The organism is Streptomyces sp. Ru71, assembly GCF_002920535.1.
Classification (GTDB): domain Bacteria; phylum Actinomycetota; class Actinomycetes; order Streptomycetales; family Streptomycetaceae; genus Streptomyces.
On sequence record NZ_PQSS01000049.1, the window covers coordinates 1 to 56,991 of the forward strand.

The window sequence follows — 56,991 nt, forward strand, 5'->3', positions numbered from 1 at the left end:
AGCACGCCGCCGCCCACCGCGAGCGTCATCGACACCGCCGTGTCGAACGGCGTCTCGCTGTTGAGGTGGGACGGAACCCGGCGCCACGCCTGCAGGGTGATGCCGCCGACCTCCACCACGCAGTCCGCGGCGAACACGGTGAGCAGCGCGGCACGCAGCCGGGCTCCGACACGCAGGTACGACGTGACCCAGGCGACCGCGAGCAGGGTCACGCCGAAGGACAGCCCGAACGTCACCGGCTTGCGCCAGGAGACGGGCCCGTACCAGGGGCCACCGTCGACGGCGAAGACCAGCAGATGCCCGAGCCCGGACAGGATCAGAACGGCCCCGACGATCAGGCAGAGCCGGTCCACGGGGCGGGGAGTGCCGCTGCGGATGTCCCGCGCGGTCACGTCTGCGGTGCCTGCCGTGCCTGCCATGTCTGCCGTGTCGGTCGACTCGTCCATGCGGTCGAGCCTCGCGGCTGCGGGGCGAGCCGTCGTCGTACCGCCGGAGGCACCTCGCGTACGCCACGGGAAGCAGGGGTGCGGAGCGGGATCAGGGCGGCGCCGGAGCGCGGGCGTACGCTCGGAGGTGCCGCGTGGCGCGCTTGACACAAAAATCGAACATCCATTCATATGGAGGCTCCGGCGAGGCTCAACAGAAGGGATTTCGCCCCATTTCATATGGGTGTGTCCCAGAGTTATCCACAGGCCGGACCGGCGTCGGGGCGCGTTGTCAGTGGCAGGCGTTAGCGTCTTTGACGTGAAGCGATCGACTCAAGCAAACCGGGTGGAACCCATGGCAGGAACCGACCGCGAGAAGGCCCTGGATGCCGCGCTCGCACAGATTGAACGGCAATTCGGCAAGGGCGCGGTCATGCGCATGGGCGAGAGGTCGAAGGAGCCCATCGAGGTCATCCCGACCGGTTCGACCGCGCTCGACGTGGCCCTCGGTGTCGGCGGCCTGCCGCGCGGCCGTGTCGTGGAGATCTACGGACCGGAGTCCTCCGGTAAGACCACGCTGACCCTGCACGCCGTGGCCAACGCACAGAAGGCGGGCGGCCAGGTCGCCTTCGTGGACGCGGAGCACGCCCTCGACCCCGAGTACGCGCGCAAGCTCGGCGTCGACATCGACAACCTGATCCTCTCCCAGCCGGACAACGGCGAGCAGGCGCTGGAGATCGTGGACATGCTGGTCCGCTCCGGTGCGCTCGACCTCATCGTCATCGACTCCGTCGCCGCGCTCGTCCCGCGCGCGGAGATCGAGGGCGAGATGGGCGACAGCCACGTCGGTCTGCAGGCCCGTCTGATGAGCCAGGCGCTGCGGAAGATCACCAGCGCCCTCAACCAGTCCAAGACCACGGCGATCTTCATCAACCAGCTCCGCGAGAAGATCGGCGTGATGTTCGGCTCCCCGGAGACCACGACCGGTGGCCGGGCGCTGAAGTTCTACGCCTCGGTGCGTATCGACATCCGCCGCATCGAGACCCTGAAGGACGGCACGGAGGCGGTCGGCAACCGCACCCGCTGCAAGGTCGTCAAGAACAAGGTGGCCCCGCCCTTCAAGCAGGCCGAGTTCGACATCCTCTACGGCCAGGGCATCAGCCGCGAGGGCGGCCTGATCGACATGGGCGTGGAGCACGGCTTCGTGCGCAAGGCCGGCGCCTGGTACACGTACGAGGGCGACCAGCTCGGCCAGGGCAAGGAGAACGCGCGCAACTTCCTCAAGGACAACCCCGACCTGGCCAACGAGATCGAGAAGAAGATCAAGGAGAAGCTGGGCGTCGGCGTGCGTGCCGAGGAGCCGGCGGCCGAGCCGGGCCCGGACGCGGCTGCCTCCACCGCCGACGACGCGGCGAAGACGGTGCCCGCCCCGGCAGCCGCCAAGGCCACCAAGCCCAAGGCCGCCGCAGCCAAGAGCTGACCCGTGACGCGACGAACCGACTGGGCCGAGTACGCCCACCTCGACGCCCTCGCGGAGCGGGCCGGGGGGCAGGACGTGGGCCCGGCCCGGACCGCGGACGACACCGGGTACGAGGGCGGAGAGCCGCGTCGCGGGGGCGGCGCACGGGACGGCGCGCGTACCGGGGGGACGCGCGGCGGCCGTGGGCGCCGGCGGCGCGGCTTCGGAGAACCGCCCGGGGAGCCGTCCGCCGAGGACGGGGGTGCCTCTTCCTCGTCGAGGGCCGAGCAGGGGGAGCCTCCAGGGGACCCGGTGGAGCGGGCACGGGCGATCTGCCTGCGCCTGCTCACCGGGACCCCGCGCACCCGCAAGCAGCTCGCGGATGCCCTGCGCAAGCGGGAGATCCCGGATGACGCCGCCGAGGAGGTGCTGTCGCGGTTCGAGGAGGTCGGACTGATCAACGACAGTGCCTTCGCGGACGCCTGGGTGGAGTCCCGGCACCACGGGCGGGGCCTGGCCCGGCGGGCCCTCGCCCAGGAACTGCGCACCAAGGGCGTCGACTCCGCGCTGATCGAGGAGGCGGTGGCGCAGCTCGACAGCGACCAGGAGGAAGCGACCGCGCGCGAACTCGTCGCCCGCAAGCTGCGGACCACGCGCGGCCTCGACCGCGACAAGCGCCTGCGGCGTCTCGCCGGCATGCTCGCCCGCAAGGGCTACCCGGAGGGCATGGCCCTGCGCGTGGTCCGGCAGGCGCTTGAGGAGGAGGGCGAGGAGACGGACTTCCTGGACGAGGGCGGGATCTGATCCGGTCCGCGGCGACGGGCCCGTGCGGGCGCACCGGCCCAGCCGCCGCCAGGACGTCACTCGCCTCGCCGCCGCTACGACGTCACTCGCCCCGCCGCCGCTACGGCGTCACCGGCAGTCCCGCCGCCCGCCAGGCCTGGAAGCCGCCGACCAGATCGGTCGCCCGGTGCAGGCCCAGCTGGTGCAGGGAGGCCGCCGCAAGGCTGGAGGCGTAGCCCTCGTTGCAGATCACCACCACCCGCAGATCGTGACTCGTGGCCTCGGGCAGGCGATGGCTGCCCTGCGGGTCGAGCCGCCACTCCAGCTCGTTGCGCTCCACGACCACCGCACCCGGGATCAAGCCGTCCCGCTCGCGCAGGGCCGCGTACCGGATGTCGACCAGCAGTGCCTCTCCGGTGCCGGCGGCGTCGTACGCGTCCCGCGGCTCCACGCGCGCGTACCCCGAACGCACCCGCTCCAGGAGTTCGTCGATCCCGACGGGGCGCTCGCCGCTCGCTGCCAGTCCTCGTGCGCCGCTCACTGCCAGTCCTCCGGACGCTCCACCTGCTCCAGACGCAGTACCGGACCGGTGCGGCTGTAGCGGCGGATGCGCGGCAGCGGCGGGTAGTAGGCGTGCACGGAGACGGCGTGCTCGGCCGGAGACTCGTTGAGCACCTCATGGACGTGGTGGCGGCCGAAGGAGCGGCCGCGGCCGGCCGGCAGCAGCCGCGTCCGGTCCACTCCGTCGGTCAGTTCCAGCGTCTTCCAGCCGTCGGTGGGCAGCCGCGCGGTGAGCGCGTTCTCCCGCAGCTCACCCCGGGCGGTGAGGAAGGCGCCTACGGACTCGGCGTGGTCGTGCCAGCCGGTCCCGGTCCCGGGCGGCCAGCCGATCAGCCAGGCCTCGCTGCCGCCCGGTCCTTCCAGGCGGACCCAGGTGCGGCCCTCCGGGTCGAGCGGGAGGGAGTCGATCAGCTCGGTGTCGGCGGCCGTCCGCCGGACGAAATCGAGAAGATCCGCCTGCGTGGGCACGGAAGCGGCGGCTCGGTCGTTGTTCAGGGCAGAGGGGAGCGAAGGGGAGAGGGACACGGGCACCGTCCTGTTGAGCGTTCGCGTCGGCGGCGCGCGACGGCACGACGGGCACGGCGCGCGCGGAGAAAGGGGGGATGCGAATTCAGCAGGACGGACGACACACACAGCCCGCGTAACGGAGCAGATCCATATGGACCCTCCGCCACAGGCGCACATCGGTGTCGGTCACGCTCCGGAGTACACCACGACGGTCCCAGGCGGTCAACTCACCGTCACTATGCGGACGCACAGTGACGGCGGCCAGGGGGCAGGCCAGAAACGAGCCCCCGCGCACGGCGGCCCACCGTGCCCGCCCGGAAGCGAGACGGTGTCACTTCGCGGCGGAGCCGGCCGTCGCCTCGGTCCGCGTCGGCCCGCCCACGGTCGCCTCGGCCGCGGCGTACAGATCGGCCGGGCGTACTCCGCCGAGCGCGGTCACCAGGTGGCCGTCGGGGCGCACCAGCAGCACCGTGTGGGCGGCGGCACCCGGGTACTCCTCGGCGACGAGCAGTTCCGCCGGATGCGGCAGCGCGGTCACCGCGGCGGCCAGCCGCGGCATGATCCCGGCCGTCACCCAGTGCTTGCGTTCCCACACGCCGGTACCGGGCGCGACCAGGACGACGAGCAGCGCGCCGCGGCCCAGCCGGTCGCGCAGCTGGACGAAGGAACCGTCCTCCGCCGTGACGCGGACATCGGCGACCGGTGCGCCGGGCGGGGTGTCCACGGGCACCTCGGCCTCCAGGTGCCGGGGTGCGAGCGGGGAGTCGGCGTGCGTTCCCGTCTCGCCGAGCGGACCGCGTCCCAGGTGGCCGTCGGTGAGCAGGGCGTCGTGACCGCGGGCCGCGCCGGGGACGTAGGACCGCAGTCCGCCGCCGCCCCGCAGCAGCGGCAGGACCTGGTCGGCGGCGCGCAGCCGGGCGGCGACGACGGCCCGCCGCTCGGCCTGGTAGCTGTCGAGCAGCGCCTCGCGCGGACCGTGGTGCCAGGCCAGCGCGAGCTTCCAGGCGAGGTTGTCGGCGTCGCGCAGCCCCTCGTCGAGGCCCTGCGTGCCGAGGGTGCCCATGAGGTGGGCGGCGTCCCCGGCGAGGAACACCCGGCCGGCTCGCCAGCGGCGGGCCAGTCGGTGGTGGACGGTGTGCACACCGGTGTCCAGCAGGTCGTACGGCGGGACCGTGCCGTCGTGCCAGCCGGCCAGGGTCTCGCGGATGCGGGCGAGGAGCATCTCCGGTGTGACCAGGTCCTTGCCGGGCGGCAGCAGCCAGTCCAGCCGCCACACGCCGTCCGGCAGCGGCCGGGCGATGACCTCGCCGGCGGTCGGGCCGGAGGTGCGCCACGGCGGCAGACGGTGCAGCACGGCCGCGCCGTCCCACGGGAGTTCGGTGCGCAGCGCGGCGACGGCGTACCGTTCCACCGCCGTACGCCCCGGGAAGCGGATGTCGGCGAGCTTGCGCACGGTGGAGCGGGGGCCGTCGCAGCCGACGAGGTAACTGCCGCGCCACCAGGTGCCGTTCGCCCCCCGGGTGTGTGCGGTGACGCCGGACGGCTCCTGCTCGACGCTGTCCAGGCGGCTGTCCACGACCATCTCGACGAGGCGTTCCCCGGCGAGCGCGTCGCGCAGGGCGCCGGTCAGGACGTGCTGGGCGATGTGCACGGGAGCGGGCTCGGCGTCGTCGAAAGTGATCTCGCGCATCACCTGCTTGCGCCGCATCGACCGCCATCCGGCCCAACGCAGCCCGGCCTCGTCGAGGTACAGCCCGGTGAGCCGCTCCAGCAGGGCGGCGGTTTCCTCACGCAGGACGACTGTGCGGGCGAGCCGGGGTTCGTCCTTGCCGGGCCCCTCGTCCAGCACGACCGACGGCACCTCCTGACGCGCCAGCGCCAGGGCGAGCGTGAGCCCCACGGGCCCCGCTCCGACGATGATCACCGGGTCCACGGCGCGGCGCCCCCTGCTCGCAGCGGTGTCCTCGGGGACGTATGTGAACAACAGGTTGGAGCAGGGTGCACGATCACAGAACGTATGCAACCCATTGCCGCTGCTTGCGTCAAGTGACGGAGGCAGCGGCGATCATGCCACTGCCTCCGTCTGGGTCAAGCGATGTGATGGGGCGTCACCGCTTGCTGGTGTGGGTGAAGCCGGTGGGGCCACCGCCCTCACCACCGGTGCCGAAGGTGCCGCCCACCGCCGCCGGGTTCAGCTCCTCCATGTCCTCCGCGCCGAGGACCGCGCCCGTGCTGCGCTTGCTGCGCCGCAGGTAGCCCTCCAGCCAGCTCGCGAAGGACGTCAGGATGAAGTTCAGCACGATGTAGATGGCCGCCACGACGATGAAGCTGGGAATGACGTTGGCGTAGTTGGCCGCGAGGGTGCTGCGCGCGTTCAGCAGCTCGTTGAAGCCGATCATCACACCGCCCAGCGCGGTGTCCTTCACGATGACCACCAGCTGGCTGACGATCGCCGGCAGCATGGCCGTGACCGCCTGCGGCAGCAGGATGCTGGTCATGGTCTGGGTCTTGCGCAGGCCGATGGCGTAGGCGGCCTCGGTCTGGCCCTTGGGCAGGGCCAGGATGCCCGCCCGGACCACCTCGGCGAGCACGGAGGCGTTGTAGAGCACCAGACCGGTGACGACCGCGTAGAGGGGCCGGTCCTCGCTGGTGACGTTGGTGTAGCGGGAGTAGAGCTCGTTCGCGAACAGCATCAGCAGCAGCACCGGGATGGCCCGGAAGAACTCCACGACCACGGCGGACGGCACCCGGATCCAACGGTGGTCGGACATGCGTGCGATGCCGAAGAACGCGCCCAGCGGCAGGGCGATGACCATGGCGAGCGCGGCCGCCTTGAGCGTGTTCCCCAGGCCCGGGATCAGGTACGTCGTCCAGGCGTCGGCCTCGACGAAGGGCTTCCACAGGGCGCTCGTGAGCTGGTTGTGGTCGTCCAGGGTCTGCCAGATCCACCACACCAGCAGGGCGAGGAGGACGAAGAAGACGACCGAGAGCAGGACGTTGCGCCGCTTGGCCCGGGGCCCGGGTGTGTCGTAGAGGACGGAACTCATCGCTTCACCGCCAGTCGCTTGCCGAGCCAGCCGAGGATGAGGCCCGTGGGCAGGGTCAGGACCACGAAACCGAAGGCGAAGACGGCGCCGATGGCGAGGGTCTGGGCCTCGTTCTCGATCATCGACTTCATCAGGGAGGCCGCTTCGGCCACACCGATGGCCGCGGCCACCGTGGTGTTCTTGGTCAGGGCGATCAGCACGTTGGCCAGCGGGCCGATGACCGCCCGGAAGGCCTGCGGCAGCACGATGAGCCGCAGGGTCTGGCTGAAGTTCAGGCCGATCGCGCGGGCCGCCTCGGCCTGGCCGAGGGGCACCGTGTTGATGCCGGAGCGGATCGCCTCGCACACGAAGGCCGCCGTGTAGGCCACCAGACCGAGGATCGCGAGCCGGAAGCCCTGGAGCTTGAAGTCGTCGGAGGCGCCCAGGGTGACTCCGAAGATGTCGGCGAGGCCGAGCGAGGAGAACACGATGATCACCGTCAGCGGGATGTTCCGGACGATGTTCACGTAGGCGGTGCCGAAGCCGCGCATCAGCGGGACCGGGCTGACCCGCATCGCGGCCAGCAGGGTGCCCCAGATCATGGAGCCCACGGCGGAGAAGACGGTGAGTTTCACCGTCATCCAGAACGCCCCTAGGACGTCGTAGCCTTCAAGAAAGTCGAACACGATCTCCCGCGCTTCCGGGTGGATGACGTACGTGGAGGGCGGGGCGTGCCGCCGCCGGCGGGGCGGCCGGCGGCGGCACGCACCAGGGGGACCCCGAGCTGACTGCGGTGGGTCGCCTTACTGGACGGTCGCCTTACTGGACGATCTGGCCGATCTTCGGGGCCGGCTCGTTCTGGTAGTTGGCCGGGCCGAAGTTCTTCTTCACGGCGGCCTCCCAGGCGCCGCTGCTCTCCATCTGCTCGATCGCCTTGTTGATCTTGTTGACCAGCTCGGTGTCGCCCTTCTTCACGCCGACGCCGTAGTTCTCGTTGCTCAGCTTCAGACCGGCGAGCTTGAACTGGCCCTTGTACTTGTCCTGCGCGGCGAAGCCCGCGAGGATCGAGTCGTCGGTGGTCACCGCGTCCACGGCGCCGCTCTGCAGGCCGGCGATGCACTCGGAGTAGCCGCTGTACTCCTTCAGCTGGGCCTTCGGCGCGATCTTCTGCTGGACGTTCTGCGCCGAGGTGGAGCCGGTCACGGAGCACAGCTTCTTGCCGTTGAGGTCCGTGCCCTTGGTGATGTCCGAGTCCTTCTTGATCAGCAGGTCCTGGTGGGCCAGCAGATACGGACCGGCGAAGTCGACCTTCTCCTTCCGCTTCGGCGTGATGGAGTAGGTGGCCACGATGAACTTCACGTCACCGCGCGAGAGCGCGTTCTCGCGGTCGGCGCTCTTGGTCTCCACGAACTGGATCTGGTCCGGCTTGTAGCCGAGCTGGCCCGCGATGTACGTGGCCACGTCCACGTCGAAGCCGGAGAAGTCGCCGTTCGGCTCCTTCAGGCCGAGACCCGGCTGGTCGTACTTGATACCGATCTTGATCTTGCCGCCACCGCCGGAGGAGGACGACGAGGAGTTGTCCTTGTTGCCGCCCCCACACGCCGTGGCGGACAGGGCGATGCTGAGGACGACGGCCGAGGCGGCGGTGACCTTGCGGAGCTTCATGGTGGACTTCCTTTGCGTGAGGAAAGATGCGGGGCGCCGGCCGGCGCGACGGGAGCGCGGCGGATCAGTGGTGCAGGATCTTCGACAGGAAGTCCTTGGCCCGGTCGCTGCGCGGATTGCTGAAGAACTGGTCGGGCGCAGCCTGTTCGACGATCCGGCCGTCCGCCATGAACACCACGCGGTTTGCAGCCGAACGTGCGAACCCCATCTCGTGGGTGACGACGACCATCGTCATGCCCTCACGGGCGAGCTGCTGCATGACCTCCAGCACCTCGTTGATCATCTCCGGGTCGAGGGCCGAGGTCGGCTCGTCGAAGAGCATCACCTTCGGGTCCATGGCCAGCGCCCGCGCGATCGCGACGCGCTGCTGCTGACCACCGGAGAGCTGCGCGGGGTACTTGTCGGCCTGGGTGCCCACGCCGACCCGGTCCAGCAGGGCGCGCGCCTTCTCCTCGGCCTGCTTCTTGTCGACCTTGCGGACCTTGATCTGGCCCAGCATCACGTTTTCGAGCACGGTCTTGTGCGCGAAGAGGTTGAAGGACTGGAAGACCATGCCGACGTCGGACCGCAGCCGGGCCAGGGCCTTGCCCTCGGCGGGCAGCGGCTTGCCGTCGATGGTGATCGAGCCGGAGTCGATGGTCTCCAGCCGGTTGATGGTGCGGCACAGGGTGGACTTACCGGACCCGGAGGGTCCGATGACCACGACGACCTCGCCGCGCGCGATCGTCAGATCGATGTCCTGGAGCACGTGCAACGCGCCGAAGTGCTTGTTGACGCTCTTCAGGACGACGAGTTCGCCGGTGGGGACCACGTCTTGCTTGGCCACCGATACTTCGGTCATCGCTCTCAGGCTCCGTCCTCCTCGGTTTCGGAGGAATGTAGTAACCAGCCTCGACCAGCGTCATTACATCTGAGGGGAATCTGAGCATCACGATCCGATAGCAATCGGACACATGTCGTAGCACTTGTGACCTGCGGGCGACCTGGGCACGTATCGGCCGGATAACTAAAGTCCCGGGCAACCGGAACGCTCTTGACGCCGTCCTTGTCCATCGGCGTCACTGCCATGGTGCACGCGTGCGTGCACACGTTGTTACTCAGGTAAACCGTACGCCCGATGAATCGGAGGAGGCCGGAATGAGACTGCTGCTCGTCGAGGACGACAACCACGTCGCCGCCGCGCTGTCCGCGGTCCTGGCCCGGCACGGTTTCCATGTCACGCACGCGCGCAACGGCGAGGAGGCGCTCCAGGCGCTCGTCCCGGAGGGCCCCGGCTTCGGGGTCGTCCTGCTCGACCTGGGGCTGCCCGACCAGGACGGCTACGAGGTCTGCAGCAAGATCCGCAAGCGCACCGCCACCCCGGTGATCATGGTCACCGCCCGCTCCGACGTGCGCTCCCGCATCCACGGCCTCAACCTCGGCGCCGACGACTACGTGGTCAAGCCGTACGACACCGGGGAACTCCTCGCCCGCATCCACGCCGTCAGCCGGCGCCGCGCAGCCCCCGAGGAGAACACCGGCAGCACCGAGACCTCCGTCCGCCTCGGCACGGTCCGCATCGAGCTGCCCACCCGGCAGGTCACCGTCGACGGCAGCGTCGTCCAGCTGACCCGCAAGGAGTTCGACCTGCTCGCGCTGCTCGCCCAGCGGCCCGGCGTGGTCTTCCGCCGCGAGCAGATCATCAGCGAGGTGTGGCGCACCAGCTGGGAGGGAACCGGGCGCACCCTGGAGGTGCACGTCGCCTCCCTGCGCGCCAAGCTGCGCATGCCGGCCCTCATCGAGACCGTGCGCGGCGTCGGCTACCGGCTCGTCGCCCCGGCCGCCTAGCGGGGGCCGGGTGCGCACACGCCTGCTGCCGCTGCTGATCGTCCTGATGGCGGCCGTGCTGCTCGCCCTCGGCATCCCCCTGGCCGTCAGCCTGGCGGCCGCCCAGCAGCAGAACGTGGTCGTCGACCGGATCGACGACACCGCGCGCTTCGCCGCCCTCGCGCAGTACGTCGACACCGCCGCCACCGTGGACCGCAACCCCGGGGACGAGCGGCTGGAGATCCTCAGCCACGAACTCGCCAGCTACTACGAGGTCTACGGCATCCGCGCGGGCGTCTTCTACCGCACCGACACGCCCATGGCGCACGCCCCCGCCGACTTCTTCCTCCCCAACACGGGCGAGGTGCGGGCCGCCTTCGAGGAGGCGCTGCTCAGCCGGCGCAGCCACGACCCGCGCCAGGTGTGGCCCTGGCAGCGCGGGCGCCTGGTCGTCGCCTCGCCGGTGATCCGCGACGGTGACGTCGTCGCGGTCGTGGTCACCGACTCGCCCACCGGGGAGATGCGCTCACGGACCCTGCGCGGCTGGCTCGTCATCGGCGCCGGCCTGGTCGCCGCGATGCTGCTCTCGGTGGGCGCGGCCCTGCGGCTGACCGGCTGGGTGCTCAGACCCGTACGCGTGCTGGACGCCACGACGCACGACATCGCCACCGGGCGGCTGAAGTCACGGGTCGCGGCGGCCGGCGGGCCGCCGGAACTCAGGCGGCTGGCCAAGTCGTTCAACGAGATGGCGGACCACGTCGAGGACGTGCTGGAGCAGCAGCGCGCCTTCGTCGCGGACGCCTCGCACCAGCTGCGCAACCCCCTCTCGGCGCTGCTGCTGCGCATCGAACTGCTGGCACTGGAACTACCGGAGGACAATGAGGAGATCGCCTCGGTGCGGGCCGAGGGCAAGCGGCTGGCGCAGGTCCTGGACGACCTGCTCGACCTGGCGCTCGCCGAGCACGCCGAGGCCGACCTGACGACCACCGACATCGGCGCGCTGACCGCCGAGCGCGTCGCGGCCTGGGCGCCCGCCGCCGGGGCCAAGGGTGTGCGGCTGGTCGGCGACTGCCCGCCCACGACCGGCTGGGCCGACCCGGTGACCCTGTCGTCCGCGCTGGACGCGGTGATCGACAACGCGGTCAAGTTCACGCCGGACGGGGAGCGCGTCGAGGTGGCGGTCGCGGCGGCCGGCGACAGCGTGACCGTCGTCGTCACCGACAACGGCCCCGGCCTCACCGACGAGGAGCTGAGCCGCATCGGCGACCGCTTCTGGCGCAGCGGCCGGCACCAGAACGTCAAGGGGTCCGGGCTCGGCCTGTCCATCACCCGCGCCTTGCTCGCCGCGGGCGGCGCCTCGATCTCGTTCGGCCGACACGAGCCGCACGGCCTGGTGGTGACGGTGACGGTGCCCCGGTACGCACCCCAGCCGGAGTCCGGGACCGGGCACGACCTGCCGGGCCGGCCCTACGGCTTGACCGAGCGGTAGTAGCGCCGGGCGCCCTGGTGGAGCTGCAGCGGGTCGGTGTAGATCGCCGTGCGCAGGTCCACCAGCTGCGCGGAGTGCACGTGCGCGCCGATGCCGTCGCGGCTCTTGATGACCGTGCGGGTCAGCCACTCGGTCAGCCGCGGGTCGATGTCCGTGCGGGTGATCAGCAGGTTGGACACCGCCATCGTCGGGACGGCGGCGCCGTTCTGCACGGTGGGATAGGCCGACTCCGGCATGTTCGTCGCGCGGTAGTAGCGCGTGGCGCCGCCCTCCTGGTGCAGCCGGGCGACGATGTCCGGCCCGATCGGCACGAACCGGATGGGGAAGATGCCGGCGAGCTGCCGCACGCCGTCCGTGGGCAGGCCGCCCGACCAGAAGAACGCGTCGAGCGCACCCTCCCGCAGCCGCTTCGGCGCGCTGCCGATGCCGTCCGCCTCCGGCGTGATGTCCTTCTCCGCGTCGATGCCCGCCACCCGCAGCACCCGGTCGGCGATCAGCCGCACCCCCGACTCCGGCGGCCCTATGGCCACCCGCTTGCCGCGCAGGTCCGCGACCGAGTGGATGCCCGAGTCGCGGGCGACGACGAGCTGGACGTAGTCGTCGTACAGGCGGGCGACACCGCGCAGCCGGCCGGCGCCCTCGCCGCGATTCAGCGTGTACGTCTCCACCGCGTCGGCCGCGGCGATGGTGAAGTCGGCCTGGCCGCGCGCCACGCGCGTGACGTTCTCCTGCGAACCGTCGCTGGTCAGCAGGCGGACCTTCAGCTGCGGCATGTCCTTGGCCAGCGCGGTGCGCAGCCGCTTGCCGTAGTCCTGGTAGACCCCGCTCGGGGTGCCCGTGCTGAAGGTGATCGTGCCGCTCGGCGGCTCCTCGCCCAGCGGCAGCAGCCACCACAGCAGCAGGCCGAGCGCCGCGACAGCGGCGGCGACGCCCGTCAGGACGCGGCGCCTGCCGAGAGAGGGGAGGGGCTTGGACATGGGCGCGATCCTGCCAGGCACCCCGCCGTGCTGACCAGGGGCGAGGCCGGGTCACCGCCGGCCTCGGGCAGACGGCGCTGTCAGTGGCGGCCACTACAGTCGTGCGCATGAGTTCCTCCCCCGCCGACCTGGTCCGCGAGTTCCACCTCGCCTTCGGTCTCGACGCCCGCAGCACGCCCACCGAGGTGCCGCCCGGCCTCGCCGCGCACCGCGGTGAGCTGCTCGCCGAGGAGGCGGCGGAGGTGGCCGAGGTCTCGGTCACCGGACCGCTCGACAAGCTCGCCCACGAACTGGCCGACGTCGTCTACGTCGCGTACGGCACCGCGCTGGTGCACGGCATCGACCTCGACCAGGTGATCGCCGAGATCCACCGCTCCAACATGACCAAGCTCGGCCCCGACGGCACGGTCGCCCGCCGCGCCGACGGCAAGGTGCTCAAAGGGGAGCACTACGAGGCGCCGGACGTGGCGGGCGTACTGCGCCGCCAGGGCTGGCGGCCGGAGGGTGAGAGCGCGGCCTGAGCGGACGGGACGTCGTGGCGGTCTCAGTCCCGTGGGACCGCCGTCCGCGCCCGCGGTGCGGCCTGCGCACTCGCCGGTCCGGCGTCCCCGGCCGCCGGTACGCCTTCGGTCGCGGGGGAGCCGGCTCGGCGGCGGGACCAGCGGGTCGCCAGCGGCTCCGTCCAGCGCGCGGTCAGCGGGCCGAGGACGACCAGGATGAGGACGTACGCCGTGGCCAGCGGCCCCAGCGACGGTTCGATGCCCGCCGTGACCGCGAGCCCGGCGATGACGATCGAGAACTCGCCGCGCGCCACCAGCGCACCACCCGCACGCCAGCGCCCCCTGGCCGAGATCCCGGCCCGCCGGGCCGCCCAGTACCCCGTGGCGATCTTCGTGACGGCGGTGACGGCCGCCAGGGCGAGCGCGGGCAGCAGTACCGGCGGGATGCTCGCCGGGTCGGTGTGCAGCCCGAAGAAGACGAAGAACACCGCGGCGAACAGATCCCGCAGCGGGCTCAGCAGCGCGTGCGCCCCCTCGGCCACCTCCCCGGACAGCGCGATGCCGACCAGGAACGCGCCCACCGCGGCCGACACCTGCAACTGCTGCGCCACGCCGGCGACCAGGATCGTCAGACCCAGCACCACCAGCAGCAACTTCTCCGGATCGTCGCTGGAGACGAACCGCGAGATGAGCCGGCCGTAGCGGACCGCGACGAACAGCACCACACCGGCCACGCCCAGCGCGATGGCCAGGGTCACGCTGCCCGCCGCGAAACCGGCGCCCGCCACCAGCGCCGTGACGATGGGCAGGTAGACCGCCATGGCCAGGTCCTCCAGGACCAGCACGCTGAGGATCACCGGTGTCTCCCTGTTGCCGACCCGGCCCAGGTCGCCGAGCACCTTGGCGATGACCCCGGAGGAGGAGATCCAGGTGACCCCGGCGAGCACCACGGCCGCCACCGGCCCCCAGCCCAGCAGCAGCGCGGCCGCCGCGCCCGGCAGGGCGTTGAGCGCGCCGTCGACCAGGCCCGCCGGATAGTGCGTACGGAGGTTGGAGACCAGATCGCTCGCCGTGTACTCCAGGCCCAGCATGAGCAGCAGCAGGATGACGCCGATCTCGGCGCCGGTGGCGACGAACTCCTCGCTCGCCCCCAGCGGCAGCAGCCCGCCCTCGCCGAACGCGAGACCGGCCAGCAGATACAGGGGGATGGGCGAGAAGCTGAACCGGGCCGCCATCCGGCCGAGCAGGCCGAGGCAGAGGATGATCGAACCGAACTCGATCAGCAGGACCGCGGAGGAGTGCACCGGCGGCTCACTCCCGCCCGAGTATCGCGGCGGCCGCGTCCACACCCTCGCGGGTGCCGATCACGATCAGCGTGTCACCGCCCGCGAGCCGGAAGTCCGGCGTGGGGGAGGGCACGGCGTCGGCGCGGCGCAGCACCGCCACGATCGAGGCGCCCGTCTCGGTCCGCATCCGCGTCTCGCCGAGCAGCCGGCCGTTCCAGTGCGAGGTCGCGGCGATCTCGATCCGCTCGGCCACCAGGCCCAGGTCCGTGGTGTGCAGCAGGTTCGCGCTGTGGTGGGCGGGCATCAGCGCGTCGACGAGCGAGTCCGCCTCCGAGCCGGTCAGCCGCAGCGAGTGCGCGCAGGAGTCGGGGTCGTCGGACCGGTACACGCTCAGGGTGCGGGTGCCGTCCCGGTGCGCCACCACGGACAGATGGCGCTGCTCGCGGGTCACCAGGTCGTACTGGACCCCGATACCCGGCAGCGGTGTCGCCCTCAGACGTGGCGCAGACACGTTTCTTCCCCTTCATTCGCGGGTCGTACGGGTACCGCCGGTGATCGTTTCCGGGCGGTACCGAGCGGTCATGCTGCCACCCTTCCGTACGGTGGCGACATGGGTGTCAGCACGGATGGACGCGGTGCGCGCGCGAGAGAGAGCCTGGTCACGGCAGGGCCGTGGGCGGACGGCGGACAAGGAGGTGCCCGGCGCGTGTCGCTGTTCTGGCGGATCTTCTCCCTCAACGCCATCGGCCTGGTCGTCGCCGCCGCGCTGCTGCTCGGCCCGGTCACCGTCTCGACCCCCGTGCTGCCGGGCGAGGCGCTGGTCGTGGTCGGCGGCCTGGCCGTGCTGCTGGTGGTCAACGCCGTCGTCCTGCGGGTCGGGCTCGCCCCGCTCACCAGGCTGGCCGGGGCCATGGCCACCGCCGACCTGCTGCGCCCCGAGGCGCGGCCCCACGTCTCCGGTCCGGCGGAGACGGCAGGGCTGATCACGACGTACCACACGATGCTCGACCGGCTCGCGGCCGAGCGGGCCGCCGGCGCCGCCCGCGCGCTGTCCGCGCAGGAACGCGAGCGCCACCGCGTCGCCCGCGAACTGCACGACGAGGTCGGCCAGACCCTGACCGCCGTCCTGCTCCAGCTGCGGCGCGTCGCCGACCGGGTGCCGGCGGAGCTGCGCGAGGACGTGGGCCAGGCCCAGGAGGCGACCCGCGCCGGACTCGACGAGATCCGCCGCATCGCCCGCCGCCTGCGCTCCGCAGTGCTGGAGGAGCTGGGCCTGCTCAGCGCGCTGCGCTCGCTCGCCGCCGAGTTCACCGGGCACGGCCTGACCGTCCGCCACGACCTCGCCGCCGACCTCGCACCGCTGCCCGCGGACACCGAACTCGTGCTCTACCGGGTCGCGCAGGAGGCCCTCACCAACACCGCCCGCCACTCCGGTGCCGACCGCGCCGAGCTGCGGCTGCGCGCCGACGCGTCGGGCGTCGAGCTGCTCGTGCGGGACAACGGCACGGGGCTGCGCGGGGCCGACGAGGGCGCCGGCATCAGCGGCATGCGCGAGCGGGCCCTGCTGGTCGGCGCCACCCTCGGCGTCGGGCCCGCGCCGGGCGGCGGCACGGACGTACGGCTGCGGATACCGGGTGGTGGCACGGACGTACGGCTGCGCATGCCGGGTGGCGGCACGGACGTACGGCTGTGTGAACCGGACGGAGGTGCGCGGTGAGCGGCCGTCCCGTCCGCGTCCTGCTCGCCGACGACCACACCCTCGTACGGCGCGGCGTGCGGCTGATCCTGGAGTCGGAGCCCGACCTCACCGTCGTCGCCGAGGCGGGGGACGGGGCGGAGGCGGTCGAGCTGGCACGCGCGCGTGAGGTGGACCTGGCCGTCCTGGACATCGCCATGCCCCGCACGACCGGACTGCAGGCGGCCCGCGAGCTGTCCCGGCGGCTGCCCGGCCTGCGCCTGCTGATCCTCACCATGTACGACAACGAGCAGTACTTCTTCGAGGCCCTCAAGGCGGGCGCCTGCGGCTATGTCCTGAAGTCCGTCGCCGACCGCGACCTCGTCGAGGCGTGCCGGGCGGCCGTGCGGGACGAGCCGTTCATCTACCCGGGAGCCGAGCGGGCCCTGGTCCGCTCCTACCTGGACCGCCTCCACCGGGGCGACGGCCTGCCCGAGCGCGCCGTGACGGAGCGCGAGGAGGAGATCCTCAAGCTGGTCGCGGAGGGGCACTCCTCCAAGGAGATCGGCGAGCTGCTGTTCATCAGCGTCAAGACGGTCGAACGGCACCGGGCGAACATCCTGCACAAGCTCGGCCTGCGCGACCGTCTGGAACTGACCCGGTACGCGATCCGCGCGGGGCTCGTGGATCCGTGAGGCCGCCTGTCCACCCGCGCCGGAGCCGGTTGTCCACAGGGGGCGGCGAGCGTTGTCCACAGCCCGGGCCGGGGTGGTCCGGGAACCGCCTACCCTGTATGGCATGAGCAGCAGCGACCGGAGCCCCGCAGTGGACGTCAAGACCTACGAAGTACGCACCTACGGGTGCCAGATGAACGTCCACGATTCCGAGCGGCTCGCCGGCCTGCTCGAAGACGCCGGGTACGTGCGCGCGCCCGAGGGCTCCGACGGCGACGCCGACGTCGTGGTGTTCAACACGTGCGCCGTCCGGGAGAACGCCGACAACCGGCTCTACGGCAACCTCGGCCGGCTCGCGCCGAAGAAGGCCCAGCGGCCGGGCATGCAGATCGCGGTCGGCGGCTGCCTCGCCCAGAAGGACCGCGACACCATCGTCAAGAAGGCGCCCTGGGTCGACGTCGTCTTCGGCACCCACAACATCGGCAAGCTGCCCGTCCTGCTGGAGCGCGCCCGCGTGCAGGAGGAGGCGCAGGTCGAGATCGCCGAGTCGCTGGAGGCGTTCCCCTCCACGCTGCCCACCCGCCGGGAGAGCGCCTACGCGGCCTGGGTCTCCATCTCCGTCGGCTGCAACAACACCTGCACCTTCTGCATCGTGCCCGCGCTGCGCGGCAAGGAGAAGGACCGCCGTCCCGGCGACATCCTCGCCGAGGTCGAGGCCCTGGTCGCCGAGGGCGTCTCCGAGATCACCCTGCTCGGGCAGAACGTCAACGCCTACGGCTCCGACATCGGCGACCGCGAGGCCTTCAGCAAGCTGCTGCGCGCCTGCGGGAAGATCGAGGGCCTGGAGCGGGTGCGCTTCACCTCCCCGCACCCGCGTGACTTCACCGACGACGTCATCGCCGCCATGGCCGAGACGCCGAACGTGATGCCGCAGCTGCACATGCCGCTGCAGTCCGGCTCGGACACCGTGCTGAAGGCGATGCGCCGCTCCTACCGCCAGGAGCGCTACCTCGGCATCATCGAGAAGGTCCGCGCCGCCATCCCGCACGCGGCGATCACCACCGACATCATCGTGGGCTTCCCCGGCGAGACCGAGGAGGACTTCGAGCAGACCCTGCACGTCGTCCGCGAGGCCCGGTTCGCCCAGGCCTTCACCTTCCAGTACTCCAAGCGGCCCGGCACCCCGGCCGCGACCATGGAGAACCAGATCCCCAAGGAGGTCGTCCAGGCGCGCTACGAGCGGCTGGTCGCCCTTCAGGAGGAGATCTCCTGGGAGGAGAACAAGAAGCAGGTCGGCCGCACCCTGGAGCTCATGGTCGCCGAGGGCGAGGGCCGCAAGGACGGTGCCACCCACCGCCTCTCCGGCCGCGCCCCTGACAACCGCCTCGTCCACTTCACCAAGCCGGAGCAGGAGGTGCGCCCCGGCGACGTCGTCACCGTCGAGGTGACCTACGCCGCGCCGCACCACCTCCTCGCCGAGGGCCCGGTGCTCGACGTGCGCCGCACGCGGGCGGGCGACGCCTGGCAGAAGCGCCAGGAGGCGGAGCAGGCCAAGCCGGCCGGCGTGATGCTGGGCCTGCCGAAGATCGGCGCACCCGCGCCCCTGCCGGTCGCCACGGGGAGCGGCTGCGGCTGCGACTGACCCTGCGCGCGGCTGCGGCCGGCTTCGCCGGGGAGCGGGGCGGGGGCCGTGCCGGCCATCGGGTGGTCCCGGCGCCGGGCGGTGCTGGCCATCGGGTGGTCCCGGCGCCGGGCGGTGCCGGGGCGGCGTCGGCTCCCGGGCGGGGTTACGCTGCCGATCATGCTTGTCGCCGCTGCCGTCTGCCCCTGCCCGCCGCTCCTCGTGCCCGAGGTCGCCGCGGGTGCCGCCCCCGAACTGGACGCCGCCCGCGCCGCGTGCACCGACGCGCTGGGCGTGCTCGCCGCCGCCCGCCCCGACCGGCTCGTCGTCGTCGGCGCCGCGGAGGAGCCGGGGACGTATCCCCAGGGAGCGCGCGGCACGTTCCGCGGCTTCGGCGTGGAGTTGGATGTGACGCTGGGCCAGGGGCAGGACACGGCCGCCGAGCCCGTGCTGCCGCCGTCGCTGGCCGTGGCCGGCTGGCTGCTGGGGCGGACGGGATGGTCCGACGCGCCCATCGAGGGACTGGCCGTGGCGCAGACGCTCGCGCCGGAGCGGTGCGCCGAGACGGGCGCGGAACTCGCCGCGCGCGCCGAGCGGGTCGCGCTGCTGGTGATGGGCGACGCCAGCGCCTGCCGCACCGTGAAGGCGCCGGGCTACCTCGACGAACGCGCGGCACCCTTCGACGCCGAGGTGGCGCGTGCGCTGGGCGCTGTGGACGTCGCGGCACTCCAGGCGCTGGACGCCGGGCTCGCCGACGAGCTGAAGGTCTCCGGCCGGGCCCCGTGGCAGGTGCTGGCGGGCGCGGCCGCGGAGGTGGACCTGTCCGGTGCGCTGCTGTACGAGGACGCGCCGTACGGCGTGGGGTACCTGGTCGCCACCTGGTCGTAGCGCGGCACCGGGCCGGTGGGTGCCGGGCCCTGTGCGCGGACGGACGGCACACACGCCGGACGGCCGCACGCCGTGAGGCTGTGCGGCCGTCCGGGGTTGCCGTACTGCAGCCGGGCCGATGGGCCTGGGCCGTGGCGGACCGGGGTCAGGAGGCCGGGGGCGGGCCCTGCGGCGGGGCGGTCTTGCCCCCGCCGGTCATGCCGCCGTCCGTCGTGCCGCCGGCCGCGCCACTGCCGGTCGCGCCACCGCCGGTCGCGCCGCCGTCGGCCGCGGCGCCGCCCTTGTGCGCGAGCCGGTCCATGGCGCCCTTGGCCTTGCCGGTACCCGTCTGGATCCTGTCGCTGTACTTGCCCTTGGTCTTCTCGTCGACGACCTTCGCGGCCCGGTCGATGCCGTGCTGGATCTTGCCCCCGTGCTGCTGCGCGAGGTCCGACACCTTGTCCTTGGCCGGGCCGAGCTTCGCTTTCAGATTGTCCATCAGACCCATGGTCCACCTTCCCTGGCGGGACAGTTACGTGTGGGCGCCCTCGCCGGTCTCGCTGTCGGCGGCCTCCTCGGCGGACTGCTGCTGGGGGATGCCGGCGGCCTCCGCGCTCCCCTCACCGTTCTCGCTCGTCCCGGCTTCCGCTGTCGCCGCCTCGGCGGCCGAGGGCTCCTCCGTGACCTGCTCGGCCTCCGTCGTCGTCTCCGACCTCCGAAAAAGCTTCGCAAAAACGCCCATATCAACTCCATACGGTACTCGTCCGGGCGAAATCCCGCGTATGCCGGTGGGTCCGTTTGCGCCGCCGGGGACACCGGCTCTCACAAGCCGGTGACGGGATCTCGCAAGGGGGGCAACGACCCCGGCCGCACGGCGTCACGTAACTCGTTCGAGGGCATGGTCCGGTGTTTGGGAGACTGGTGCGGTGAGCAGCGCACCTCCCGCCCCCCGCGTCATCGCCGTAGTCGGCCCCACCGCCGCCGGCAAGTCCGACCTCGGCGTCTTCCTCGCCCAGCAGCTCGGCGGCGAGGTCGTCAACGCCGACTCCATGCAGCTCTACCGAGGGATGGACATCGGCACCGCCAAGCTGACGCGGGAGGAGCGCGGCGGGGTGCCGCACCACCTCCTCGACATCTGGGACGTGACCGTCACCGCCTCCGTCGCCGAGTACCAGCGGCTCGCCCGCCGGCGGATCGACGAACTCCTCGCCGCCGGCCGCTGGCCGATCCTGGTCGGCGGCTCCGGCCTGTACATCCGCGGAGCCGTCGACAACCTGGAGTTCCCCGGCACCGACCCCGAGGTCAGGGCCCGGCTGGAGGAGGAGCTCGCGCTGCGCGGTTCCGGCGCGCTGCACGCCCGCCTGGCCGCCGCCGACCCCGAGGCCGCGCGGGCGATCCTGCCCAGCAACGGGCGCCGGATCGTGCGCGCCCTCGAAGTGATCGAGATCACCGGCAAACCGTTCACCGCGAACCTCCCCGGCCACGACTCCGTCTACGACACGGTGCAGATCGGCGTCGACGTGGCCCGCCCCGAGCTCGACGAGCGCATCGCGCGCCGGGTCGACCGGATGTGGGACGCCGGGCTCGTGGACGAGGTGCGCGCGCTGGAGGCGCAGGGGCTGCGCGAGGGGCGTACGGCGTCGCGCGCGCTCGGCTACCAGCAGGTGCTCGCGGCGCTCGCCGGTGAGTGCACGCTGGAGGAGGCGCGCGCCGAGACCGTCCGTGCGACCAAGCGCTTCGCGCGCCGCCAGGATTCGTGGTTCAGGCGCGATCCGCGGGTGCACTGGCTCAGTGGGGCCGCGACGGACCTCGGGGAACTTCCGCGGCTGGCCCTGACGTTGATCGAACGACCGGTTACAGCCTGATCACGTCATGGCATCGGGACGCCCAGGCCGTCAGTGGGCCCTCCGGCGCCGTGCCATCATCGAGCTTCGATCGACCAAGTGGAGTCCGAGTTGGGAGGGCGCGTGGCGATGGAGGCCGGCCCTCGCGACACCGCACAAGACACCGAGCCCGTCACCACCGACAGGGGTGAACCGGAGCGGGGCGGGGAGTACCTGCGCCCTGACCCGGACCGCTCGGCCGGCTCCTCATCGGACGAACCGGACCGCCTCGGTCCCGACCTCGGTCCCGACGGCGAGAGCCTGAGCCCCGACGGCCCCGACGACACCCAGGGCGGTGTGACCGCCGACGGCCCTGAGCCTGAGGAGATGTTCGCGAGCGGCCCGGAGGTCGAGGTCGAGCTGCGCCCGCAGCGCCGGCTGCGGCTGTGGCAGCTCGCTCCGATCGTCGCCCTGGCCGCCAGCGGCTCCCTGATGTTCGCCTTCCCGCTCGCCTTCGACTTCGGCGACAGCGGCGCGGTCATCGCCATGCTCGGCCTGCTGATCTGCTCCTGCGCGGCCGGCTGGGGCATGATGGCCGCCCGGCGCGTGGGCTACACCTGGCCCGGCCTGCCGCCCCGGGGCTCCGGCCGCAGACCCGACTGGCGGGTCGTGCTCGGATACGTCCTCGTGGTCGCCGTGGTGATCGTGCTCGCCGTGTGGCGGGTGGCCCGGCTGCGGTGACGGTCGCGCGTGCGGGGCGTTCGGCCCTCGGACGCGAGCGAGGCCTGTCCGTGCCACCCCGTACGATCGAGGCATGAGCACGCGGATCGCCTTCCTCAAGGGTCACGGCACCGAGAACGACTTCGTGATCGTCCCGGACCCGGAGAACGCCATCGACCTGCCCCCGGCCGCCGTCGCCGCCCTGTGCGACCGCCGCGCGGGCATCGGCGCCGACGGAGTGCTGCACGTCGTGCGGTCCGCCGCGCACCCCGACGCCAAGGCGATGGCCGCCGAGGCCGAGTGGTTCATGGACTACCGCAACCGCGACGGCTCGGTCGCCGAGATGTGCGGCAACGGCGTGCGCGTGTTCGCCCGCTACCTCCAGCGCGCCGGTCACGTGGACGAGGGCGACCTGGCCGTCGCGACGCGCGGGGGCGTGAAGTCGGTGCACATCGCCAAGAACGGCGACATCACCGTCGGCATGGGCCGGGCGGTCTTCCCGGAGGGCGACGTCACGGTGAGCGTGGGCGAGCGAAGCTGGCCCGCCCGCAACGTCAACATGGGCAACCCGCACGCCGTCGCGTTCGTCGACGACCTCGCGCACGCGGGCGACCTGTACTCCCCGCCGCCGTTCAGCCCGGCCTCCGCCTACCCGGACGGCGTCAACGTCGAGTTCGTGGTGGACCGTGGCCCGGGCCATGTCGCCATGCGGGTGCACGAGCGCGGCTCCGGTGAGACCCGCTCCTGCGGCACGGGCGCGTGCGCCGTCGCCGTCGCCGCCGCCCGCCGCGACGGCGCCGACCCGGCCGCCAGCGGCACCCCGGCGACGTACACCGTGGACGTCCCCGGCGGACGCCTCGTGATCACCGAGCGCCCCGACGGCGAGATCGAGATGACGGGCCCCGCGGTGATCGTCGCCGAGGGCGAGATCGACGCGGAGTGGCTGCGCGGAGCGGTCGGCTGACGCCGGCTGACGCGCCGTACCCCGGTACCGCTCGGACGGCGGTTGACGCCACGCCGCAAACCCGTTGACCGTCGCTCGAATGGGTGATCCGTTTTCACGCTCGCCGAGAGGCGGTCAAACGCGCGTGATGGGCTCGGTAGCATCAAGCACCGGCTCGGACGGGGGAGTCGCCGTCCCCTGAGCCGTGTCCGCCCTGGGGCACCTCGTCCGCCGGTCCACGCAGCCGGAGGTGCCCATGAGTGCGGAGGCCACGAACCCTGCGACCCCAGGCCCGGTAACAGGCCAGGTCGCTCCCGCTTCCACCGCGGCGCTCGAACAGGGTGCGCTGCCCCCTTCCCCGCGCCGCAAGTCCCGCCCCCGGATCGACCTGCGCCGGCTGGGCCGGGCCGCGCTGCTCGGCCCCGCCGCCCGCGGCCGGCTGCCCGACGCCATCAGCCACGTCGTCGACGCGCACCGCGCACACCACCCCGATGCCGACCTCGAACCCCTGCGCCGCGCCTACCTGCTGGCCGAGTCCTCGCACCGCGGCCAGATGCGCAAGAGCGGCGAGCCGTACATCACCCACCCCCTCGCGGTCACCCTGATCCTCGCCGAACTCGGTGCCGAGACGACCACGTTGACCGCCTCCCTGCTCCACGACACCGTCGAGGACACCGAGGTGACCCTGGATCAGGTCGGCGAGCAGTTCGGCGAGGAGGTGCGCTATCTCGTCGACGGCGTCACGAAGTTGGAGAAGGTGGACTACGGCGCCGCCGCCGAGCCGGAGACCTTCCGCAAGATGCTCGTCGCCACCGGCAACGACGTCCGTGTGATGTCGATCAAACTCGCCGACCGGCTGCACAACATGCGCACCCTCGGTGTGATGCGCCCCGAGAAGCAGGCCCGCATCGCGCGCGTGACCCGCGACGTCCTCATCCCGCTCGCCGAACGCCTCGGCGTCCAGGCCCTCAAGACGGAACTGGAGGACCTGGTCTTCGCGATCCTGCACCCCGAGGAGTACGAGCACACGCGCGAGTTGATCGTCGAGAACGCCGGGCGCACCGACGACCCGCTCGCCGAGATCGCCGACGAGGCGCGCAGGGTGCTGCGTGAGGCCGACATCCAGGCCGAAGTCCTCATCCGGCCGCGCCACTTCGTCTCCGTGCACCGCATGGCGCGCAAGCGGGGCCGGTTGCGCGGCGCCGACTTCGGCCGGCTGCTCGTCCTGGTGAACGAGGACGCCGACTGCTACGCCGTCCTCGGTGAACTGCACACCTGTATGACGCCGGTCGTCTCGGAGTTCAAGGACTTCATCGCCGTACCCAAGTTCAACCTGTACCAGTCGCTGCACACGGCGGTCGCCCGGGAGGACGGTCAGGTCGCCGAGGTCCTCATCCGCACCCACCAGATGCACAAGGTCGCCGAGGCCGGCGTCGTCGCCCTCGGCAATCCGTACGCGCCGCCGTCGGACGAGCAGTCCGCCGCCGACGGCGAGCGCGCCGACCCCACCCGGCCCGGCTGGCTCTCCCGGCTGCTGGACTGGCAGCGGGCCGCGCCCGACCCGGACACCTTCTGGACGACCCTGCGCGAGGACCTCGCCCAGGACCGGGAGATCACCGTCTTCCGGCCCGACGGCGGCCCCCTCGGGCTGCCCGAGGGCGCTACCTGCGTGGACGCCGCGTACGCGCAGTACGGCGAGGACGCCCACGCCTGTATCGGCGCCCGGGTCAACGGCCTTCTGGCGCCGCTGAGCACGGTTCTGCGCGACGGCGACACCGTGGAGCCGCTCATGGGGCAGGACCCGGCCTCCGAGCCCTCCCGGGAGTGGCTGGAGCACGCGCACACGCCTGCGGCACGGATCGCCATCCAGCGATGGCTGGCGGCGCATCCGGCCGAGGGGGACGAGTGCGCCGGTGCGCCGGGCGTGCATCCGGCGCAAGGGGGTGCGCCGGGCGCAGAGGGGCGCGTGGAGGGCGTAGGGGGCGTGGAGGGCGCACATGACGCCGAGGGGCCCGATGCCTCCGCCGGCTCCGGACGTGGTGGCCCCGCGAGCCTCACAAGCCCCGGCGTCTCCATGGAGTCGGCCGAGCCCGAGCGCGCGGGGACGCGGAATCCCGCCGCAAAGCAGGCGGGTCCAGCCGACCACGCCCCAGAGGCCCCTCAAGCCCCGGAAGCCTCCGGCGGCCCCACCCCGCGCCGCGGCACCGCCGACGTCGTCGTTCTCGGGCGTGACCGCGCCACCGCCCGTCTCGCCCGTTGCTGCACCCCCGTCCCGGCCGACGAGATCACCGGTTTCGCCGTGCGCGGCGGGGTCGTCACCGTGCACCGCGTGCAGTGCGCGGCGGTGGCGCGGATGCGCGCTGGGGGGCGTGCGGAGGTCGGGGTGCGCTGGGGGGAGTCCACGGCGTGCCGGGTGACCCTGGTCGCCGAATCGTTCGGCCGACCCCATCTGCTCGCCGACCTCACCGAGGCCATCGCCCTCGAAGGCGCCGAGATCGTCTCCGCGACCGTCGAGCCCCCGACCCAGCAGCGCGTCCGCCACACGTACACGCTCCAGCTCCCGGACGCCGCCCGGTTGCCCGCCCTGATGCGGGCGATGCGGAACGTCCCCGGCGTGTACGACGTGGACCGCGCCCAGCACCACGCCCCACAGGCGCCCTGACCGGCTCCCGGGGAGCGCACACCTCCCGGGGAGCGCCCTCGACGTCCCGCCGGCCCCCGCCGGGCCCCTCTTTCGGGTGGGCCGGGCGCGCGGCGCCGCCGTCATGCGGGCGTGCGCTGGTAGCGGTGGTCCATGCTGCTCACCCTCCGCGCGAAGACCCCCCCGGCGCCTGAAGGCGGCACTGCTCGCCTCCGCCGTATCCGTCTGCCTCGTCGCCGCGAGCGCACCGGCCGCCCCGCTCGGCGTCGGCGACCGCCTCTTCCCGTACCTCGGCAATCCCGGATACGACGTCGCCTCGTACGACCTGGCCCTGACCTATCCCGGCAGCAACGACAAGCCCCTCACGGCGGTCACCACCATCGACGCGTGGACCACCGCCGCCCTTGACCAGCTCAACCTGGACTTCGCGCACGGCACGGTGTCCTCCGTCGAGGTCGACGGCCGTCCCGCCTCCTTCGCCAAGGCCGGTGACGACCTGGTCGTCACCCCGGACCGGCCGCTCGCGGCGGGCAGCTGGACCCGGATCACCGTCCGGCACACCAGTGATCCGCGGGCGGTCCAGGGCCGCGACGGCGGCTGGGTGCGCACCGCGGACGGGTTGGCCATGGCCAACCAGGCCGACGCCGCCCACCTGGTGTTCCCGTGCAACGACCACCCCTCGGACAAGGCGATGTTCACCTTCCGGGTGACCGCGCCGAACGGCTACACGGCCGTCGCCAACGGGCTGCCGACCGAGGTCGACCGGGCGGGCGGGGCCACCACATGGACGTACCGGACGCAGCACCCCATGGCCACCGAGCTGGCGCAGGTGTCCATCGGCCGCTCCAGCGTCCTGCACCGCGACGGTCCGCACGGTCTGCCCGTGCGGGACGTCGTCCCCAGCAAGGACCGCGCGGCGCTGGAGCCGTGGCTGAAGAAGACGCCGGACCAGATCGCCTGGATGGAGAGCAAGGTCGGACGCTACCCGTTCGAGACGTACGGGCTGCTGATGGCCCAGGCCACCACCGGGTTCGAACTGGAGACGCAGACGCTCTCGCTCTTCGAGAAGGACCTGTTCACCGAGCCCGCCTACCCGGCCTGGTACGTCGAGTCGATCATGGTGCACGAGCTGTCCCACCAGTGGTTCGGCGACAGCGTCAGCCCGCGCACCTGGTCCGACGTGTGGCTCAACGAGGGACACGCCACCTGGTACGAGGCCCTGTACGCGGAGGAGAAGGCGCACAAGCCGATGGAGGCGCGCATGAAGGCCGCCTACGCCGCCTCCGACCGCTGGCGCGCGGCCGGCGGACCGCCCGCCGCCCCCAAGCCCCCGGTGGCGGGCCAGAAGATCGGCATCTTCCGGGCGAACATCTACGACGGAGCCGCGCTCGTGCTGTACGCCCTGCGCCAGGAGATCGGCCGGCCGGCCTTCGAGCGCCTGGAACGGGTGTGGGTGCAGAACCACCGCGACCGCACGGCGACCACGGCCGACTTCATCGACCTGGCCTCCGCCATCGCGGGCCGTGACCTGCGCGGATTCTTCGACGGCTGGCTGTACGGCATGAAGACCCCGCCGATGCCGGGGCACCCCGACTGGAAGCAGGCGGCGCCGGGCAAGGCCGCGGCTTCACCGAACGGGAAGGCAGCGGGAGGGAAGACCGGGAAGACGGGGGACAGGAAGACAGGGGGCGAATAAGCCGGTGACGAGACGGGCCGTTCCGTGCGACCATCTTCGGGTCGCCGCGGCGCGGGATCCGGGAATCTCCCGGGGTACTCGCGCGTTGTGACCAGTGACGGAATCCCCATCGACGTAAGGACCCAATGACCTCCTCTTCTTCCTCTTCCCAGGCCACAAGGCGCCTCGCGCACACCTACCCCGAAGGACTTCGGGCCGATGCCCTGATGGAAGAGGACGTCGCCTGGAGCCACGAGATCGACGGAGAGCGGGACGGCGACCAGTTCGACCGCTCCGAGCGCGCGGCTCTGCGCCGCGTGGCGGGCCTCTCCACCGAGCTTGAGGACGTCACCGAGGTCGAGTACCGCCAGCTCCGCCTGGAGCGGGTCGTGCTCGTCGGTGTCTGGACCTCGGGGACCGTCGAGGACGCGGAGAACTCGCTGGCCGAGCTCGCCGCCCTCGCGGAGACCGCGGGCGCGCTCGTGCTCGACGGCGTCATCCAGCGCCGCGACAAGCCCGACGCGGCCACCTACATCGGTTCCGGCAAGGCCGACGAGCTGCGCGACATCGTCCTGGAGACGGGCGCGGACACCGTCATCTGCGACGGTGAGCTCAGCCCCGGTCAGCTGATCCACCTTGAGGACGTCGTCAAGGTCAAGGTCATCGACCGTACGGCCCTGATCCTCGACATCTTCGCCCAGCACGCCAAGTCCCGCGAGGGCAAGGCGCAGGTCGCGCTCGCGCAGATGCAGTACATGCTGCCGCGGCTGCGCGGCTGGGGTCAGTCGCTGTCCCGGCAGATGGGCGGCGGCAAGGGCGGCGGCCTCGCCACCCGTGGTCCCGGTGAGACCAAGATCGAGACTGACCGGCGCCGGATCCGCGAGAAGATGGCGAAGATGCGCCGGGAGATCGCGGAGATGAAGACCGGCCGCGAGATCAAGCGCCAGGAGCGCAAGCGCCACAAGGTGCCGTCCGTGGCTATCGCGGGCTACACCAACGCGGGCAAGTCCTCGCTGCTCAACCGCCTCACCGGCGCCGGCGTCCTGGTCGAGAACGCGCTGTTCGCGACCCTGGACCCGACCGTGCGCCGGGCGCAGACCCCGAGCGGACGGCTCTACACGCTGGCCGACACCGTGGGCTTCGTGCGCCACCTGCCCCACCACCTGGTCGAGGCGTTCCGCTCCACCATGGAGGAGGTCGGCGAGTCCGACCTGATCCTGCACGTGGTGGACGGCTCGCACCCGAACCCGGAGGAGCAGCTGGCCGCGGTGCGCGAGGTGATCCGGGACGTCGGTGCCACCGAGGTGCCCGAGATCGTCGTGGTCAACAAGGCGGACGCCGCGGACCCGCTGGTGCTGCAGCGCCTGATGCGGGTGGAGAAGCACTCCATCGCCGTCTCGGCCCGCACCGGTCAGAACATCGCCCAGCTGCTCGCCATGATCGACGCGGAACTGCCCCGGCCGTCCGTCGAGATCGAGGCGCTCGTGCCGTACACCCACGGCAAGCTCGTCGCCCGCGCCCACGACGAGGGCGAGGTGATCTCCGAGGAGCACACCCCGGAGGGCACCTTGCTCAAGGTGCGTGTGCACGAGGAGCTGGCGGCCGACCTCGCGCCGTACGTCCCGGCGCCGGCGGCCTGAGCACGCCCCGCCCGATCCGACAAAGGCCCGCCCCCCTGCGAGGGGAGCGGGCCTTCGTCATGACGTCATCCGCGGATCACTGCCCGCCGTAGGTCTTGCTCATGTTCTGGTACAGCGCCTCGGCCTGCGGGCCCAGCTGCGGGCCGGCCAGCCAGGTGTTGTCCGTCGGGCCGATGGAGGTGTTCGACACCAGCTTGGTCTGGCCGTCGACCACGCGGAACCAGCCGCCGCCGGAGCTGCCGCCGGTCATGGTGCAGCCGATGCGGTACATGTTCGGCAGCGACGGCGACAGCGACAGACGGCCGGGCCGGTCGAGGCACTTGAACATCTTCAGCCCGTTGTACGGCGGCGCCGCCGGGTAACCCCAGGCGCCCATCGTGCCCGCCTGCTGCGCGGACGGCGCGGAGAAGTCGATGTCCAGCGCGGCGCCGACCGTCTCCTCCAGGGACTTCGCGCCCTGCTCCGGCTTCACGTGCAGCACCGCGTAGTCGTACGCGGCACCCGCGCCGCCCGTCTCCGAGCCGCCCTGGATCCACTGGTTGGAGGTGGAGGCCCAGTCCGCCCACCAGGCACCGTACGGCGCGATCTCCTGGGCGGGGGCGTTCGCCAGCTGCGCCTCGGACTTGCCGAGGTCGTTGTACGCCGGCACGAACGCGATGTTGCGGTACCAGCCGCCGTTGCCGCCGGCGTGCACACAGTGCCCGGCGGTCCACACCAGGTTGGACTTGCCCGGGTGGTTCACGTCCTTGACGACGGTGCCGGAGCAGACCATCGAGCCCTCGGGCGAGTCGAAGAAGACCTTGCCGACCGGCGCCGCGTTCTCGTGGTACGGCGTCTTCTCCGCCCGGGCCTGGACCGGCGTGGGCTCCGGGTCGCTGACGCCCTGGTCGGCCGCCGCGTCCTTCGCCGTGACCGTCTTGTCGGCCTCCTTCGCGGACTTCATCCGCTCCGGCTTCCACAGGCCTTCGATCACCGGGTTGACGAAGTCCTTGGCCTCACTGAGCCACTTGTCCTTGTCCCAGTTCTTCCAGCCGCCGTTCTTCCACTGGTCGACGTCTATGCCGTGCTTCTTGAGCTTGTCGGCGAGGTCGGCCGGGATCTTCACCTTGCCCGGGTCGGCGGCCTGGGATGCGTCGGCGCCGGGGTTGCCGCTCGCCTTGTCGTCGTCGGAGCCGTTGCAGGCGGTCGCGGTGAGCGCCAGGGCCGCGACGACGCCGGCGGCGGCGAGTGCCGTACGGCGACGCCGGCCGCCTGGTGTCGCGGTGCGCGTGGACGTGGAACGCATGGTGCGTGTACCCCCGTTGATGTGCTGTCGTTGAGCTGATGTGAGTGGAGCGCTGTCATCATGCACGGGCGGATGAGGGCGAACGGCGGCGAGATCGTGAAGGTTCCCGTGGAACCCGCCGCCGCTCACACCCGCGGAGTGGCTACTGACCGGCGAACTTCTTGCTCACCGAGTCGTAGACGCCCTCGGCCACCTTGCCCAGGCGCGGGCCGGCCAGCCATCCCGACGTCACCGGGCCGATCGAGGTGTTGGACACCAGCGCCGGCTTGCCGTCCGAGCCCTTCGCGACCCAGCCGCCGCCCGAGGAACCGCCGGTCATCGTGCAGCCGATGCGGTACATCGTCGGGTCGGTGGTGTTCAGGGACAGCCGGCCGGGCTTGTCCTGGCACTGGTACAGCTTCTGACCGTCGTACGGCTTGGCCGCCGGGTAGCCGGTCGCCGTCAGGCTCGCGACCTTCGGCACGGCCGGGGCGTCGAAGTCGACCGGCAGCGCCGAACCGACCGTCTCCTCCAGCGACTTGCCGCCGTTGCCCTCCTCCGGCGTCACATGGATCACCGCGAAGTCGTACGACGCGCCGTCACCGCCGGTCTCGCCGCCCTGCTCGATCCACTGGTCGGAGGTCTGTGCCCAGTCGCCCCACCACACGCCGTACGGGGCGACCTGCTCCCGGGTGGCGTTCTGCAGCTCGGCGACGGACTTGCCCGAGTCGTTGTACGACGGCACGAACGCGATGTTGCGGTACCAGCCGCCCTTCTTGCCCGCGTGGACGCAGTGGCCGGCCGTCCACACCAGGTTGGACTTGCCCGGGTGGGCCGGGTCCTTCACCACCGTCGCCGAGCAGACCATCGTGCCCTCGGGCGAGTCGAAGAACACCTTGCCCGCCTCGGGCACGCTGGCGTGGTACTTCGGCGCGACGGCCTTCGCCTGCACCGGCGCCGGGGTCGGGTCGGTGACGCCCTGGTCACCGGAGAGGTCGTTGTCGTCGACACCCCGGTCCGGGTCCTCCGCGTCCCGCATCCGGTCCGGGTCCCACAGGCCCTGGATGATCGGGTTGACGAAGTCCTGCGCCTCGCGGAGCCACTGGTCCCTGTCCCAGTTCTTCCAGGCGCCGTTCTTCCACTTGTCCAGGTCGATCCCGTGCTCCTTGAGCCGGTTCTTCAGATCGTCCGGGATCGTGATCTTGGAGTTGCCGGCCGCGGAGGCGGTCGCGGTCGCGCTGGGCCGGCCGTCGGCGGTGTCGTCGCCCCCCTCGCAGGCGGTGGCGGTGAGGGCCAGCGCCGAGACGAGTGCGAGAGCGGCCGGCCCGCGGGAGGTGCCGCGGCGCGCGCCTCCCTCCCGGCGAACGGTGGACGACGGCCGTATGGATCGCATGCTGCTGATTCCCCCTGGGGTGAACGTGCTGCCGCCGTGCTCGCGCCCCCCTTCGCTGCTGAGGGCATACGCACGGCGTCCGGAACGGGATCACACACTATGCGCTCCCTGTGGGGGACTTCCGTTGGAACGGCAACGGTTCGGCTACAGACGGTCAATGCAAGCGCCGGGGAGGCAACCCTCCTGCTCCGGGCGGCCGTTTTGCCGGCGCGGTCGTCCACGGCGACCCCCGCCACACCCCCGGGACCTTGGTGGCGAACAACCCGTAACCCGCCGGGCGGTGGGCTGTTGGTAGCGGTGGGGCCTGGGGCTGCGAAGTTCCGCTGCCCGGCCCCGGCATACCGGGCAAGGGGGCGGGACGCAGCCTGTGAGCGACAACTCGCCTCCGCACAGCGGGAGGAGAGGGAGCAGTGGCCCTGACCGAGGGGATCCTGCGACGGCAGGCGGCGCGTGAATCCGCGGCGCGCACCTACGCGCGCGCCCTGCCGATCGTGCCGGTGCGCGCCCGCGGCCTCACCATCGAGGGCGCCGACGGACGCCGCTACCTCGACTGCCTGTCCGGCGCCGGCACCCTCGCCCTCGGCCACAACCACCCCGTGGTGCTGGAGGCGATCCGCGCGGTCCTCGACTCGGGCGCCCCGCTGCACGCCCTGGACCTCGCCACGCCGGTCAAGGACGCCTTCGTCACGGAACTGCTGAGCACCCTGCCACCCGGACTCGCCGACCGCGCCCGCGTGCAGTTCTGCGGGCCGGCCGGCACCGACGCCGTCGAGGCCGCGCTCAAACTCGTCCGCACCGCGACCGGCCGCGCCGGCATCCTCACCTTCACCGGCGCCTACCACGGCATGACCAGCGGAGCCCAGGAAGCCTCCGGTCACGCCCCCGACCTGCCCGGACACCTCGCCGCCGACGCGCGCGTGACCCGCCTGCCCTACCCCCAGGACTACCGCTGCCCCTTCGGTGTCGGCGGGGAGGCCGGCGCCGAACTCGCCGCCCGCTGGGCCGAGACCGTCCTCGACGACCCCAAGTCCGGCGTCTGCCCACCCGCGGGACTGATCGTCGAACCCGTTCAGGGCGAGGGCGGCGTCATCCCCGCCCCCGACACCTGGCTGCGCCGCATCCGGGAGATCACCGCCGCCCGGGCCGTTCCCCTCATCGCGGACGAGGTGCAGACCGGCGTCGGCCGCACCGGCGCCTTCTGGGCCGTCGAGCACAGCGGCATCACCCCCGACGTCATGGTCCTGTCCAAGGCCATCGGCGGCAGCCTCCCGCTGGCCGTCGTGGTCTACCGCGACGACCTCGACGTCTGGCGGCCGGGCGCCCACGCCGGCACCTTCCGCGGCAACCAGCTCGCCATGGCCGCGGGCACGGCCACTCTCGCCTACGTCCGCCGGAACGGCCTTGCCGCACGCGCGGCAGCCCTGGGCTCCCGCATGCTGTCTCAACTGCGCGACCTGGCCGACGCGTTCCCGTGCGTGGGGGACGTGCGGGGGAGGGGCCTGATGATCGGGGTCGAGATGGTCGACACGGAAACGGACGCGGACGAGCCGGGCCTGGGAAGGGGGACGGACTCCGGCGCCGCGCACCCAGCAACCAGCGCCACCTCCCCTCCCGCAAGCGGGCTCATCCCGGAACCCGTCCGGAAGCCCCGTCCGGTGTCCCCCCGGCTCGCCGCCGCCGTCCAGAGGGAATGCCTGCGGCGGGGACTGATCGTCGAACTCGGTGGCCGGCACGCCGGCGTCGTCCGGCTCCTCCCCCCTCTGACGATCACCGACGAACAGGCAGCCGCGGTCCTCGACCGGCTCGCCGACGCGGTCGCGGCGGCCTCCCGTACGGCCCCGACCGGCTCCGAGCCCGACCATCCCGGCGAGAAGCGCGAGGCACGCACCCCACAGGCGAGCTGACCCCGAGCCGGCCCTCCGCCTCACCCGGGCGTGCCCCGACCAGGACAGCCGCCGTCGGCCCGCCCACCGCGCCATGCGCTGCCCCACACCGCGCACCACTTCACCGCCCCACGTCATGAGGACCCCCGTGAACACCATCTCCACCCCCAACTCCGACGACAGCCCAAGCCCACACACCCCGCACGCGCCCGGCGCGGAGCCCGTCCCCCGGCAGGGAGGACCAGGACCACAGCGACGGCCGCACGGGCACCGGCAGGACACCTGCGGGCACCGGCAGGGCACACCCACACCCGAGGCACCGTCCAACGGCGCACAGCCGGCGACCGACATGCCCTGGCCGCCGTCCGGCGGCGCGGACCCCCTGGACCACGCCGACCCGCACACCGTGGCTCAGGCCGCGGCCGTGGAGAACCTGCTCCGCTGCTGGGTGCGCGAGGCCGGCGTCCCCGCCCCCACCGCAGCGACCCTGCGCATCCCGCTCCCGGCCAGCGGCACCGCCCTGCTCGTACCGGTCCGGCACTGGTCCGCAACCGGCTGGCACCGCCTGGGCCCGGCCCGCCTGGCCGACGCCCCTCACACCTCCCCGCCCGCCGACGCCGTCACGGTCGCCGCCCTCCTCGCCCGGGAAACCGTCCCCGCCGGCCCGGTCACGCCCGGAGCACCTGCCGGCCCGAGCACGCCCGGAGCACTTGCCGGCCCGGGCACGCCCGGAGCGCCTGCCGGCCCGCGCACGCCCGGAACACCTGCCGGCCCGGGCACCCCCGGAGTACCCACCGGCCCGCGCACGCCCGAGGCACCTGCCGGTGCGGACACCACCGACCTGGTCGCCCGGGTCGCGGACTCCGTGCGCCGCACCACCTCCTTCATCAGCGAACGCCGCGCCCGGCCCGCCGACGAACCGGACCTGTTCCTCTCGGCCGAGCAGGCCCTCACACTCGGACACCCCCTGCACCCGACCCCCAAGAGCCGCGAGGGCCTGTCCGACGCGGAAGCCCGGCTGTACTCACCCGAGTTGCGTGGCTCCTTCCCGCTGCACTGGATCGCTGTCTCCCCCTCCCTGCTCGCCACCGACTCGGCCTGGACCGAGCGGGGCCGTGTCGTCCCCGCCGACCGGCTCACCGCCCGGCTCGCCGGCCCCGGCCTGCCCCTGCCGGACGGTTTCGCGGCACTGCCGCTGCACCCCTGGCAACTCCGCGAAGCCCGCCACCGTCCCGACGTCGCCGCCCTGTTCGACTCCGGCCTGCTGCGCGATCTCGGCCCCCACGGCCCCGCCTGGCACCCCACCTCCTCCGTACGCACGGTGTACCGACCCGGCGCCCCCGCGATGCTCAAGCTGTCCCTGGGCCTGCGCATCACCAACTCCCGTCGCGAGAACCTCCGCAAGGAACTCCACCGCGGCGTCGAGGTCCACCGGCTGCTGCGCTCCGGACTGGCGCGGCAGTGGCAGGCCGCCCACCCGGAGTTCGACATCGTCCGCGATCCCGCCTGGCTCGCCGTCGACGACCCGGCAGGCCGGCCGGTGACCGGACTCGACGCGGTGATCCGGCACAACCCGTTCACCCCCGCCGACGACATCTCGTGCGTCGCCGGTCTTGTCGCACCCCGGCTCCCGGGCCGTACCGGGCCGACCTCCCGCCTGGCCGGCCTGGTCACGCGGCTGGCCCACCGCACGGGACGCCCGCGGGGAGCCGTCGCCGCCGAGTGGTTCCTGCGCTACCTCGAACACGTCGTCCGCCCTGTGCTCTGGCTCGACGGCGAGGCGGGCATCGCGCTGGAGGCCCACCAGCAGAACACGCTGGTCCAGCTGGATCCCGACGGCTGGCCGGCAGGCGGCCGCTACCGCGACAACCAGGGCTACTACTTCCGCGAGTCCCACCGCGCCGGACTCGACACCCGGCTCCCCGGCATCGGCGCGCGCAGCGACACCTTCGTGGCCGACGACGTGACCGACGAGCGCTTCACCTACTACCTCGCGATCAACAACGTGTTCGGTCTGATCGGCGCCTTCGGCTCGCAGGGTCTCGCCGACGAACAGCTGCTGCTCGCCGCCCTCCGCCGTTTCCTCGGCGCCGCCGCGTCCGGGCCCGCCCGTCTGCGCAGCACGCTGCCCGCCCGTCTGCTCGACTCACCCACGCTGCGCTGCAAGGCCAACCTGCTGACCCGGCTGCACGGCCTGGACGAACTCGTGGGACCGGTGGACACCCAGTCCGTGTACGTCACCATCGCCAACCCCCTTCGCACCTGAACCCGTCACTGCCTCGTTCCGTCTCCTGAGAGGAGAGCCGCCGTGCCTCCCACCGACTCCGCTGTCACCGGTGCCGCCGACTCCGCCGCGGCCGGGACCGCCGACTGCGCCCCGGCCGGGATCGCCGAGTGCGCCACGACCGCCTCCGGAGACCGGCCGGTCTGCGGGGACACCGACGGCGAGGACCCGGAAGACACCCTCGACCTGCAGCTCCCCGCGGAGTTCCTCGCCCTTCACGGCGCACCGGAGCGTCAGGCGGCGCCAGGCTCCCCGTACGCGCCGTACACCACGACCGAGGACGACCGCCGACGGGGAGGACACGGCACCCCTCTGTTCGCCTCCGACCTGCTCGACCACATCGCGGACTGGGGGCCGGCCGCCACCCCGGCAGGGCGGTTTCGCCTACAGCCCGTCACTGTCGAGCGCGACCTGCCGCTGATCGCCCGCTGGATGAACGACCCGGCCGTCGCGGCCTTCTGGGAGCTGGCCGGACCCACCGCCGTGACCGAGGACCACCTGGCCGCCCAGCTCACCGGTGACGGACGCAGCGTCCCCTGTCTCGGCGTTCTCGACGGCACGCCGATGAGCTACTGGGAGCTCTACCGGGCCGACCTCGATCCGCTGGCCCGGCACTACCCCGCCCGCCCTCACGACACCGGTATCCACCTGCTCGTCGGCGGCGTCACGGACCGGGGGCGCGGTCTCGGGAGCATTCTGCTCAGAGCCGTGGCCGACCTGATCCTCGACCGGCGCCCAGCCTGTAGCCGTGTGGTCGCGGAACCCGATGTACGCAATGTCCCCTCCCTCGCCGCGTTTCTGAACGCCGGTTTCCGGTTCTCCGCCGAGGTCGACCTGCCTGGCAAGCGGGCCGCACTCATGGTCAGGGACCGGTCCCTGCGCCACCTGATGTGACGCTCCGTAGTGGTGCTGTCACATCGGAAACGTCCCTCGCTCCGCGGTGGTTCCCGCCCCGCCCATCCATTTCGAAGAAATCCAGACGGAAACGCCCACGCCCTTGATCCCGTCCCAGGTGTCCACCGCGACCCGTCGTTTGTCAGTGCCGAGCCGTAGGGTGGTCGCGCTATGACGAAGCCCTCACTTCCCGAGCTCCTGCATGCCGCCGTCGGCGCCGTCGGCGGCACGGAGCGCCCTGGCCAGGTGGCCATGGCCCAAGCTGTCGCCGAGGCGATCGACGACGGTTCGCATCTGCTGGTCCAGGCCGGCACCGGCACGGGAAAGTCGCTGGGCTATCTCGTGCCCGCGCTCGCGCACGGCGAAAGAGTCGTGGTGGCGACCGCCACCCTGGCCCTCCAGCGTCAGCTCGTGGAGCGGGACCTGCCCCGCACGGTGGACGCGCTGCACCCGCTGCTGCGCCGCCGCCCGGAGTTCGCGATGCTCAAGGGCCGGTCCAACTACCTGTGCCTGCACCGCCTGCACGAGGGCGTTCCGCAGGACGAGGAAGAGGGCCTGTTCGACCAGTTCGAGGCCGCCGCGCCGACCAGCAAGCTGGGCCAGGACCTGCTGCGCCTGCGGGACTGGGCCGACGAGACGGAGAGCGGCGACCGGGACGATCTCACTCCGGGAGTCTCGGACCGGGCGTGGGGCCAGGTGTCGGTGTCCTCCCGGGAGTGCCTGGGGGCCACCAAGTGCGCGTACGGCGCCGAGTGCTTCGCCGAGATGGCCCGCGAGCGCGCCAAGCTGGCCGAAGTCGTCGTCACCAACCACGCGCTGCTGGCGATCGACGCCATCGAGGGAGCGCCCGTCCTGCCGCAGCACGAGGTGCTGATCGTCGACGAGGCGCACGAGCTGGTCTCCCGGGTCACCGGCGTCGCCACCGGCGAGCTCACCCCCGGCCAGGTCAACCGCGCGGTGCGCCGTGCCGCGAAGCTCGTCAACGAGAAGGCCGCCGATCAGCTGCAGACCGCCGCGGAGGGGTTCGAGCGGCTGATGGAGCTGGCCCTGCCGGGCCGTCTTGAGGAGATCCCGGAGGACCTGAGCTACGCCCTGATGGCGCTGCGCGACGCGGCTCGCACGGTGATCTCGGCGATCGGCGCCACCCGCGACAAGTCCGTCCAGGACGAGGACGCGGTCCGCAAGCAGGCGCTGGCCTCCGTGGAGAACGTGCACGACGTCGCGGAGCGGATCGTCAACGGCTCGGAGTGGGACGTCGTCTGGTACGAGCGGCACGACCGCTTCGGCGCCTCCTTGCGGGTGGCCCCGATGTCGGTGTCCGGCCTGCTGAGGGAGAAGCTGTTCGCCGACCGGTCGGTGGTCCTGACCTCCGCGACGCTGAAGCTGGGCGGCGACTTCAACGGCGTGGGAGCGTCCCTGGGGCTCGCCCCCGAGGGGGTGGAGGGCGACGACGTGCCGCAGTGGAAGGGCGTCGACGTCGGCTCGCCGTTCGACTACCGCGGGCAGGGCATCCTGTATGTCGCCAAGCACCTGTCGCGCCCCGCACGCGACGGCGACCGCGCCGACATGCTGGACGAGCTGACCGAGCTGATCCAGGCCGCCGGTGGTCGCACCCTGGGCCTGTTCTCCTCGATGCGTGCCGCGCAGCTGGCCGCCGAGGAGCTGCGCGGCCGTATCCCGGAGTTCCCGATCCTGCTGCAGGGCGAGGAGACCCTGGGCGAGTTGATCAAGAACTTCGCCGCCGACCCCAAGACCTGTCTGTTCGGCACGCTGTCGCTGTGGCAGGGCGTCGACGTTCCGGGACCCAGCTGCCAGCTGGTCGTCATGGACAAGATCCCGTTCCCGCGGCCGGACGATCCACTGATGAGCGCCCGCCAGAAGGCCGTCGAGGAGGCCGGCGGCAACGGCTTCATGGCGGTGGCCGCGACCCATGCGGCTCTGCTGATGGCGCAGGGTGCCGGTCGTCTGGTCCGCGCGTCGGGCGACCGCGGCGTGGTCGCCGTACTCGACCAGCGCCTGGCGACGGCCCGGTACGGGAGCTATCTGAAGGCGTCCATGCCGGACTTCTGGTACACCACGGACCGCAATCAGGTCCGCAAATCGCTGGCGGCCATCGACGCGGCCGCGAAGCAGACCGAGACGCCGTGAGCACGGGGGTGGCCTGCCCGGACACCGAGGCAGGCCACCCTCCCGCACCGCGGAAGGCGGCGGGACAGCACAGGGCCCCGGAACCGGCGCAGGGGTCCCGGGGCCCAGTCAGGGAGCGGCGGGGTCGGCGACGCCCGCCTGGCTGCGGTGCGGCGTCGGCACAGCCGTACCGGCGTCTTCACCGCACGGCTCAGACGCGACGCAGAACGGCCACCACCTTGCCGAGGATCGTCGCGTCGTCGCCGGGGATCGGCTCGTAGGCGGAGTTGTGCGGGAGGAGCCAGACGTGGCCGTCCTCGCGCTTGAAGCGCTTGACGGTGGCCTCGCCGTCCAGCATGGCGGCCACGATGTCGCCGTTCTCGGCGACAGGCTGGCGACGCACGGTGACCCAGTCGCCGTCGCAGATCGCGGCCTCGATCATCGAGTCGCCGACGACCTTCAGGACGAACAGCTCACCGTCGCCGACGAGCTGTCGCGGCAGGGGGAACACGTCCTCGACGGACTCCTCGGCGAGGATCGGGCCACCGGCGGCGATCCGGCCCACCAGCGGGACGTACGACGCGGCCGGCTTGCCCGCGGTGTCGGTCGGCTGGATCGGGGCGGCCTGGTCGGAGCCGCGCACCTCGTACGCGCGCGGGCGGTGGGGGTCACGGCGCAGGAAGCCCTTGCGCTCCAGCGCCATGAGCTGGTGGGCGACCGAGGACGTGCTGGACAGGCCGACCGCCTGGCCGATCTCCCGCATCGACGGCGGATAGCCCCGGCGCTGCACGGAGTCCCGGATGACCTCGATCACCCGGCGCTGGCGATCGGTGAGCCCCGAGCTGTCGGCCCGGATGCCTGGAGGTCGGCCCGGCAGGGACCGCTTGGGACCCTCGGGGTGCGCGGTTTCGTTCATCACGTGTACCGGCTCGAATCGGCCCTGGGAGCGGTCCTGGGCGGTGATGGTGGCACTGTCTGCGGTGGTGGTCACGTCGGCCCCTCTCGGTGGTCTCCCTGCCAGCACAACGGTAGTTGCTTTCGAAAGGTTGCGCCAAACACACGTTCGAGTGAAAAACCGCGATTCAGCGGACGCAATTGCATGTCCGGGTGTATGGCTGGCGCGGTCCCTGGCGGGCAAAAGCGCCCATTGTTGTACTCTTCACCGCCGGGGCGCCGACCTCGTGGTCTGCCGCCCCAGTCTGCCACCCGGCTTCCCGCTCGCCGGGAGCCGACCCCCGCCCTGCGCGGGAGTCCCACCTCACCTCCGTGCGGCGCCCACGGTATCTCCGTGATGTGCCGGAACGATACGGCTGTGCCGCAGCTCGCTCCGCGTGTCGCGCGGGCCGTGTCCCCGCCCGGCCCGGGCGCCCCTTTCCCGCGACACGCGCGCGTGACGTGGATGTAGGAGCCAATCCCCACATCTAGTGGTTGGATGGCTACAGCAGCCCACAAGTTGTGGTCCCCCTGGTCTCCGAGCCCTCGGCGATCGCCTATGCTTGGGGCTGCTTCGCGGGGCTCATGAGGTCCGGCGAGGCTATCGAGTCTGCTGTGAGGAGGGTTGGAGTCCATGCACTGCCCCTTCTGCAGGCACCCCGACAGCCGGGTCGTCGACAGCCGTACGACCGACGACGGCACGTCGATCCGCAGGCGCCGTCAGTGCCCTGACTGCTCCCGTCGTTTCACGACGGTGGAGACGTGCTCACTGATGGTGGTCAAGCGGTCCGGAGTCACCGAGCCCTTCAGCCGCACCAAGGTCATCAACGGTGTGCGCAAGGCGTGCCAGGGTCGGCCGGTCACCGAGGACGCGCTCGCGCAGCTCGGCCAGCGGGTCGAGGAGGCCGTGCGGGCCACCGGAAGCGCCGAGCTGACGACCCACGACGTGGGGCTGGCCATACTCGGCCCGTTGCAGGAGCTCGACCTCGTCGCCTATCTGCGGTTCGCCTCGGTCTACCGGGCGTTCGACTCGCTGGAGGACTTCGAGGCCGCCATCGCGGAGCTCAGGGAACAGACGGGACGCCCCGCCGCGGTCGACGAGGACCGCGAAGGCGACGCAGGCGCCGGCGCGGGGGGCCAAGAGGACGAACGCGGGTCCGCGGGGGCGGTGCAGGTCCCCGAGCCCGCGGGCGCCGCCGACTGACCGACGGGCCGGAGGCGGGAGGAAACCTTCCGGATCCGGTCGGCGGCGGCCATGTGAAGACCTGTTGCGGGCGGCAGCCAGTGGGTGCCCGCAACACCAGACAGAACACCGTGCCACGGGAACATCGGGGCACTTCAGGGCGTTTTTGCCCGTACAGGGAGGCGGCATGACAGAGACGGCGAGCGGTCCGGCACGAGGTTCCCGAGCCAAGGGCGCCAAGGCCGGCAAGGGGCTGCGTGTCGAGCGCATCCACACCACCCCCGGCGTACACCCGTACGACGAGGTGTCGTGGGAGCGCCGTGACGTCGTCATGACCAACTGGCGCGACGGCTCGGTCAACTTCGAGCAGCGTGGCGTCGAGTTCCCCGACTTCTGGTCGGTGAACGCGGTCAACATCGTCACCAGCAAGTACTTCCGCGGTGCCGTCGGCACCCCGCAGCGCGAGACCAGCCTCAAGCAGCTGATCGACCGCATCGTGAAGACGTACCGGAAGGCCGGCGAGGACCACCACTACTTCGCCTCTCCCGCCGACGCCGAGATCTTCGAGCACGAGCTGGCCTACGCCCTCCTGCACCAGATCTTCAGCTTCAACAGCCCCGTCTGGTTCAACGTGGGCACGCCTCAGCCGCAGCAGGTCTCCGCCTGCTTCATCCTGTCCGTCGACGACTCCATGGAGTCGATCCTCGACTGGTACAAGGAAGAGGGCATGATCTTCAAGGGCGGCTCCGGTGCCGGCCTGAACCTCTCCCGCATCCGCTCCTCCAAGGAGCTGCTGTCCTCCGGTGGCAACGCCTCCGGTCCCGTCTCCTTCATGCGCGGCGCCGACGCCTCCGCCGGCACCATCAAGTCCGGTGGCGCCACCCGCCGTGCCGCGAAGATGGTCGTGCTCGACGTCGACCACCCCGATATCGAGGACTTCATCGAGACCAAGGTCAAGGAGGAGGAGAAGATCCGCGTCCTGCGCGACGCGGGCTTCGACATGGACCTGGGCGGCGACGACATCACGTCCGTCCAGTACCAGAACGCCAACAACTCCGTCCGCGTGAACGACGAGTTCATGACGGCCGTGGAGAAGGGCGGCAAGTTCGGCCTGCGCGCCCGTATGACCGGCGAGGTCATCGAGGAGGTCGACGCCAAGGCGCTCTTCCGCAAGATCGCCGAGGCCGCCTGGGCCTGCGCCGACCCCGGCATCCAGTACGACGACACCATCAACACCTGGCACACCTGCCCCGAGTCCGGCCGGATCACCGCGTCGAACCCGTGCAGCGAGTACATGCACCTGGACAACACGTCCTGCAACCTGGCCTCGCTGAACCTGATGAAGTTCCTGAAGGACGACGGCAAGGGCAACCAGTCCTTCGAGACCGAGCGCTTCCAGAAGGTCGTCGAGCTGGTCATCACCGCGATGGACATCTCGATCTGCTTCGCGGACTTCCCGACCCAGAAGATCGGCGAGAACACGCGCGCGTTCCGCCAGCTCGGCATCGGCTACGCCAACCTCGGCGCCCTGCTGATGGCCACCGGCCACGCCTACGACTCCGACGGCGGCCGCGCCCTCGCCGGCGCCATCACCTCCCTGATGACCGGCACGGCCTACCGCCGCTCCGCCGAACTGGCCGCGGTCGTCGGCCCGTACGACGGCTACGCCCGCAACGCCGACGCCCACAAGCGCGTCATGAAGCAGCACGCCGACGCCAACGGCAAGGCCGTCCGCATGGACGACCTCGACACCCCGGTGTGGGCCGCCGCCACGGAGGCCTGGCAGGACGTCGTCCGCCTCGGCGAGAAGAACGGCTTCCGCAACTCCCAGGCGTCCGTCCTCGCGCCGACCGGCACCATCGGTCTCGCGATGTCCTGCGACACCACCGGTGTCGAGCCCGACCTGGCGCTGGTGAAGTTCAAGAAGCTGGTCGGCGGCGGCTCGATGCAGATCGTCAACGGCACCGTCCCGCAGGCCCTGCGCCGCCTGGGCTACCAGGAGGAGCAGATCGAGGCGATCGTCGCCCACATCGCCGAGCACGGCAATGTGATCGACGCCCCCGGTCTCAAGCAGGAGCACTACGAGGTGTTCGACTGCGCCATGGGCGAGCGCGCCATCTCCCCGATGGGCCACGTCCGCATGATGGCGGCGATCCAGCCGTGGATCTCCGGCGCCATCTCCAAGACGGTCAACATGCCGGAGACGGCGACCGTCGAGGAGGTCGAGGAGATCTACTTCGAGGCCTGGAAGCTCGGCGTCAAGGCGCTCGCGATCTACCGCGACAACTGCAAGGTCGGCCAGCCTCTCTCCGCCAAGACCAAGGAGAAGGAGAAGGCCGAGGTCACGGAGAAGGCCGAGGCCACCATCCGGGAGACGGTCGAGAAGGTCATCGAGTACCGTCCCGTCCGCAAGCGCCTCCCCAAGGGCCGCCCGGGGATCACCACGTCCTTCACGGTCGGCGGTGCCGAGGGCTACATGACCGCCAACTCCTACCCGGACGACGGTCTCGGCGAGGTCTTCCTGAAGATGTCCAAGCAGGGCTCCACCCTCGCGGGCATGATGGACGCCTTCTCCATCGCCGTCTCGGTCGGTCTGCAGTACGGCGTGCCGCTGGAGACGTACGTCTCGAAGTTCACCAACATGCGCTTCGAGCCGGCCGGTATGACCGACGACCCGGACGTGCGGATGGCGCAGTCGATCGTCGACTACATCTTCCGCCGCCTGGCGCTGGACTTCCTGCCCTTCGAGACGCGCTCCGCGCTCGGCATCCACTCCGCCGAGGAGCGTCAGCGCCACCTGGAGACCGGCTCCTACGAGCCGTCCGAGGACGAGGTCGACGTCGAGGGCCTGGCCCAGTCGGCGCCGCGCGCCCAGGAGCTGAAGGCCGTGGCGACGCCGAAGTCGGACGCCGGTGCGGCCAAGGCCGCCCCGCAGCAGGCGCACACCAACGCCGAGCTGGTGGAGATGCAGCTGGGCATCCAGGCGGACGCGCCGCTGTGCTTCTCCTGCGGTACGAAGATGCAGCGGGCCGGCTCCTGCTACATCTGCGAGGGCTGCGGCTCGACCAGCGGCTGCAGCTGAGCCGGAGCGCCGGCCAGGCGCACATCGGTTGAGCTGAGCGCGGGCAAGGCGCACAACGGCTGAGCGGGGCGGTGGAACCGGGTGTCCGGTGCCACCGCCCTGCGGTGTGTCGCAGCGTCTTGGTCAGGAGGGCCGGGTGTGCCCCATGACCCGCGGGAAGTCCGCCGGGTCCTCCTCGAAACCGTGGACGCCCGGGCGGAACTGCCACTCGCCCGAGGTGTCGCGGACGAACTCGGCGACCGTCGCCGCCGTGGCGCCGAGCACCTCGCCGAAGTCGCCCTGGAAGAGCTCCGTATACCCCTCGCGGATGCGCAGACCCGGATTGACCACGCCCATGAACGTCCGGTGGGCCGACCGCTGCTGGATGACCGCGCCGACCACCACGCGCGCGTACCGGCCGTCGAGCCGGTCCAGTTCGAGCGTCATCACCTCGTCCCAGCCGAACCCCTTGCCGTCCTGGCTGTCCCGGTTGAGGTAGATCGTCCCGTCGGGTGAGCGGCTGTCGAAGTGGACGACGTACGACGGATCGCCGTACGGATCGTCGGTCGTGTACGTCGCGGCGACCAGGTCCAGGTCGGCCGGTGGCTGTCCGGCCGGACTCGGATCCCACCTCAGCGCGACCTCGACCTTGCGGATTCCCTTGCTGAGGCCGTTCACGGACCCCCCTTTCCCGACTGACCGACCGCCCTGCGCCCGAACTGCCCGCGAAGCAGGGCCGGTTGTCCATCCTGCCACGCGCGCGTGCACCCACATACGGGCGCAGTCGGCCCGACAGTGACCCCTGCCACGTTCCCTGGCCTTACGATGGCGCGGTGCTGGTCAAGTGGATTCGCTGCACCGTGGTGGACCGCCGCGGGTTCGAGCGGGGGCAGCGGAAATGGGCGGGGCTTCTGGGGGAGCCGGGCTTCAGGGGGCAGGGCGGTGGCTGGAGCCGTAAACGTCCCGAGGTGGCGAACCTCTTCGCCTTCTGGGAGAGCCGTGCCTTCTACGACTCCTTCATGGCCCGTTCCCACGACCGGCTGGCGGCCGCGCAGGCCGGCACCTTCAAGGACGCGCAGGTCCGGCTGTTCGACTACCGCTTCGACGTGAAGACCGGATTCGAACCTCGCTTCACCGACGCCGATCTGATCCGGGCCGCCCTGTGCCGGGTCCACGAGGAGCGCGTCGAGCACTTCACCCTGATGCAGGAGAAGGTGTGGAACCCCGCGATGGCCGGCTCGCCCGGCATGATCCGCGGGCTGTTCGCAGAGGCCCCGGGGCACGAGTTCCTGGTGCTGTCCATGTGGCGCTCGGCCGCGGAGCACGGCAAGTACCGCACCGAGCGGGTGGAACGCCTCGCCCTGCGCGCTCAGACCGAGGCCGACATCGCGTCTTTGTCCGGCGAGATCGTGGACCTGGAGCCGACCTGGACCGTATGAAGGCCCCTCCGGTCGGCGCCGGACCATGTGTGACCTACGCCGTACGGGCCCCGTCCGATTACCCGGTCGGTCGGTCCCCCCTCTAGGGTCTTGGCATGGCACGACCACGGCGCATCGTCCTCGTCCGGCACGGTGAGTCAACCGGCAACGTTGATGACACCGTGTACGAACGCGAACCCGACCACGCCCTGGCCCTCACCGAACGGGGTTGGCGGCAGGCCGAGGAGACCGGCAAGCGGCTGCGCGAACTGTTCGGCCGGGAACGGGTCAGTGTCTATGTGTCGCCCTATCGACGTACGCACGAGACGCTGCGCGGCTTCCACCTCGACCCGGAGCTCATACGGGTGCGGGAGGAGCCGCGCCTGCGCGAGCAGGACTGGGGAAACTGGCAGGACCGCGACGACGTCCGCCTGCAGAAGGCCTACCGGGACGCCTACGGCCACTTCTTCTACCGCTTCGCCCAGGGGGAGAGCGGCGCCGATGTCTACGACCGGGTGGGCGGCTTCCTGGAGAGCCTGTTCCGCAGCTTCGAAGCCCCGGACCACCCTCCGAACGTGCTGCTCGTGACGCACGGCCTGGCCATGCGCCTGTTCTGCATGCGCTGGTTCCACTGGACCGTCGCCGAGTTCGAGTCGCTGTCCAATCCGGGGAACGGCGAGGTGCGGATGCTCGTTCTCGGGGACGACGGCAAGTACACACTGGACCGGCCGTTCGACCGTTGGCGAGATCCGGAACCCTACGGGATCACCGGATAGAGTGGCAGGGCGATGACCGCTGATTCCTCTTTCGACGGGCGCCTGGTTCGCGCCCTGGCAGCCCTGCGCGGACTGGCGGTGGGGGACGCTCTGGGCTCCCAGTTCTTCGTGCCCGCGAACTATCCGCTCCTCAAGCGCCGGGAACTGCCGGCCGGGCCGTGGCAGTGGACCGACGACACGGAGATGGCCTGCTCGGTCGTCGCCGTCCTCGCCGCCCACCACCGCATCGACCAGGACGCCCTCGCCCTCTCCTTCGCCGAGCACCACGACTTCGACCGCGGGTACGGACCCGCCGTCAACCGTCTGCTGCGGCTGATCCGCGAGGGCGGCGACTGGCGCGAGCTGTCATCGGCCCTCTTCCAGGGGCAGGGCTCCTGGGGCAACGGCGCGGCGATGCGCATCGCGCCGCTGGGTGCCTGGTACGCCGACGACCCGGAGCAGGCGACCCACCAGGCGGAGATCTCCGCCTATCCGACGCACCAGCACCGCGAGGCCGTGGTCGGTGCCATGGCCGTGGCCGCGGCCGCCGCGCTGGCCGCCGCTCCGGGCGGTCCGCCCGGCCCCGAGGCGCTGCTGGACGCAGTCGTCTCCCTCATCCCCAAGAGCGCCGTGGGCCAGGGCCTGCGACGCGCCCGGGACATGCTCGACTACGGCGACGCGGCCACCGTCGCCGCGGTGCTGGGATGCGGTCGGCGTACCAGCGCCCATGACACCGTGCCCTTCGCGCTCTGGTCCGCCGCGCGGTCCCTGGGCGACTTCGAGGAGGCGTTCTGGACCACCGCTCAGGTCGGCGGCGACGTGGACACGACCTGCGCCATCGTGGGCGGGGTGCTGGCCGGAGGCAAGGCGGGGGGCCCTCCTGCGGCCTGGCTGGAGCGGACCGAGGCTCTGCCTGAGTGGGTGCCGGCCTCCGCCTGAGCGAGCGGGGTGTCAGGCGTAATCGGGAGCGTGGAAACTCTCCGTGTCGGCCGGGAACTCTGCGTGATCGAGCCTCGTTGTCTCCACAGTTGCTGCGGTGACGCCCGCCGGATGTGCCTGCGGGTGGGTGAGCTCGGTCGAGGGGAGGGTGGTCGTCGTGCGGATGCCGGTCTTCGTACTGCTGTCGTCCCTGCTGGTCGGCCTGCGGTCGCTGCTGCCCCCACCGTGGGGGCAGCGCGGGCGCCGGGAGCGGCGGCGGGCGGACGGGGTGCGGATGGCCGGACCGGCGTCCCCGCCGTCGGTCCCCCGGGCGCGGTGCGGCCATCCGCGGTCCTGTGCGGGCCCTTGCGCGTCAGGCCATCGGTCCGGCCGTGCCCGCCAGCGCCTCCAGGTCGCTCTTGCGCACCCGGATGGCCACCCACGCGGTGACCAGGGCCAGCGCGGCCATGGCCGTGGCCGGGACGAAGGCCGAGGAGATGCCGTGGGCGAGCACCTCGTGCCCCCACGGGGCCGGCAGCTGGTGCGACCTGGCGAACTCCGCCTTCTGCTCCGCCGTGCCGCCGGTGAGGAAGTCCGGCAGCTGCTTGCTCGCCTCGTCCTTGCTGGCCGAGCCGAACACGGTGGTCAGGATCGACAGGCCGAGCGAACCGCCGACCTGCTGTGTGGCGTTCAGCAGGCCCGACGCGGCACCCGCCTCGTGCGAGGCGACACCGGACACGGCGGTGATCGTCACCGTCACGAAGTTCAGGCCCATGCCGAAGCCGAAGACCAGCATGGGGCCGAGGACGCCGCCGGCGTATGTGCTGTCCGGGCTGATCAGCGTCTGCCAGGCCAGCCCGACGGTCATCAGTGCCGATCCGGCGAGGAGGAACGCCTTCGGGCCGAGGACCGGCAGGAAACGCTGTGCCAGGCCCGCGCCGACCGCGATCGCGACCGTGACGGGCAGGAAGGCGAACCCGGCCTCGATCGGGCTGTAACCGAGCACGTTCTGCACGAACAGCACGATGTAGAAGAACATCCCGAACATCGCCGCCGCCAGGCACAGCATGATCACGTAGGTGCCCGAGCGATTGCGGTCGGCGAACATCCGCAACGGGGTGATCGGTTCCTTCGCCCGCCGTTCGGTGAACACGAAGGCCACCAGCAGCACGAGGGCCGCGACGAACGAGCCGACGGTCAGACCGTCCCGCCAGCCCTCCTCCGCCGAGCGGATGAAGCCGTACACCAGGGCGGCCATGCCGACCGTCGAGGTCAGAGCCCCGACGATGTCGAAGCGCCCCGGGTGCCGCTCGGACTCGTTGATGTACAGCGGCGTCAGTACGGCGATCAGCACACCAATGGGCACATTGACGAACAGCACCCACCGCCAGTCCAGCCATTCGGTGAGCATGCCACCGGCCAGCAGGCCGATCGCGCCGCCGCCCGCGGAGACGGCGGCGAAGACGCCGAAGGCCCGGTTGCGCTCGGGGCCCTCGGGGAAGGTCGTGGCGATCAGCGCCAGCGAGGCGGGCGACGCGATCGCGCCACCCACGCCCTGCAGGGCCCGAGCGGCCAGCAACTGCCACGGTTCCTGCGCCAGCCCTCCCAGCAGCGAGGCGAAGGCGAACAGCAGGATGCCGGTCATGAAGACGCGGCGCCGGCCGAGGATGTCACCGGCGCGCGCGCCGAGCAGCAGAAGGCCGCCGAACGTGAGTGTGTACGCGCTGACGACCCAGGTCAGGTCGGTGGTGCTGAAGCTGAGTGCGTCTTGAATGTGCGGAAGCGCGATGTTCACAATCGTCGCGTCGAGTACCACCATGAGTTGGCAGGCCGCGATGACAGCGAGTGCGATTCCGGGATGCCCCTCCCGGCGAGCCGCACCTGGTTTCTGGTCCTGGACGAGTTGAGAGGTTGTGGCCATGGGTCCCCCACAAGAGCCTTAGTGAACGATTCCGTTCACTGTCGCGCTCCACGGTAGTGAGTCCCTCATAGAGAACGCAAGCGTTCACTTAATGAGGTGGCCCCAGGCGTGTCCCCCGCCGTTGCCGCGTCGCGCACACCGATTCCCCGACACACCCGCTCTCTGAGTCCGCTGGAGACACTGGATGGTTACCTCGCGCTGGACGACCGCCTCTGCCCGGGCGGCCGCCCCCCGTCGGCGCGGCGCCGTGCTCGAACGCGCGATCCTCGACGCCGCGCTGGAGCAGCTCGGCACGGTCGGCTGGAAGGGCCTCACCATGGAGGGCGTCGCCGCCGGCGCCCAGACCGGCAAGGCCGCGGTCTACCGCCGGTGGCCGTCCAAGGAGGATCTGGTCGCCGACGCCCTCCAGGCCGGGCTGCCGCGGCTGGGCGGGCCACCGGATCTGGGGGGCATCAGAGAGGACCTGCTGGCGCTGTGCCGGCAGGCGCGCGACGCCATGTTCTCGCGCCCGGGCACCGCACTGCGATCAGTGATTCACGAATGCGATCCGACGCAGGCCGAGCGCTTCCACACGGTCATCGTCGAGGGTGTGGTCCGGCCCATGCTGGAACTCCTGCGCGAGACCGTCGAGCGGGGTATCGAGCGAGGTGAGGTGCGAGCCGACGCGGTGAACAGCTATGTCCTCGACGCCGTTCCGGCCATGATGATGTACCGCAACAAGATGTGCGCCAGCGAATGGAACGACCAGGAGATCGAGGAGATGGTCGACCAGTTGATGCTTCCGCTGCTGCGCCCGGGCGGCGCCTGACGGCCGGCCGCGGGCGGTCGCCGGCCGGAGGGGGACCGGGGTGTCGCTCAAGGATCACGGCGGCGTACGCTAAGGGCGCCATGCCGTACGAAGCACCTACTCACACCGTCGAGCGCTCCCTGCGCGCCACGACCGGAGCGAAGGTCATCGCCGGTGTCGACGAGGTGGGGCGCGGCGCCTGGGCCGGTCCCGTCACCGTCTGCGCGGCGGTCACCGGACTGCGCAGGCCCCCCGAGGGACTCACCGACTCCAAACTGCTCACCGTCAAACGACGCACGGAGCTCGCGGAAGCGCTGCAGAAGTGGGTGACGGCGTACGCCCTGGGGCACGCCACCCCGGAGGAGATCGACGACCTGGGGATGACCGCCGCGCTGCGGCTGGCCGCGGGACGGGCCCTGGAGGCCCTGCCCGTGCGTCCCGACGCGGTGATCCTCGACGGGAAGCACGACTACCTCGGCACACCGTGGCGGGTTCGCACGGTGATCAAGGGGGACCGTTCGTGCGTGGCGGTCGCGGCGGCCTCGGTCATCGCCAAGGTCCAGCGCGACAAAATGATGGCCGAACTGGGTGTCGAGCATGCACACTTCGGTTTTGCGGACAATGCCGGGTATCCCTCCCCCGTGCACAAGGCCGCACTGGCGGAGTGGGGACCCACCCCCCTCCACCGGTTGTCGTGGGCGTATCTTGATGCGCTGCCCCAGTGGCGGCATCTCAAGAAGGCCCGCAGCTGGGCGGACGGAAGTGTTCCGGAGATCGAGGGCCAGCTCGGCTTCGATTTCTGACGGTTCCGCTCGCACTCATGTGCCACCCGTTCACGTGAGCCGCACCAACGTTTGATAAATATCAGCCCATGCCTCTCATTCCCGAGGAGCCTCAGATTCACGAGAGTGCCCAGGGTCCCCGCGCCACTCCGGCCAGTGGCCGTACCGCGCCGACCCCCGCCCCGTACCCGGCCCCCGCCCCGCGGCTCCGGCCCGCCCCGGCCGTCCCGGGCCGCTCCGGCCCATGCCTCCGGTGCAGCGCACGCCCCGTGAGGCGGCTCCGGCCCACCCCGCTCCGGCTGCTGCCGCCCCGGCGACGCCGCAGATCCAGCTGATCCCGGCTTCGATCGAGGGTGCCCTCGACGCTGCCGAGGAGGCCGTGGACCTGCTGTTGGACTCCGGTCGTGCTCCCGGTGACGTGCTGGTGATCACCACCGGCGAGTCGCACCCGTGGGCCGCCCACGAGCTCTCCTTCGGCGAGACCTCCTACTGGGCCCAGCACGACGCACGTGACGACGTCTTCTACGCGGACGCCGCCGTCGCCGGACGCGCCGCCACCCGGCCGGTGGTCGTCGTCGCCCTCAACGGGGGGACCGACGCCGCTGCCGCCACCGCCCTGTCCGCCGCGCACACCAAGGCCGGCGCCCTGCTGATCGTCTGCGGCGACCCGCAGAAGATCAACGCGGTGCTGGGCACGGGGGTCTGACGGGCCGCGGTGCACCGTTTCCGGCCGTGTGGTCGCCCGGAGCTACGGGTTGCTTCTCGGTCCCCGTGGCGGTCCGGAGCGACGGGCCGGTCGGTGGTCGACGGCTGCCGAGCGATCCCTTCGCCGGTCCTTCGCGGGGTGAGGTCACCGTGTGGCTCAGTCCTGCCCGTGGGTGGCCCGGACTGGTGGACTGCCCCCAGCGCCAAGCCGTTCCGGCCGGGGTCGCATGCGGTTGGGCTGGGGTCGTCGTGCGATCGAGTCCCGGCTGTCGTACGGGCCCCGGGTAGCCCGGCACGCGCTGTGGCCGGGCCCGGCGCAGGAACCCGGCAGGGGAGTGGTGCGTGCCCGGCCGGTGGGGCCAGCGGGCGCGCTTGAGGGCGGCGAGAATCCTCGGGGGCTCCCGTCGGGCAGGCCGCCTCAGCGGGCCGCCGCCCGGCGCAGGATCTCCGAGGCGACACCGCCGGTGCGAGGCAGCGGCGGCGGTGCTTCCGCCGTGGCGAAGGGCTCCGGCGCCGAGTCGGCGTGGGGGCGGCGTCCGCCGCGTCCTTCGCCGAGGACCTGCCAGCCGTCACGCGTCAGGGTGATGTACGCCCCGCAGCGCAGTCCGTGCAGGGTGCAGGCGTCACGCAGACCCCACATCCAGGCACCGTCCTCCTCCGTCCAACGCGCGTCGCCGTCACGGCAGTACAGCAGCACCGCGGTCCGCACCGGCGTGCGGCGCCGCAGGTCGTGCGGGATCACCCGGCGCAGCTGGGACAGCAGCGCGTTGCGGAACTGCCAGCCGTCCGCCGGTGAGGGCCGGCGGGTGAAGGACGCGCTGGCCCGCAGTCGCTCGTCGGGGTCCAGGACGGCCACGACGGCGGTCGACGGCCCGGGCCGGTGCCGGGCGTGCAGTCCACTGACGACTTCCCTGGGGTTGCGCAGCAGAGGAATGCCCGCGGCGGCCCACTCGGCGGGTTCGAGCATGCGGCTGGCGGAAGCGGCGGACGCGGACGTCGACAAGGATGCCGCCGAGGACGGAGCGAATCCGAAGGTCACGATCCTCCCTTCGGCTACGCGCCCACACTGCGGGCGAGTCGGATTCGGGGGAGCCCACGCCGCAGCAGAGCCCTACCGGACCACGGACGAGCCGCGCGGGGAGCGGACTTCAATTCTTCCTGTCGAACTTGGATGCGGCAACGAGCAATTGGGGCCGCAGACCGGAATGCGCGGGTCTGGGGCTTATATCTCAGCGCTGTATTTCTTCCCCTGTCTCTGCCTGGTGATTCACCCCCGGCCGACACACGTGGCGGCGGCTGGGCGGCAGCCGTGGTCGGGCCGAGGACGAGGTTCGACCGGGCGTCAGCCCTGCACCGCCAGCACGAGCGGCAACACCCCCGGCGCACCGGCCCGTCGAAGCAGCCGCGCGGCGACCGCCAGCGTCCATCCGGTCTCCGTGACGTCGTCGACGAGGAGGACGGGGCCCTCGGCCTGCCCGAGGGCGGTGGCCAGGGCGGGCGGCACGGTGAGCGTGCCGGTGAGTGCCTTCAGGCGCTGGGCGCTGTTGCTGCGCGCGACCGGCGCGGCATCCGGCACGTACTCGACCGACCCCAGCAGCGGCAGCCGCCCGACGTCCGCGATCCGTGCGCCCAGCGAACCGATCAACTGCGGCCGGGTGCGGGAGGCGAGCGTGACCACGCCGACCGGACGAGGCGGGGCGTCCGCCGAGCCGGACGCCCAGCCGCCGGGGCCCTTGGCCCAGTCGGCCAGCATGCCGATCACCGCCTTCGCCACATCGTCCGGAACGGGCCCGTCGGGTGCCTGCGGCGCCAGCAGTGGGCGCAGGCGGTTGCCCCATCCGATGTCCGAAAGGCGACCCAACGCCCTGCCCGGCGCAGCCTGTTCACCGGCGGGAATGCGACCCTTGAGGTCGATGCCGATCGACGGAAGGCCCGTCGGCCACATGCGTCGCGGCTCCACCTCGACACCGGCCCGGCCCAGGTCGACGCGGGCGGCGTCCACGGCGGACGACGAGGTGTCGGCCGTGAAGCGAGGCCCCGCGCAGTTGTCGCAGCGGCCGCACGGCTTGGCGCCCTCGTCGTCCAGTTGCCGCTGCAGGAACTCCATACGGCAGCCCGTCGTCGCGGCGTACTCGCGCATCGCCTGCTGTTCCGCGGCGCGCTGCCGCGCGACCCACGCGTAGCGCTCCGTGTCGTAGGTCCACGGCCGACCGGTGGCGGTCCAGCCCCCCTTGACCCGCTTCACCGCCCCGTCCACATCGAGGACCTTCAGCATCGTCTCCAGCCGGGACCGGCGCAGCTCCACCAAGGGCTCCAGCGCCTGCAGGGACAGGGGCCGCTCCGCGTGCGCGAGGACGTCGAGCGTGCGCCGCACCAGATCCTCCGAGGGGAAGGCGAGCGAGGCGAAGTACTGCCAGATCGCCTCGTCCTCCTTGCCCGGCAGCAGCAGCACCTCGGCATGCTCCACCCCGCGCCCGGCGCGGCCGACCTGCTGGTAGTAGGCGATGGGGGAGGAAGGGGAACCCAGGTGGACCACGAAGCCGAGGTCGGGCTTGTCGAAGCCCATGCCGAGCGCGGACGTGGCGACCAGGGCCTTCACCTTGTTGCCGAGCAGATCGTCCTCGGCCTGCTGGCGCTCGGCGTTCTCGGTCCGTCCGGTGTACGAGGCGACGGCGTGGCCGCGTTGCCGCAGGAACGCGGTGACCTCCTCGGCGGCGGCCACGGTGAGCGTGTAGATGATCCCGGAGCCCGGCAGCTGGTCGAGGTGGTCGGCGAGCCAGGCCATGCGGTGCGCGGCGTCCGGCAGCCGCAGCACGCTCAGGGTCAGGCTCTCCCGGTCCAACGGGCCGCGCAGCACCAGGGCGCCGGCCGTGTCACCCGTGCCGAGCTGTTCGGCGACATCGGCGGTCACCCGGGCGTTGGCGGTGGCCGTGGTCGCCAGCACCGGCACTCCCGCGGGCAGGTCCGCGAGCATGGTCCGCAGACGGCGGTAGTCCGGCCGGAAGTCGTGTCCCCAGTCGGAGATGCAGTGCGCCTCGTCCACGACGAGGAGCCCGGTGGCGGCCGCCAGCTCGGGCAGCACCCGGTCGCGGAAGTCGGGGTTGTTCAGCCGCTCGGGGCTGACCAGAAGCACATCGACCGCACCGGCGGCGATCTCGTCCTGGACGGTCTCCCACTCCTCGGTGTTGGCGGAGTTGATCGTCCGGGCGTGGATGCCGGCCCGGGCCGCCGCCTCCACCTGGTTGCGCATCAACGCGAGGAGCGGGGACACGATGACCGTGGGCCCGCTTCCCCGGGCCCGCAGCAGCGACGTCGCCACGAAGTAGACCGCGGACTTGCCCCACCCCGTGCGCTGCACGACCAGCGCCCGGCGTCTGTCCGCGACCAGGGCCTCGATCGCCCGCCACTGGTCCTCGCGCAGCCGTGCCGCGCCGGTGGGGTCTCCGACCAGACGGGCGAGGACCGCGTCGGCAGCCGTCCGCAGATCCGCGTTGCTCGTGTGCTCCATGCCTCCATCCAACCGGACGCCACTGACAATCCGGGCGTGACGGGTGGACGGACCTGCCGGACGAGGCGGTCACCGCGCATCCGGTCCGCTCCTCGGTGCCTGCCCGGAGGCCTCCTCGCAGCGCGCCCGGGATGGCTTGACGTGGCCCTGCCCAGAATTATCCACAGCCCCAAGCGGAACATCGAAATCCGCGAGATCGTCTGCGCATGACGAATCACGGCGAAACCACTGGTTCCTTCGAAAACGACGCCTTCCGCCACCTTGTCGGGCCCATGGGGCGAGAAGACCGTCCCGTGCACCAGGTGACCTTGCGCACCCCCGCCGAACTGGCCGACGCGCTGCCGTACCTGCTCGGCTACCGCCCCGAGGACAGCATCGTCCTGGTCGCCCTCTACGACCACGGCGGGCGGGGCCGGTTCGGCGGCCGCGCCCGCCTCGGGATTCCCCGCAACAGCGACGACTGGGAGTCCGTCGCGGGCGAGCTGACCCGAGGACTGATCACCGGAAGCCGCCGACGAGGTGCCCCACCGGAGCAGATGATCGCCTTCCTCTGCCAGGAGCCCGCGCGCGGTGAGACGGGCCGCCAGGTCAAGGAGCGGCTGCAGCCCCTCGCGCAGGAACTCCGCACCAAGTGCGGGGAGCTCGACGTGCCCGTGACCGAGGCACTGTGCATCTCGGACGGCCGTTACTGGTCGTACGTCTGCGAGCGTGAGGAGTGCTGTCCCTCCGAGGGCAGGCCGATGGGACTGCCCGGTACCTCCGTCCTCGCCGCCGCTGCCGCCTACGCGGGAGTGCGGGTCCGCAGTTCCCTGGGCGAGCTGAGGGGACGCCTGCTGCCGTGGGAGACACCCGCAGCCCTGGAACAGGAGGTGGCTCTGGACACCACGAGCATGGCGCTGGTCCCCAGGATCATCGACGGCACGGGCCGCCTGCGGGTCGCCGAGGACACCGTCGCGCTGGCCGAACGCGTCATGCGCCGCCTCGCGGCAGCGCCTCCGGTGTCCGGCATCCTCGCCGAGGACCGTCGCGACGACGAACTGCTCGGCCACGATGAGGCCGCGGCCCTGATCCTCGGGCTGCAGGACCGCACCACCCGTGACCGGCTGGCCGAGTGGATGGAGGGCGACGAAGCCGAGCCCGCCCTCCGCCTGTGGCGTGCGCTCGCTCGTCGATGCGTCGGCCCCTACGGCGAGCACGCCGCGGCACCCCTCACCCTCGCCGGCTGGGTCGCCTGGTCGACGGGCGACGAGGTCGAGGCCCGGGAAGCCCTCGCCATGGCGCTCGCGGCGGACCCGGCCTACCTCTTCGCCCGGCTCCTCCACCAGGCCGTCGACGAAGGGCTGGACCCCGAGTCGGTCCGGCGCTGTCTGCGCTCGGAACGCGACGGACGCGCGCGTGAGGCGGCCTCACGGGAGCACGCCGACGCCGCGGGAGCCGAGGAGGCGGTGGGAGTCACGGAGGGCGTGGAAGCGGTGGGAGTCGAGGAAGCGGTGGCAGCCAAGGGGGCCGAGGAACCGGCGAACGCCGCCCGTCCCCTTCCCGGTGCCGAGTCGACCCCGCCCTCGGCTGCCGGCTCCGCTGCCGCCGGCCGACGACGCCCTATGGGAGCCCGACGCGGCGGAGCCGGTACCCACCCGCGGTCCTCCCGCCCCGGCGGTGCACGCCCGGGTGCCGCAGCCAGGACGCATGGCCGACGGCGGGCCGCCGGCGCGGACGGCACGTTGCCGACCGGCCAGGACGGCGAGGGGGAAGCGTGAGGGGACGCGGACGCCTCGTCCGGAGCCCCCGAAGCCACGGGGGAGCCGGCCGGACCAGGGGCGGCACCAGGGCGAACCCGAGTGCGCCGGAGTGTCGATCGGCGTCCACCAGGAACCGAGGGGCGCATCACGAGACGGGTTACCTCCGCCTCACGCCGGAGCCACTCCAATGCGGGCGTGACCCCGGTGACGCCTGCCCCGTTCACCTGAGTGGCGGAACGCCAGGGCCAGGTGCGCCGCCGCACCGAACCCGCTCCGCCGCAGCCCTCCACCCGGCGCCGAGCAAGCCCGAGGCGCACCGCGCGCAGAAGAGCCACCGCATGCAGCAGCCCACTCCGCCCTCCGCCGCCCCGCCGACAGCACCCACGGCCCCGTCGCCTGGTTCACCCCGGAGCCCCCCCACCACAGCCCCGTGACCCCGCTCAACGTCACGATCGCCACGCCACACCCGGGCCCCGCCGCCCCGGGGACCGCCCACCACGCACGCCCAGCGGGCACACGGCTCGCCACCCCACCCGGCAGGCCCAGCACCGTCGCACCCGCCGCGCCCACCCCCGCCCGCGACACCGTGCCGCCCGCCACCCGTGACGCCGTGCCGCTTCACGCCCACGATGCGCCGCTTCCCACCCGCGAGGCCGTGCCGACCCCCTTCCGA

The 56,991-nt window shown here is 71.9% G+C and carries 47 protein-coding genes and 3 pseudogenes; 29 read left to right on the forward strand and 21 right to left on the reverse strand.

All coding sequences use genetic code 11. The features are described from left to right. A pseudogene (locus C3489_RS25205) lies at positions 1-419 on the reverse strand (hypothetical protein); the annotation flags it as partial. Between the two features lie 361 nt (positions 420-780). Here C3489_RS25205 and recA point away from each other — a divergent pair. Both recA and recX read left to right on the forward strand, forming a co-directional pair. After that, positions 781-1,905: a recombinase RecA gene (recA, locus tag C3489_RS25210; protein WP_103784346.1), complete on the forward strand. Its 1,125-nt coding sequence runs from the start codon at positions 781-783 to the stop codon at positions 1,903-1,905. A gap of 3 nt (positions 1,906-1,908) precedes the next feature. Beyond that, on the forward strand, positions 1,909-2,688 hold the full coding sequence (recX, locus tag C3489_RS25215; protein WP_103784347.1) for a recombination regulator RecX: 780 nt from the start codon (positions 1,909-1,911) through the stop codon (positions 2,686-2,688). Positions 2,689-2,788: 100 nt separating this feature from the next. Here recX and C3489_RS25220 read toward each other — a convergent pair whose 3' ends face one another. From C3489_RS25220 to C3489_RS25255, 8 genes are all read right to left on the reverse strand, one after another. Next, positions 2,789-3,214, reverse strand: a complete 426-nt coding sequence (locus C3489_RS25220) for a rhodanese-like domain-containing protein (RefSeq protein ID WP_103784348.1) — start codon at positions 3,212-3,214, stop codon at positions 2,789-2,791. After that, complete coding sequence (locus tag C3489_RS25225) at positions 3,205-3,753, reverse strand: cysteine dioxygenase (protein WP_103784349.1); 549 nt, start codon at positions 3,751-3,753, stop codon at positions 3,205-3,207. The genes C3489_RS25220 and C3489_RS25225 overlap by 10 nt, the downstream gene beginning before the upstream one ends. A gap of 85 nt (positions 3,754-3,838) precedes the next feature. Next, positions 3,839-4,030 (reverse strand): putative leader peptide, encoded by a 192-nt coding sequence (locus tag C3489_RS40070; RefSeq protein ID WP_103784350.1) that lies wholly within the window; start codon positions 4,028-4,030, stop codon positions 3,839-3,841. 36 nt (positions 4,031-4,066) lie between these two features. Beyond that, positions 4,067-5,668, reverse strand: coding sequence for an FAD-dependent monooxygenase (locus C3489_RS25235; protein ID WP_103784351.1), 1,602 nt, complete (start codon positions 5,666-5,668; stop codon positions 4,067-4,069). A gap of 175 nt (positions 5,669-5,843) precedes the next feature. Continuing rightward, positions 5,844-6,782, reverse strand: coding sequence for an amino acid ABC transporter permease (locus C3489_RS25240; RefSeq protein ID WP_103784352.1), 939 nt, complete (start codon positions 6,780-6,782; stop codon positions 5,844-5,846). Then, positions 6,779-7,447 (reverse strand): amino acid ABC transporter permease, encoded by a 669-nt coding sequence (locus tag C3489_RS25245; RefSeq protein WP_103784353.1) that lies wholly within the window; start codon positions 7,445-7,447, stop codon positions 6,779-6,781. The genes C3489_RS25240 and C3489_RS25245 overlap by 4 nt, the downstream gene beginning before the upstream one ends. A gap of 133 nt (positions 7,448-7,580) precedes the next feature. After that, positions 7,581-8,426 (reverse strand): glutamate ABC transporter substrate-binding protein, encoded by an 846-nt coding sequence (locus C3489_RS25250; protein WP_103784354.1) that lies wholly within the window; start codon positions 8,424-8,426, stop codon positions 7,581-7,583. A 64-nt stretch (positions 8,427-8,490) separates the two neighbouring features. Then, positions 8,491-9,267 (reverse strand): amino acid ABC transporter ATP-binding protein, encoded by a 777-nt coding sequence (locus C3489_RS25255; protein WP_103784355.1) that lies wholly within the window; start codon positions 9,265-9,267, stop codon positions 8,491-8,493. 296 nt (positions 9,268-9,563) lie between these two features. On the opposite strand from C3489_RS25255, the gene C3489_RS25260 reads away from it, so the two are divergent. Together C3489_RS25260 and C3489_RS25265 are read left to right on the forward strand one after the other, a co-directional pair. Further along, entirely contained in the window at positions 9,564-10,253 is a 690-nt protein-coding gene (locus tag C3489_RS25260; RefSeq protein WP_103784356.1) for a response regulator transcription factor, read from the forward strand. A 10-nt stretch (positions 10,254-10,263) separates the two neighbouring features. After that, positions 10,264-11,721, forward strand: coding sequence for a HAMP domain-containing sensor histidine kinase (locus tag C3489_RS25265; RefSeq protein WP_103784357.1), 1,458 nt, complete (start codon positions 10,264-10,266; stop codon positions 11,719-11,721). Here the strand turns inward: C3489_RS25265 and C3489_RS25270 are convergent. Further along, positions 11,700-12,698 (reverse strand): TAXI family TRAP transporter solute-binding subunit, encoded by a 999-nt coding sequence (locus tag C3489_RS25270; RefSeq protein WP_103784358.1) that lies wholly within the window; start codon positions 12,696-12,698, stop codon positions 11,700-11,702. The genes C3489_RS25265 and C3489_RS25270 overlap by 22 nt on opposite strands. A 107-nt stretch (positions 12,699-12,805) precedes the next feature. Between C3489_RS25270 and C3489_RS25275 the strand changes: the two genes are divergently transcribed. Further along, entirely contained in the window at positions 12,806-13,219 is a 414-nt protein-coding gene (locus C3489_RS25275; protein ID WP_103784359.1) for a MazG nucleotide pyrophosphohydrolase domain-containing protein, read from the forward strand. 23 nt (positions 13,220-13,242) lie between these two features. On the opposite strand, the gene C3489_RS25280 is transcribed toward C3489_RS25275, so the two are convergent. Together C3489_RS25280 and C3489_RS25285 are read right to left on the reverse strand one after the other, a co-directional pair. Further along, complete coding sequence (locus C3489_RS25280) at positions 13,243-14,502, reverse strand: cation:proton antiporter (protein WP_103784360.1); 1,260 nt, start codon at positions 14,500-14,502, stop codon at positions 13,243-13,245. A 7-nt stretch (positions 14,503-14,509) separates the two neighbouring features. Further along, on the reverse strand, positions 14,510-14,995 hold the full coding sequence (locus tag C3489_RS25285) for a cation:proton antiporter regulatory subunit (protein ID WP_103784361.1): 486 nt from the start codon (positions 14,993-14,995) through the stop codon (positions 14,510-14,512). Between the two features lie 195 nt (positions 14,996-15,190). Between C3489_RS25285 and C3489_RS25290 the strand changes: the two genes are divergently transcribed. From C3489_RS25290 to C3489_RS25305, 4 genes are all read left to right on the forward strand, one after another. Then, entirely contained in the window at positions 15,191-16,201 is a 1,011-nt protein-coding gene (locus tag C3489_RS25290) for a sensor histidine kinase (RefSeq protein WP_258054938.1), read from the forward strand. After that, positions 16,198-16,854, forward strand: coding sequence for a response regulator transcription factor (locus C3489_RS25295; protein ID WP_103784363.1), 657 nt, complete (start codon positions 16,198-16,200; stop codon positions 16,852-16,854). Before C3489_RS25290 ends, C3489_RS25295 begins: the two co-directional genes overlap by 4 nt. Before the next feature lie 103 nt (positions 16,855-16,957). After that, on the forward strand, positions 16,958-18,475 hold the full coding sequence (miaB, locus tag C3489_RS25300; protein ID WP_103784364.1) for a tRNA (N6-isopentenyl adenosine(37)-C2)-methylthiotransferase MiaB: 1,518 nt from the start codon (positions 16,958-16,960) through the stop codon (positions 18,473-18,475). Positions 18,476-18,634: 159 nt separating this feature from the next. Continuing rightward, complete coding sequence (locus C3489_RS25305; RefSeq protein WP_103784389.1) at positions 18,635-19,342, forward strand: class III extradiol dioxygenase subunit B-like domain-containing protein; 708 nt, start codon at positions 18,635-18,637, stop codon at positions 19,340-19,342. Between the two features lie 145 nt (positions 19,343-19,487). On the opposite strand, the gene C3489_RS25310 is transcribed toward C3489_RS25305, so the two are convergent. Together C3489_RS25310 and C3489_RS25315 are read right to left on the reverse strand one after the other, a co-directional pair. Beyond that, on the reverse strand, positions 19,488-19,829 hold the full coding sequence (locus C3489_RS25310) for an antitoxin (protein WP_103784365.1): 342 nt from the start codon (positions 19,827-19,829) through the stop codon (positions 19,488-19,490). Positions 19,830-19,853: 24 nt separating this feature from the next. Next, a complete protein-coding gene (locus C3489_RS25315; protein WP_103784366.1) occupies positions 19,854-20,063 on the reverse strand; it encodes a hypothetical protein in 210 nt (69 codons plus the stop codon). A gap of 184 nt (positions 20,064-20,247) precedes the next feature. On the opposite strand from C3489_RS25315, the gene miaA reads away from it, so the two are divergent. From miaA to hflX, 6 genes are all read left to right on the forward strand, one after another. Continuing rightward, entirely contained in the window at positions 20,248-21,186 is a 939-nt protein-coding gene (gene miaA, locus C3489_RS25320) for a tRNA (adenosine(37)-N6)-dimethylallyltransferase MiaA (RefSeq protein WP_103784367.1), read from the forward strand. Between the two features lie 108 nt (positions 21,187-21,294). Continuing rightward, positions 21,295-21,885 carry a hypothetical protein gene (locus tag C3489_RS25325; protein WP_103784368.1) on the forward strand — a complete coding sequence of 197 codons (591 nt, stop codon included), beginning with the start codon at positions 21,295-21,297 and terminating at the stop codon, positions 21,883-21,885. 73 nt (positions 21,886-21,958) lie between these two features. Then, a complete protein-coding gene (gene dapF, locus C3489_RS25330; protein ID WP_103784369.1) occupies positions 21,959-22,828 on the forward strand; it encodes a diaminopimelate epimerase in 870 nt (289 codons plus the stop codon). Positions 22,829-23,063: 235 nt separating this feature from the next. Continuing rightward, positions 23,064-25,469 carry a bifunctional (p)ppGpp synthetase/guanosine-3',5'-bis(diphosphate) 3'-pyrophosphohydrolase gene (locus C3489_RS25335; protein WP_103784390.1) on the forward strand — a complete coding sequence of 802 codons (2,406 nt, stop codon included), beginning with the start codon at positions 23,064-23,066 and terminating at the stop codon, positions 25,467-25,469. A gap of 103 nt (positions 25,470-25,572) precedes the next feature. Continuing rightward, positions 25,573-27,144 (forward strand): M1 family metallopeptidase, encoded by a 1,572-nt coding sequence (locus C3489_RS25340; RefSeq protein ID WP_103784391.1) that lies wholly within the window; start codon positions 25,573-25,575, stop codon positions 27,142-27,144. Positions 27,145-27,269: 125 nt separating this feature from the next. Next, positions 27,270-28,763, forward strand: a complete 1,494-nt coding sequence (hflX, locus tag C3489_RS25345; RefSeq protein WP_103784370.1) for a GTPase HflX — start codon at positions 27,270-27,272, stop codon at positions 28,761-28,763. Positions 28,764-28,839: 76 nt separating this feature from the next. On the opposite strand, the gene C3489_RS25350 is transcribed toward hflX, so the two are convergent. Together C3489_RS25350 and C3489_RS25355 are read right to left on the reverse strand one after the other, a co-directional pair. Then, entirely contained in the window at positions 28,840-30,048 is a 1,209-nt protein-coding gene (locus C3489_RS25350; RefSeq protein WP_103784371.1) for a serine protease, read from the reverse strand. Between the two features lie 142 nt (positions 30,049-30,190). Beyond that, positions 30,191-31,420, reverse strand: coding sequence for a serine protease (locus C3489_RS25355; RefSeq protein WP_103784372.1), 1,230 nt, complete (start codon positions 31,418-31,420; stop codon positions 30,191-30,193). A 410-nt stretch (positions 31,421-31,830) separates the two neighbouring features. Here C3489_RS25355 and C3489_RS25360 point away from each other — a divergent pair, with 410 nt between their 5' ends. From C3489_RS25360 to C3489_RS25375, 4 genes are all read left to right on the forward strand, one after another. Then, positions 31,831-33,324: a diaminobutyrate--2-oxoglutarate transaminase family protein gene (locus C3489_RS25360; RefSeq protein ID WP_103784373.1), complete on the forward strand. Its 1,494-nt coding sequence runs from the start codon at positions 31,831-31,833 to the stop codon at positions 33,322-33,324. Positions 33,325-33,652: 328 nt separating this feature from the next. Continuing rightward, complete coding sequence (locus C3489_RS25365; protein ID WP_181139835.1) at positions 33,653-35,569, forward strand: IucA/IucC family siderophore biosynthesis protein; 1,917 nt, start codon at positions 33,653-33,655, stop codon at positions 35,567-35,569. Positions 35,570-35,611: 42 nt separating this feature from the next. Continuing rightward, positions 35,612-36,481 (forward strand): GNAT family N-acetyltransferase, encoded by an 870-nt coding sequence (locus tag C3489_RS25370; protein WP_103784374.1) that lies wholly within the window; start codon positions 35,612-35,614, stop codon positions 36,479-36,481. A 171-nt stretch (positions 36,482-36,652) separates the two neighbouring features. Further along, positions 36,653-38,629 carry an ATP-dependent DNA helicase gene (locus C3489_RS25375; RefSeq protein ID WP_103784375.1) on the forward strand — a complete coding sequence of 659 codons (1,977 nt, stop codon included), beginning with the start codon at positions 36,653-36,655 and terminating at the stop codon, positions 38,627-38,629. 190 nt (positions 38,630-38,819) lie between these two features. Here C3489_RS25375 and lexA read toward each other — a convergent pair whose 3' ends face one another. Further along, a complete protein-coding gene (gene lexA, locus C3489_RS25380; protein ID WP_103784376.1) occupies positions 38,820-39,599 on the reverse strand; it encodes a transcriptional repressor LexA in 780 nt (259 codons plus the stop codon). Between the two features lie 576 nt (positions 39,600-40,175). Here lexA and nrdR point away from each other — a divergent pair. Both nrdR and C3489_RS25390 read left to right on the forward strand, forming a co-directional pair. After that, positions 40,176-40,745 carry a transcriptional regulator NrdR gene (nrdR, locus tag C3489_RS25385; protein ID WP_103784377.1) on the forward strand — a complete coding sequence of 190 codons (570 nt, stop codon included), beginning with the start codon at positions 40,176-40,178 and terminating at the stop codon, positions 40,743-40,745. Positions 40,746-40,911: 166 nt separating this feature from the next. Next, positions 40,912-43,806 carry a vitamin B12-dependent ribonucleotide reductase gene (locus C3489_RS25390; RefSeq protein WP_103784378.1) on the forward strand — a complete coding sequence of 965 codons (2,895 nt, stop codon included), beginning with the start codon at positions 40,912-40,914 and terminating at the stop codon, positions 43,804-43,806. A gap of 123 nt (positions 43,807-43,929) precedes the next feature. On the opposite strand, the gene C3489_RS25395 is transcribed toward C3489_RS25390, so the two are convergent. Continuing rightward, a complete protein-coding gene (locus C3489_RS25395) occupies positions 43,930-44,463 on the reverse strand; it encodes a TerD family protein (RefSeq protein WP_103784379.1) in 534 nt (177 codons plus the stop codon). A gap of 155 nt (positions 44,464-44,618) precedes the next feature. On the opposite strand from C3489_RS25395, the gene C3489_RS25400 reads away from it, so the two are divergent. The 3 genes from C3489_RS25400 to C3489_RS25410 all read left to right on the forward strand — a co-directional run bounded on the left by C3489_RS25400 (position 44,619) and on the right by C3489_RS25410 (position 46,897). Continuing rightward, entirely contained in the window at positions 44,619-45,224 is a 606-nt protein-coding gene (locus C3489_RS25400) for a YdbC family protein (RefSeq protein WP_103784380.1), read from the forward strand. Positions 45,225-45,319: 95 nt separating this feature from the next. After that, the gene (locus tag C3489_RS25405) at positions 45,320-45,979 is read left to right on the forward strand and encodes a histidine phosphatase family protein (protein ID WP_103784381.1); all 660 of its coding nucleotides are present in this window, start codon (positions 45,320-45,322) and stop codon (positions 45,977-45,979) included. A gap of 12 nt (positions 45,980-45,991) precedes the next feature. Beyond that, positions 45,992-46,897, forward strand: coding sequence for an ADP-ribosylglycohydrolase family protein (locus C3489_RS25410; protein WP_103784382.1), 906 nt, complete (start codon positions 45,992-45,994; stop codon positions 46,895-46,897). A 352-nt stretch (positions 46,898-47,249) separates the two neighbouring features. On the opposite strand, the gene C3489_RS25415 is transcribed toward C3489_RS25410, so the two are convergent. Then, complete coding sequence (locus C3489_RS25415) at positions 47,250-48,797, reverse strand: MFS transporter (RefSeq protein ID WP_103784383.1); 1,548 nt, start codon at positions 48,795-48,797, stop codon at positions 47,250-47,252. Positions 48,798-48,981: 184 nt separating this feature from the next. On the opposite strand from C3489_RS25415, the gene C3489_RS25420 reads away from it, so the two are divergent. The 3 genes and pseudogenes from C3489_RS25420 to C3489_RS25430 all read left to right on the forward strand — a co-directional run bounded on the left by C3489_RS25420 (position 48,982) and on the right by C3489_RS25430 (position 51,072). Continuing rightward, complete coding sequence (locus C3489_RS25420; RefSeq protein WP_103784384.1) at positions 48,982-49,605, forward strand: TetR/AcrR family transcriptional regulator; 624 nt, start codon at positions 48,982-48,984, stop codon at positions 49,603-49,605. A gap of 80 nt (positions 49,606-49,685) precedes the next feature. Further along, positions 49,686-50,387: a ribonuclease HII gene (locus tag C3489_RS25425; RefSeq protein WP_103784385.1), complete on the forward strand. Its 702-nt coding sequence runs from the start codon at positions 49,686-49,688 to the stop codon at positions 50,385-50,387. A 68-nt stretch (positions 50,388-50,455) separates the two neighbouring features. Beyond that, positions 50,456-51,072, forward strand: a pseudogene (locus C3489_RS25430) (hypothetical protein). A gap of 417 nt (positions 51,073-51,489) precedes the next feature. Here C3489_RS25430 and C3489_RS25435 read toward each other — a convergent pair. Both C3489_RS25435 and C3489_RS25440 read right to left on the reverse strand, forming a co-directional pair. After that, positions 51,490-52,110, reverse strand: a complete 621-nt coding sequence (locus tag C3489_RS25435) for a hypothetical protein (RefSeq protein ID WP_103784386.1) — start codon at positions 52,108-52,110, stop codon at positions 51,490-51,492. 303 nt (positions 52,111-52,413) lie between these two features. Beyond that, positions 52,414-54,579: a RecQ family ATP-dependent DNA helicase gene (locus tag C3489_RS25440; RefSeq protein WP_103784387.1), complete on the reverse strand. Its 2,166-nt coding sequence runs from the start codon at positions 54,577-54,579 to the stop codon at positions 52,414-52,416. Positions 54,580-54,872: 293 nt separating this feature from the next. Here C3489_RS25440 and C3489_RS25445 point away from each other — a divergent pair, with 293 nt between their 5' ends. Continuing rightward, on the forward strand, positions 54,873-56,336 hold the full coding sequence (locus C3489_RS25445; RefSeq protein WP_374936778.1) for a DUF4192 family protein: 1,464 nt from the start codon (positions 54,873-54,875) through the stop codon (positions 56,334-56,336). Between the two features lie 412 nt (positions 56,337-56,748). Then, positions 56,749-56,991: pseudogene (locus tag C3489_RS39085) on the forward strand (hypothetical protein); the annotation flags it as partial.

Coding starts and splice junctions, on each gene's coding strand:
- recA (WP_103784346.1), top strand. CDS start 781: ATGGCAGGAACCGACCGCGAGAAGGCCCTGGATGCCGCGCTCGCACAG.
- C3489_RS25240 (WP_103784352.1), bottom strand. CDS start 6,782: ATGAGTTCCGTCCTCTACGACACACCCGGGCCCCGGGCCAAGCGGCGC.
- C3489_RS25250 (WP_103784354.1), bottom strand. CDS start 8,426: ATGAAGCTCCGCAAGGTCACCGCCGCCTCGGCCGTCGTCCTCAGCATC.
- C3489_RS25255 (WP_103784355.1), bottom strand. CDS start 9,267: ATGACCGAAGTATCGGTGGCCAAGCAAGACGTGGTCCCCACCGGCGAA.
- C3489_RS25260 (WP_103784356.1), top strand. CDS start 9,564: ATGAGACTGCTGCTCGTCGAGGACGACAACCACGTCGCCGCCGCGCTG.
- C3489_RS25270 (WP_103784358.1), bottom strand. CDS start 12,698: ATGTCCAAGCCCCTCCCCTCTCTCGGCAGGCGCCGCGTCCTGACGGGC.
- C3489_RS25275 (WP_103784359.1), top strand. CDS start 12,806: ATGAGTTCCTCCCCCGCCGACCTGGTCCGCGAGTTCCACCTCGCCTTC.
- miaB (WP_103784364.1), top strand. CDS start 16,958: ATGAGCAGCAGCGACCGGAGCCCCGCAGTGGACGTCAAGACCTACGAA.
- C3489_RS25305 (WP_103784389.1), top strand. CDS start 18,635: ATGCTTGTCGCCGCTGCCGTCTGCCCCTGCCCGCCGCTCCTCGTGCCC.
- C3489_RS25310 (WP_103784365.1), bottom strand. CDS start 19,829: ATGGGTCTGATGGACAATCTGAAAGCGAAGCTCGGCCCGGCCAAGGAC.
- C3489_RS25315 (WP_103784366.1), bottom strand. CDS start 20,063: ATGGGCGTTTTTGCGAAGCTTTTTCGGAGGTCGGAGACGACGACGGAG.
- C3489_RS25325 (WP_103784368.1), top strand. CDS start 21,295: ATGGAGGCCGGCCCTCGCGACACCGCACAAGACACCGAGCCCGTCACC.
- dapF (WP_103784369.1), top strand. CDS start 21,959: ATGAGCACGCGGATCGCCTTCCTCAAGGGTCACGGCACCGAGAACGAC.
- C3489_RS25335 (WP_103784390.1), top strand. CDS start 23,064: ATGAGTGCGGAGGCCACGAACCCTGCGACCCCAGGCCCGGTAACAGGC.
- C3489_RS25340 (WP_103784391.1), top strand. CDS start 25,573: ATGCGGGCGTGCGCTGGTAGCGGTGGTCCATGCTGCTCACCCTCCGCG.
- hflX (WP_103784370.1), top strand. CDS start 27,270: ATGACCTCCTCTTCTTCCTCTTCCCAGGCCACAAGGCGCCTCGCGCAC.
- C3489_RS25350 (WP_103784371.1), bottom strand. CDS start 30,048: ATGCGTTCCACGTCCACGCGCACCGCGACACCAGGCGGCCGGCGTCGC.
- C3489_RS25355 (WP_103784372.1), bottom strand. CDS start 31,420: ATGCGATCCATACGGCCGTCGTCCACCGTTCGCCGGGAGGGAGGCGCG.
- C3489_RS25365 (WP_181139835.1), top strand. CDS start 33,653: ATGCCCTGGCCGCCGTCCGGCGGCGCGGACCCCCTGGACCACGCCGAC.
- C3489_RS25375 (WP_103784375.1), top strand. CDS start 36,653: ATGACGAAGCCCTCACTTCCCGAGCTCCTGCATGCCGCCGTCGGCGCC.
- nrdR (WP_103784377.1), top strand. CDS start 40,176: ATGCACTGCCCCTTCTGCAGGCACCCCGACAGCCGGGTCGTCGACAGC.
- C3489_RS25390 (WP_103784378.1), top strand. CDS start 40,912: ATGACAGAGACGGCGAGCGGTCCGGCACGAGGTTCCCGAGCCAAGGGC.
- C3489_RS25405 (WP_103784381.1), top strand. CDS start 45,320: ATGGCACGACCACGGCGCATCGTCCTCGTCCGGCACGGTGAGTCAACC.
- C3489_RS25410 (WP_103784382.1), top strand. CDS start 45,992: ATGACCGCTGATTCCTCTTTCGACGGGCGCCTGGTTCGCGCCCTGGCA.
- C3489_RS25415 (WP_103784383.1), bottom strand. CDS start 48,797: ATGGCCACAACCTCTCAACTCGTCCAGGACCAGAAACCAGGTGCGGCT.
- C3489_RS25420 (WP_103784384.1), top strand. CDS start 48,982: ATGGTTACCTCGCGCTGGACGACCGCCTCTGCCCGGGCGGCCGCCCCC.
- C3489_RS25425 (WP_103784385.1), top strand. CDS start 49,686: ATGCCGTACGAAGCACCTACTCACACCGTCGAGCGCTCCCTGCGCGCC.
- C3489_RS25440 (WP_103784387.1), bottom strand. CDS start 54,579: ATGGAGCACACGAGCAACGCGGATCTGCGGACGGCTGCCGACGCGGTC.